The sequence below is a fragment of the Donghicola sp. XS_ASV15 genome, assembly GCF_041224595.1.
Classification (GTDB): Bacteria; Pseudomonadota; Alphaproteobacteria; order Rhodobacterales; family Rhodobacteraceae; genus Donghicola.
Genome location: NZ_JBGFGN010000154.1, coordinates 114,682 through 158,601, shown reverse-complemented (window position 1 = coordinate 158,601; position 43,920 = coordinate 114,682). Strand labels below are relative to the sequence as shown.

Below are 43,920 nucleotides of genomic sequence, written 5' to 3'. Positions count from 1 at the left end.
CACCTTCAAATACAAGTCCACGGTGTATATCCCCAAGCCCTCCCGAAATCCGAAAGGGCAAAAGTGGACGACTTTTACGCCGCCCGCGACAACACTATGCCGTCGCTACCGTGGCCGAGTATTGCTCCGCCGTTCACACCGCGACTGCCGTCCAGGCGGCCGTCACCGCCCTGGGCAAGAAGGATGCGAGCGCGCCCGATCCCAACAAGTTCGCCCCGATCGAGGTGGTCACCAGCCTGCAGGCGCAGGTCAAGACGCTGATGGACGAGCGCGCCGCTGGCGTGGTCGACCAGGCGATCAAGAGCGGCAAGGTGCCGCCCGCGAACCGCGACTGGGCCGTGGCCTATCATGCCAAGGATCCTGAGGGCTTTGCCAAGTTCCTCGAAGGCCAGCCTGCGATCCTGATGCCCGGCGCAAAGCCGGGGGCCAAGGTCGAGACCGGCGACGGCGCGCTTGATGCCGACGACATGGCGGTCTGCTCCGCGATGGGTCTGACGCCTGAAGAGTTCACCGCCATGCGCAAGAAGGAGGCTGTCTGATGGCCGCGCTGACCAAGGATCGCAATACGCCCGAACGCTCGGGCAAGGACTTTCAGTTCCCGGTGGCCGCCGCGACCCGCATCTTCGCGGGCTCGCTGGTGGTGCTCGATGCCGGGGTCGCCAAGCCGGGTGCCACCGATACCGGGCTGGTCGCGGTCGGTCGGGCCGATGCGCATGCCGACAACAGCGGCGGCAGCGCGGGCGACGTGACGGTGCTGGTGCGCACCGGCGTGTTCCGTTTCGCCAATTCCGCCGGGGCCGACGAGATCGCCCTGGCCGATGTCGGCGCGGATGCCTGGATCGTGGATGACCAGACGGTCGCCAAGACCGATGGCACCGCTTCGCGCTCGAAAGCCGGGCGCATCATGGACGTCGATGCACACGGCGTCTGGGTTTCGATCGGCTAAGGAGGCCACACATGATCATCAATCAGTCCAATCTTGGCCGCCTGTTCACGGGCTACAGCGCCGCCTTCCAGCGCGGCCTCGGCCAGGCGGACCCGCAGTGGAACCGCGTCGCCACGCGCGTTCCGTCCACCACCCGCGAGGAAAAATACGCCTGGCTTGGCCAGACGCCCAACCTGCGCGAATGGATCGGGGACCGCGTCATCAAGTCGATCGAGGCGCATGACTATTCGATCAAGAACAAGTCCTGGGAAAGCACGATCGAGGTCGGCCGCGACGACATCGAGGACGACACCTATGGCGTCTACTCGCCGCTGTTCGAGGAAATGGGCCGCTCGACGGCAGCGCATCCCAACCAGCTGGTCTTCAGCCTGCTGGGTCAGGGCTTCTCGACCGCCTGCTACGATGGCCAGTATTTCTTCGACACCGATCACCCGGTGCTCGACGAGGACGGCAAGGTCACCTCGGTGTCCAACACCGGCGGCGGCTCGGGCGATGCCTGGTTTCTGGTCGACGACAGCCGCGCGCTCAAGCCGATCCTCTACCAGGTGCGCAAGGACTACAACTTCGTGCGCCAGGACCGCGAGGAGGACGAGAACGTCTTCATGCGCAAGTCCTTCCGCTACGGTGTCGATGGCCGCTCGAATGTGGGCTTCGGCTTCTGGCAGTTCGCCTATGGCAGCAAGCAGACGCTGGACAAGACCAGCTACAAGGCCGCGCGCACCGCGCTGATGGGCATGAAGGGCGACTATGGCCGCCCGCTGGGCCTGCGCCCGCGCCTCTTGGTGGTGCCGCCCGCGCTGGAAGAGGCCGGGCTGGAGCTTCTGAATGCCGAGCGCGATGCGGCCGGGGCGACCAACGTCTACCGGGGCACCGCCGAGCTGCTCGTCTGCGAATGGCTGTAAGGAGAGGCTCCATGGCAAAGATCCCCGCACTGCGCATCACCGCCCGGCGCGACGGCTTCCGTCGCGCCGGGATCGAGCACGGCGCTTCGCCCGTCGATCACCCGCTGGCCAGCCTTTCGAAGGCGCAGATCGCCCAGCTCAAGGCCGAGCCCGCCCTCGTGGTGGTCGAGGTCGAGATCGACGATCCCGATGCGGCCGAGCCCGCCAAGCCCGCCGCCGCGCGCGGCGGGGCCAAGACCGAGACGAAGTCCGAACCGAAGGCTTGATGACCCATGGCTTACGCCACATCCCAGGACATGATCGACCGCTTCTCCGAGCAGCAGCTCGTGGAGGTTACCGACCCCGAGATCGTCACGATCAAGGTGGCGGCGCTCGATCGTGCCCTGGAGGATGCCTCGGATGAGATCGACGGCTACCTGGAGGGGCGCTACCGGCTGCCCCTTCAGTCGCCGCCGCGCTCGCTGCGCATCCTTGCCTGCAATATCGCGATGTACCGGCTGCTGTCGCTGCGCCAGATCGACGTTATGGAAGACCAGCGCCAGCGCTACGAGGATGCGATCAAGTATCTGCGCGCGGTGGCCAATGGCGACATCAACCTCGGGCTCAACCAGGTGGGTCAGACCGTCGACCCGGCGGGTGGACCGACCCTTGTCGCAGGCCCGGAGCGGACGTTCAGCCGCGACCGGCTGAAAGGCTTCTGATGTCGGGCGGGGTCAGTGTAACCGTTCGCGTCGAGGACGAGGGGTTCCGCGAGGCGCTCACCCGTCTGATCCAGCGCAGCATGACGCTGCAGCCGGTCTTCGAGGAGATCGGCTCGGCGCTGCAGGCATCGACCGAGGATCGCTTCGAGGCCGAGACCGGCCCGGACGGCCAGGCGTGGGCCGCGCATTCCCCCGTCACACTGCTTCGTCGCGGGGCCAGCGCCAAGAAACTGCGCGACCGCAACCACCTTTACCAGTCGCTGAGCTATGCCGCCGGGCGGCTGCAGGTGGCGGTCGGCACGAACCGGACCTACGCCCGCATCCATCAGCTGGGCGGGCAGGCCGGGCGCGGCCGCAAGGTCGCCATCCCCGCGCGCCCCTACCTGGGCGTGAGCGCCGATGACCGGCGCATGATCGGGGAAATCCTGACAGACCACCTGGCCGAAGGGGTGCGCCAATGATCCGCGAAATCGAAGAGGCCATCGTCGCCCGGCTGGCCGGGTCGCTCGACAAGCTGCATGTGGCGTCCTTCCCCGACAAGCCCGACGCCTTCAAGATGTCGCACCCAAATGGCGCGGTCCTGGTGGCCTATGGCCGCGAGGTCTATTCGAAGCCGCGCGATCTGTCGCTGGTGGTCCAGGAGCGCAAGATCGAGTGGGACATCTCGATCCTGACGCGCAACCTGCGCACTCATGTCGGGGCCTATGACGTGCTCGATGCGGTGCGCATGCTGCTGACCGGCTGGCGTACCGAGGGCTGCTCCAAGCTGATGCCGGTGCGCGCCGAGTTCATCGACCAGAACCAGGGCGTGTGGACCCACGTGCTGACCATGACGCACACGATCACCACGGTCGAGTGCCATGAGGAAGAAGGCCTGCCTGCGCTCAAGCGGGTCAACACCGCCGACGATTACGGCACCACCGATACGGAGACCATCAATGGCTAAGTACCTTTACAGCGGGCCGATGTCCGCTGCCACGCTGGATGACGGCACCGACGTGATCCTGTTTCCCGGACGGGAGGTCACGCTTCCGGCCGAGAACGCCTGGGTGAAGACCCTCGTGGCCCAGAAGCACCTGACGCCGGTTGCAGCCCCCAAGGCCGCGCCCGCGCCCAGCCGCACCACGGCACCCGCCGCCACCACCAAGACGAAAACCGATAGCCCGGCATCCGCCTCGGGCGAGAAGGAGGGAAAGTAAATGGCCGCCAACTTCCTGCATGGCGTCGAGACCATCGAGATCGACAAGGGGCCGCGCCCGATCCGGGGCGTGAAAACCGCCGTGGTCGGCCTCGTGGGCACCGCGCCGATCTTCCAGGTCGACGGGACGCTCGCCAGCCTCAACAAGCCGGTGCTGATCCAGTCCGACCGGGATGCCGCCCGCTACTTCGGCACCCAGATCGAGGGCTACACCATCCCCCAGGCGCTCGACGCGATCTTCGACCAGGGCCGCGGCATCGTCGTGGTGGTCAACGTGTTCGACCCCGAGACCCATGTCACCGCCCAGGCGGCGAAGGACGTGACCTTCGGCGCGGACGAGATGGCCGAGCTTGGCCACAAGGGCGTGTTCGACCTGGTGCTGACCGACAGCACTGCCGCGACCACCTATGTCGCTGGTACCGATTACACGCTCGACCCGGCCACCGGCATCGTCACCCGCCTGACCGGCGGCGCGATCTCGGCTGCCGAGACGGTCAAGGCCGCCTATGACTTTGCCGATCCCGAGAAGGTGCTGCCCTCGGACATCATCGGCGCGGTCGATGTGTCGGGCAACCGCACCGGCATGCAAGCGTTCCTCGACTGCTATGCCGAGATGGGCTTCTGGCCGAAGATCCTGATCGCGCCGGTCTACGGCACGCTCACCTCGGTCACGGCCGAGCTTGACGTGATGGCGGGCAAGCTGCGCGCCATCGCCCTGGCCGATGCGCCGATCGGCACCACCATGGCCGAGGCGATCGCCGGGCGCGGGCCGAATGGCTCGATCAACTTCAACACGTCGAGCGAGCGCATGGTGCTGTGCTATCCGCACCTGAAGGTCTATGACCTGGCGACCGACACCGAGCGGCTTGAGCCCTATAGCCAGCGGCTGGCGGGCGTGATCTGCGCGGTGGACAACGACGAGGGCTACTGGGTCAGCCCGTCGAACCACGACATCAAGGGGATCGTGGGCGTCGAGCGCCGCCTGTCGGCCATGATCAACGACCCGACCACGGATGTGAACCTGCTCAACGAGAACGGGATCGTCACGGTCTTCAACTCGTTCGGCTCGGGTCTGCGGGTCTGGGGCAACCGCTCGGCCGCCTGGCCTTCGGTGACCCACCCCAAGAACTTCATCCCGATCCGCCGGGTGGCCGACATGCTGCATGAGAGCGTCGAGCTGTCGATGCTGCAGTTCATCGATCGCCCGATCAACCAGGCGCTGATCGACGACATCCGCGAGAGCGTGAACAGCTTCATCCGCACCCTGATCGGGCGCGGGGCGCTGATCGACGGCAAGTGCAGCTACGACCCGGCGAAGAACGAGGCCACCCAGATCGCGGCGGGCCACCTGGTCTTCGACATCGAGTTCATGCCGCCGACGCCCGCCGAGCGGATCACGTTCGAGAGCTTCATCAACATCGAGCTGCTCAACCAGCTCGGCGGCCAGTGAAAGGGGCCTGACCCATGAGCAACAAGATTGCGATCAACCACCTGACCAACGTCAACCTCTACATGAACGGCTCGTCGCTCCTGGGGCGCGCCGAGGAACTGGAGCTGCCGCAGGTCAAGCACAAGATGCAGGAGCACAAGGCGCTCGGCATGGTGGGCACGGCCGAGTTCTTCTCGGGCGTCGAGAAGATGGAATGCAAGGTCAAGTGGGCCTCGTTCTATTCCGAGGTGCTGCGCGAGGCGGCCAACCCGTTCAAGACGGTGCGGCTGCAGGCGCGCTCCTCGCTGGAGACCTATACCGGGCAGGGCCGCACGGCCGAGGTGCCGGTGATGGTCTCGCTGATTGCCGCCTACAAGGACTTCCCGCTGGGGTCCTTCAAGCAGCATGACCGCGTGGTGCCCGACAGCAACCTGTCGGTCTATTACGCCAAGATGGAAATCGACAGCCAGGAGATCTTCGAGTTCGACGTGCTGGAGAACATCTACAAGGTCGCGGGCGCGGATGTGCTGGCCACCTACCGCCTGAACATCGGCGGCTGATCCCCACCTGGCCGGGCGCGTTCCGGCCGGGGCTGAACCCCTGACACTCTGAGACGAAGGAAAGACCATGAGCGACAAGACCGAGACCGCCGCCAAGGCCGACGACACCCGCACGATCACGCTGCCCGCCTCGGGCAAGGTGGTGGTGCTGCGCAAGGGCAAGGGGCGCGACATGCGCATCGCCGCGCGGCATGTGAACCCCGCGCAGGACCCGATCGGCTATTCGATGGCGCTGGCCGCCGCGCTGGCCACGATCGACGGCAACGCGGTGCTGCCCGAGGACCTGGACGAGATGGACATGGAGGACGTGACGGCGATCATGGGTGGCCTGCCGGGAAAATCCCTACCCCAAGGGATGCCTTCGCCCTGATCACGGTGACGAAGTGGTCGGCGGCCGAGGTGGACGGGATAGAGATCACCGACCTCAACGACTGGATCGAAGAGGCCGTCGATCACGCCAAGGCGGTCAGGGACGCTCGCGAAGCCGCGCAGCCTTCTTAGCTTCCATCGAGGCAATGTCGGCCTTGCCCTGCTCGACGCCCTTGCGGATGCCATCGCGGGCTGCGGCGAACAAGCCGCGCCCCGCCCACACCGACCCGCGCGCAGTCATGAAGATCGCCTTCAGCCCGACATAGGCCAGACCCAGCAGGGCACCCACGCCGAAGAGGACGAAGAACAGCATCAGGATTTCCATCGCGCCACCTCTTGTTTGTCACGAAGGACAATAACCCGAAATGGACAGCATCTTCAACCTTTCGGTCATCATCGCCGCCGTTGACAACCTGACAGGCCCGGTGCGCGAGATGGTGCGGTCGATGGAGGGGCTCGACCGGATGGCCGCGCGCGGCCGCGAGATGCAGGACTGGGGCACCCGCATGTCGATCGCGGGGGCGATGACGCAAGGGGCCGCCAACCAGATGATGGCGGCGATCAACGGTCCGATCGAGGCCGCCGCCCAGTTCGAGCAATCCATGGCGCTGGTCCGCGCCGTCACCACCAACATCACCGGCGACGAGTTCGAGGCGCTCAGCGCCCAGGCGCGCGAGCTGGGGGCCACCACCGCCTTCTCGGCGAGCCAGGCGGCCGAGGGCATGGGGTTCCTGGCGCGGGCAGGCTTCGATGCGCAAGAGCAGATGGCGGCGATGCCGTCGATGCTGGCGCTGGCCCGCGCGGGTGCGGTCGATCTGGGCACCACCGCCGATATCGCCTCGAACATCCTGTCTGGCTTCGGGCTCGACGCGGCCGAGATGACGCGGGTCGCGGATGTGATGGTGGCGACCTTCACCACCGCCAATACCGATATCCCGATGCTGGGCGACACGATGCGCTACATCGCGCCGGTCGCGCGCGCTGCTGGCATGAGCCTGGAAGAGGCCGCCGCCATGGCGGGCCTTCTGGGCAATGCCGGTATCCAGTCGAGCCAGGCGGGCACCACGCTGCGCGCCATGCTGCAGCGGCTGGCCGCGCCCTCGCGCGAGGCGGCGGCGGCGCTTGACGCCATGGGTGTGTCGGTGGCCGACGAGCAGGGCAACATGCGCTCGATGGTCACGATCCTGGGCGAGGTGGGCGATGCGATCGGGGATCTGGGCACCCAGCAGCAGCTCGATATCATCGGCACGATCTTCGGGGTCGAGGCGGCGGCGGGCGCGGCCGAGCTGCTGGCGCAGGGTCAGTCGATCGGGGATTACGTCGACCAGCTGATGGCCAGCCAGGGTCGGGCCGCGCAGGTTGCGGCCGAGATGGGCGACAACTTCCGAGGCGCGCAGACCGAGTTCGCCTCGGCCATGGAGGGGCTCAACATCACGCTGGGCACGATGCTGTTGCCGGTGCTGACCGATGTGGCGCGGGCGGCCACCGGCGTGGTGCAGTCGATCATGGGCTGGGCCGAGGCCAACCCGACCATCGCAGGGATCGCGCTGCGCGCCGCGCTGCTGGGGGCCGGGGTGCTGGCCGTGGTCGCGCCGATCCTGTCGGTGGTCGGCGGCTTTGCCATGATGGCCGGGGTCGGGCTGCAGGTGCTCTCGCGGATCGGGATAGCCTTCGTCTGGCTGCTGCCGAAGATTTGGGCAGCCACGGGCGGCATCTTCATGTTTGGCGCGCGGCTTGTGACCGTCGCTGCGGCAGCCATTCCGTCCTTCATCTCGGGCCTGATGGCGATGGGGGCAGCGGCGGCGGGCCGGGTGGTGGCGGGGTTGCGCGCGGCGGCGGTGGCGGCGCGGGCCTTCGGGCTGGCGCTGATGGCCAACCCGATCGGGCTGGCGGTGGCGGCGATCGCGGCCGGGGCGCTGTTGGTCTGGTATTACTGGGAGCCGATCTCGGAGTTCTTCGTCGATCTCTGGGCGGACGTTCAAACGGCCTTTGAAGGGTTCTCAAGCTGGGTTTCAAGCTGGTGGTCGCGGGTCACCGGCTGGCTGGCGCAGGGGCTGGACTGGGCGCGCATGATCCCCAGCCTGTCCTGGGCGGATTTCGTGGGGCTGCTGACCTGGGAGAACTTCCTGACCGTGCTCAACTGGCTGAGCTGGCTGATCCCGCTGCGCTGGCTGGATTTCATCCCCGGCTTCAGCTGGTCGGCCGTGATCGGTGCGGTGCTTGACTGGGCGGACTGGATCTCCAGCCTGTCCTGGTCGGAGTTTGTGGCACTCTTCACCTGGGACAACGCGCTTCAGGTGCTCGACTGGGTCTCGTGGGTCTCGCCCTTGCGCTGGCTGGACTTCATCCCCGGCTTCAGCTGGTCCGAGGTGATCGGCAGCGCCCTTGCCTGGGGCGACTGGGTCACATCGCTCGACTGGTCCAGCTACATGCCCGCCTTTACCTGGTCGGGCGCTCTGACCGCGCTCGACTGGGCCTCGTGGATCCTGCCGATCCGCTGGCTCGACTTCATCCCCGGCTTCAGCTGGGCCGGGGTGATCGGCAGCGCGCTGGCCTGGGGCGACTGGGTCACATCGCTCGACTGGTCCAGCTACATCCCCGCCTTCAGTTGGTCAGAGGTTCTCAGCGCGATCGGCTGGGGCTTGCTGATCGGTGTCGAGCGACTGCGCGCCTCCTGGCAGGCCGTGCGCGACTTCCTCGGCGGCATCGAATGGTCCTCCATGCTGCCGGAGTTCGATTGGGGAGACATCATCCCCGATCTTCGGCCAGCGCTCGACGCCATCCTTGGCCCCGGTGCTGACGCGCCGCTGCTCGATCAGCTGTCCTTTGTGCGGGCGGGCGATGGCTTCTTCTACGGCTGGTCGGAGGGCGTCGAGCTTGTCAATCAGTATCGCCAGGGGCTGATCGGGCTGGAGGAGCTGCACGAGCGGGTCAGCGGCGAGGCGGGCACCTGGACCTCGACCGGGTCCATCGCGCAAAGGCTTCAGGACATCATCGAAGCCTCGGCCGAGTTCCAGGCGATGACGGGGCAGACCCCGCGCGCCCAGATCGTGGATCCCCAGACGCTGGCCGAGGCCGAGGCTGCCGCCTCGCGGCTGGCTGAAATGCTGCCGCGGATCGACGCGGCGGCGGCGCAGACGCGGGCGGCTGTCGGTGCCGAGTTGACCGCAGTGCAATCCGCCGTCTCGTCCGCAGTCCAATCAGTGACATCTGTGTTGGCCGGGGTTTCGCTTCGCTCGCACGGCATCGCCTTCATGCGCACCCTGGCCGAAGGCATCCGCGCCGGGGCGGCGCAGGCGATCGAGGCCACGCGCGAGACCGTCCAGGCCATGCGCGACCACCTGCCCCATTCGCCCGCCAAGATCGGCCCGCTGTCGGACCTTGATCGTGTGCGGTTCTCCGAGACGGTGGCGGGGGCGGTGCGCCCCGCGCCTGCCGTGGCGGCTGTCCATCGCCTGACTGCGGGCATGGCGGCCGCACTGGCCGGGGCCACCATGAGCCTGCCCGCCATGGCAGCCCAGGTGCCCGAGATCGGCCGGACCAACCTGCCCGTGCTGCAAGCCGCGAGCGCCATGCCGCAGGTGGGCCTGACCGGCGAGCCGGGCAGCGCGCCCGCCATGGCCGCCAACGGCGTGGCCGGGGGCGATGCCGGGACGCGGGTCGAGATCAACTTCAACCCCAATATCACCATGCAGGGCGGCGCGGGCGGCGGCGACGGCTTCCAGTCGCGCGAGCAGATGCAGGAGCTCTTGCGGTCGATGGGCCATGAGCTCGTGCAGCTGGTCCAGGACGAGCTGGCCCGCCAGTCCCGCCGCGATTACTGAGGAGAGACCCCATGTTCGCAATGCTCGGCCCGATCAGCTTCCGCCTCATCACCTATTTCGAGGGGGTCACCAACAAGCGCTCCTGGGATTACGCCAAGCATGACGTGATCGAAGGCAAGCCGCGCCTGCAATACATGGGCGAGGCGCTGGAGGAGGTCACGATCGACCTCGTGTTCCACGTCAGCTACTGCAACCCCGAGGCCGAGCTCGCCAAGCTGCGCATCGCGGGCACCATGCGCACCGCGCTGCCCTTCATCTACGGCTCGGGCCAGTATGTCGGCATGTTCGTCATCAAGCAGATCCAGTCGACCACGCGCCAGACCGACCGGCGCGGCGGGTTGGTGGCAGTGGTGGCCAAGGTCACCTTGATGGAGCATGGGGGCTTGGGCGGCCTGCTGGGCGCGATCATCAGCGTGGTCAACAATGCCGCCCGCGCCTCGGGGGCCGGGTCGAATGTCCAGACCTCACCGGCTGCCGCGCCGCCCTCCGGCTCGCCATCTTCGGTGCCGCCGTCCAGCATCGTGAGGTCCTGAGATGGACTATGTCGAGCATCTGACCTCGGACAACGATCGCTGGGACCTGCTGGCCTGGACCTACTATGGCGACCCGCACCTTTATGAGCCGATCATCCTGGCCAACCCGACCGTGCCGATCCGGCCCTTCATCGCGGCCGGGCTGCGCCTGCGGATCCCGGTGATCGCGGATGAGGTGGTGCTCGATCGCGATCTTCCGCCCTGGAAGCGGGGCCGCCAGGCATGATCGTCCCCGAGGCAAAATGGGTCCTGACCTATTCGGGGGCGGACATCACCGGCGACATCGCGGGCGATGCGCTGATGATCGTCTACACCGATGCCGATCACGGCAAGTCCGACGAGATCGAGGTCCGGCTTGAGGACCGTATGCACCGCTGGAAGGGCAGCTGGTACCCCGAGAAGGGAGACGTGATGGACCTCATGATCGGCTGGATCGGCCGGGGCTTGCTGCCTTGCGGCAAGTTCGAGGTGGATGAGATCAGCTTCGACGGGCCGCCCGACACGGTCACGGTGCGCGGCCTGGCGGCCCCTGTGACCGCGAGCCTGCGCACCACCAAGACTCGCGCCTTCGAGAACAAGACCCTGCGCCAGATTGCCGAGCAGATCGCGGGCGAGCATGGGCTGACGGTCGAGGGCGAGATCGAGGACATCACCATCAAGCGGGTGACCCAGAACGACGAGCGCGACCTTGAGTTCCTGCGCCGCGTGGCCGAGGAATACGCCCATGTCTTCGCAGTGCGCGACACGGTCCTGTTCTTCTCGACCATCGCCAGCCTTGAGGCGCAAGACCCGGTGGCGCTGATCCCGCGCACCGAGATGAAGCGCTTCGCCTTCACGGACAAGACCCACGAGGTCTACAAGGAATGCACCCTGTCCTACCACGACCCCGAGACCGCGCAGCTGATCTCGGTCACGGTCGAGGCCGAGGATATCACCACCGGCGACACGCTGAAGGTCCGGGCGCGGGTCGAGAGTGAAGCACAGGCCCGCACCCGCGCCGAGGCCGAGCTGAAGCGCGCCAACGCCAAGCGCCTGCGCGGCCGGATCGAGATCGTGGGCGATCACCGCATGATCGCGGGCAACGTGATCGAGGTCGCGCTGATGGGCAAGCTGTCGGGGCGCTACTATGTCGAAACCTCCCGCCACCGCATTGAGCGCGGCGCGGGCTACACAACCGAGATCGAGGTGCGCCGTGTCGCTTAGAATTGGCATCGTGACAGAGATCGACCCGGCGACCGCCAAGGGCCGGGTCCAGTTCCCCGACCACGACAATGTGCAATCCTACTGGCTGCAGGTGCTGCAGGGCCGCACCCGAACCGATCGGACCTACTGGATGCCCACCGTGGGCGAGCATGTCGTCGTGATCATGGACCAGGGCGAAGAGGCCGGGGTCATCGCGGGGGCGATCTACTCGGCGGCCGACGCGCCACCCTCGTCCGATCCGAATGTTCATACCATCGTCTATGGCGACGGGGCATCGCTGACCTACGACAAGGGCGGGCAGACCTTCACCCTGTCGGTCGGCGGCACCACGGTCGAGATATCGCCCGCCGGTGTGGCAATCACCAGCTCCAGCCTGACCCACAACGGCACCAATGTGGGCGACACCCACATTCACCCGGAAAGCATCGGGGTTCTGACCGGCCCGCCCCAGTGAGCCTTTGGGTGCTTGGCGTGAGCGCAAAAGACGGTTACGGTTAGCCATCCCCGACATTGCAAGACGTGACCCGGACAGGTGTCCGGGTATGACCTCGCGCGGGCGCGGGCCATGGTCCGGCCATGGTTCAGGATATCCGCAACATAACCGCCGCAGACTGGCAGCCACGTCTCGACGCGCATGGCGAGATCGTCGCAGGCATAGACGACATCAACCAGTGCATCCGCACGATCCTGATGACGCCCAAGGGCTCGGTGCCGCACCGGCCCGAGTTCGGATCGGATCTTTGGCGCTACATCGACCTGCCGACCGGCGAGGCCATCCCTCATGTGATCCGCGAGGGGATCGATGCGCTGCGCCAATGGGAGCCGCGCATCGAGGTGATCCGCATGGTGCCGATCGAGCTGTCGGCGCATCTGCACATCACGGTCGAGTGGCGGCTGGATGGTCGGGGCGAGATGATCGCCACGGAGGTGCGCGATGTCGCTGCCTGAGCCGAATTTCGTCGATCGCGACCCGGCTGCGCTCACCGCCGAGATGGTGGCCGATTACCAGGCGTATACCGGCCGCAAGCTGCAGCCCGCCCAGGTCGAGCGCCTGATCATCGACCTGATCGCCTACCGCGAAAGCCTGATCCGGGTGGCCATCCAGGAGGCGGCCAAGCAGAACCTTCTGGCCTTCGCCGCCTTCCCGATGCTCGACTATCTGGGTGAGCTTCTGGGCGTCGAGCGCCTGGCCGAAGCTCCGGCGATCGTCACGCTTTCCCTCACCCTGGCAGAGCCGCGCGCTTCGGTCACCGTCATTCCCGCCGGGACGCGGGTGCGCACAGGCGATGGCCGCGTGGTCTTCGCCACGAACGCCGCCGCAGAGATCCCCGCAGGGGCGCTGTCGATCGAGGTCGGGGCCAAGGCGGAGACGGCCGGGCCTGCGGGCAACGGATATATTCCGGGGCAGGTGTCATCGCTCCTTGATCCGCTGCCGGGTGTCTCTGCAAGCAATGTCTCGGTGACCTATGGCGGGCGCGCAGGGGAAACCGATGACCGCCTGCGCGCGCGCATCCAGCAGGCCCCCGAGAGCTTTACGGTGGCGGGTCCCGTGGGGGCCTACCGCTGGCATGCGGTCAGCGCGCATCAATCCATCATCGACGCGGCCGTGCTCAGCCCGCGCCCCGGCCTCGTGCGCATTCACATCCTGACCGACACCGGCCTGCCGGGATCCGAGATGCTCGACCTGGTGGCCGAGGTGGTCTCGGATGACAAGGTCCGCCCGCTCACCGACAAGGTCGAGGTCGCGGCCCCTGTGCGCGTGGGCTACCAGATCGCCGCGCAGGTCACGCTCTATCGCAATGTCGATCCGACCAGCACCATGGCCGCCGTCCAGAAGGCGGCCGAAGCTTATGCGGCCGAGCGGCGCGCCGGGCTTGGCCGCGACCTCGTGCCCAGCCAGTTCATCTCGGCCCTGTCGGTTGCGGGCGTCTACCGCGTCGAGCTGACCACGCCCGCCTGGCGCGAGCTGGGCGCGGAGGAATGGGCCGATTGCGAAGGCATCGCGATCACCTTGGCGGGGTCCGCCGATGGCTGACGATCTGCGCCTTCTGCCCGCCGGGATCGATGACGAGCGCAGCCGCGCCCTGCTGAAGCTGATCGGGCGGCTCGACAATCTCGACCTGACCACGCTTCTGGTCTACCGCATCGACGATCTGCCCGAAGACGCCCTGTCGCTGCTCGCCTGGCAGTTCAACATCCTGGGCGACGATGGCTGGGATCTGGCAACCACGCCCGAAGAGCGCCGCGCCCTGATCCGCCGCGCTCTCGATCTGCACCGCCATCGCGGCACACCTTGGGCCATCCGCGAGGCGGTCAAGGCGCTCGGCTATGCCGATGCCGAGATCGTCGAGGGACTGCCGATCGCGCTCTATGACGGAGACAAGACCTACTCGGCCGTCGAGACCTATGGTGGCGGCACCCGCTGGGCGCTGTTCCGCGTCCTGCTGGACCTTGGCGAGAACAAGGGGGTGGACGCCGCCCAGATCACTCGCCTCGTGGCGCTGATCGAGCGCTGGAAGAATGCCCGCTCACACCTGGTGGATATCGGGTTCCGGGCGCGCGTCGAGGACAGCCTTGAGCCGCAGGAGGAGATCGATACCACCGTTCGGCATTTCGCGGAGGACGTGCTGCCATGGGGGCGGCGCTATGACGGCGCGATCCAGCATGATCACGGCACCCGGCACCTGCATGATGCAGCCCTGGCGCACGACGCCTCGGCCGATTACTCGGGATGGGGCGAGGCGGGCGAGCGCCATGACAGCCAGCGCGTCCTGCTGGCAATGGGGATCGATCTTGCGGCTGAGGACCGGATCGAGGTCTCGCCCTCCTATAATGGCCACTACCTGCACTCGGCCATCAACTATGGCGCGGACCAGCCGCCGCTGGCCGATCTGGCCATGCCGATCCGGCTGACGCGCCACATCCGGCATGACGGCCGGTACCGCCACGCGGGCGACCTTTACGATGGATCGATCGGGCACACGGGCGCGCGCCCGTTCTACACCGGCGTGTTCCATTCAGGCCCCGTTACCACCGATTTAACCGCTTATTGAGGGTGCCATGAACGCCACTGAAACCATCGCCCTGAGAGGCTCGCTTCTGATCAACATCCGCCGCAGCGGGGTCCTGATCGACTGCTGGCGTGACGACAACATGATCATGGTGGGTGCGCGCACCGCGCTGGCCCAGCTGATCGCGGGCGACGGCGCGGGCAAGACCATCAACCGCATCGGGGTCGGCACCAATGGCAGCGGGCCGACGCCCGACGACACCGCCCTCACCGCGCCCTTCATCAAGAACCTGCAAGGCCACAGCTACCCCGGCCCCGGCCGGGTGCAGTTCGACTGGAGACTGGAGACCACCGAGGCGAACGGCAAGGTCATCCGTGAGTTCGGCCTTATCGCGGCCGACAACACCCTCTTCGCCCGCAAGACCCGCGCCCCGATCGAGAAGGCCGATGACATCATCCTCGACGGGACTTGGACCATCATCTTCTAAGAACAGGAGCCGCACCCATGGCGAACTTGCCAGAAACCACAACCTATCCCTCCGGGATCTACCAGATCGAGCTGACCGACCCTGTGGTCGGCGGCCCGGACGGCATCTCCAACGTCCAGGCCAAGCAGCTGGCCAATCGCACCGCATGGCTCAAGGAAAAGGCCGACGAGCTGGTCACTGCGCGTGGCGGCTTTGCCAACCTGGGCGACCGGCTGGCAGGCTATGACGCCTTCTCGCCCGAACAGCAGGTCGCGATCCTTGCAGGCATGCAGGAGGCGCTCGGCCTCGGCGGCGTCCTGGCGCGCGAGATGCAGGTGCTGCGCAAGCGGGTGCTGGCCCAGGGGTCGGTGGTCATCAAGAACAAGCACGTCATCACCGGCATGGTGCTGAGCAAGTCCGACATCCGCGCCCTGCATCTGTCGCAATCCGGCACGGTCGGCACCGGCGTCAGCCGCGCCAAGATCGACGGGATGATCGTGTCTTTGGCCGACGATGATTATCACGTCTCGGTGCCGTCGAACGAGACCAGCGAGGCGCTGGACTACTATGCGTTCCTGATTGGCTCGGGCAGCAGCTACGAGGTGCAGATCGCGCTGGAAGTGCCGGACAACGGCCTGGCGCTCTATCGGGTGACCGTGCCCGCCAACAACACCGGCAACAGCCTTGCGGCCGTCACCCTGACCGACCTGCGCGTCACCCAGCCCGCGAATGCCTGGGTCAGCTCGTTCGATCCGTTCGTGTCGGTTGCATTCCCCGAGGCGCTGCCTGCGTCCGATTACGGGGTGGAGCTTGAGGTCGAGAGCGCGACCGACCCGGCCGCCGTGGGCACGCTCGTGGTCTACGACAAGGTCAAGAACGGCTTCAAAATCCGCCAGACGGGCAGCGCCGACAACGTGCGCATCCGCTGGACCCTTCTCAATCCGCGCTACCAGTAAGGGAGCATCGCATGAACATCATAGAAATGAACGAGGGGCACAAGGTCACCGCCGTGCTGGCCGACTGCACCCTGACCTTGGGCGGCGCGCTGGAGATCGACATCGAGGCCGAACAGCGCGATGTCGAGCGCGTCATCACCGTCTTTGCCGATGCCGCCGGGGAGCTTGCCCTTGAGGGCGATGCTTTTGCGGCTGTCGTGATCATCCCTCCGCGCCGCTATGTGGAGGAAGAGGTAACCGAGACCGTCGATGGTGAGGAAGTCACCCAGGGCGTTCTGGTTGCGCAGCCCTGTCAGGTCTCGGCCGTGACATTGCAGCTTTGGGCCGTGCCCGAGGCAAACGAACCCACTGAAACAGAGGAGTGACCTTCATGGGGATCACCATTTCCACGCCTGACGCCCTGCGCCAGTCCGTCGAGGCCGCATCGGGCGGCGTCAACACCGTGCTCTATGACGCGAAGGGCTATCCTTCGGTCATGTGCGTGGTGCCGCGCTTCAATATCGAGGACATCGACCCGGCGCTCGGCTCGGGCACCCACCCGGCCTTCATCGTCGGCGGTGTCCAGAAGTCCGAGATCTTCGTCGGCAAATTCCTGGCGCGCGTTCACGACAACCACGCCCTGTCGATGCCTGGGCAGGACCCTTCGGCCTCAATCAACTTCGACACCGCCGATGCGCGCTGCTCGGTCAAGGGGCCGGGCTGGCACATGATGACGAATGCCGAATGGTCGGCTGTCGCGCTGTGGTGCTGGAAGAACGGCTTCATGCCGCGCGGCAACACCAATTTCGGGCGCGATCATGCCCAGACCTATGAAACCGGCCGCCGACAGGATGGTGCGGCCCCTGGCTTGAACGAAGGCACGGCGCGCACCCTGACCGGCTCTGGCCCGGCCAGCTGGTTCCACGACAACAGCCCGGCGGGTATCGCCGACCTGACCGGCAACGTCTGGGAATGGCAGCGCGGCCTTCGCCTGGTCGATGGTGAAATCCAGATCATCCCCGACAACAACGCCGCCGCTACCGGCGCGGATCACTCCAACTCCAGCACGCTCTGGCGCGCGATCATGCCGAACGGCACCCTTGTGACGCCCGGCACGTCCGGCACCCTGAAATGGAATGCCACCGGCGCGAACGGCTCGGGTAGCCCCCAGCTCGCCACCTCGGTGACCAGCCAGTCTGACGGCGAGACTTCCGCTTCTCAGCAATACAAGGACCTGACCGCCGCAGGCGGCGTGACGGTTCCGAACTTGCTGAAGCTTCTGGGCATGTTCCCGCATGATACCACGATCGAGCGCGGGCGCTTCTACATGCGCAACGAAGGCGAGCGTCTGCCGCATCGTGGGGGCCTCTGGTTCCTCGGCGGCAATGCTGGCGTCTTCGCCCTCGACCTGCACGACGCGCGTTCGATCGCGGGCACGCACCTCGGCTTCCGGCCCGCTTTCGTGATCTGACATCTGATCACCTGATTTCTGCCGGGGCGGGCGACAGCCCGCCCCTTGCCTTGAACCGACGAAGGAGGGTGCGGTGGAGGACCTTAAAATCCGCCGTAAATGCGAAGACATGATCGCATATGGCTATGTCGTGTTGCGGCAATTTCCCAAGGCTGAGCGTCACGTGCTCAGCCAGGAAATCCGCAACACGATGTGGAACCTGCTTCGTCTGATCATCATCTGCAACAAGCGGTACTTCAAGAAGACCACGATGCAAGACCTGGACGCGGAGCTCGACTTGCTGCGTAGCCAGGTCAGGATGGCCCAGAAGCTCGGATACCTCTCATTCAAAAGCTACGAAGTCTGGAGCCGTCATCTTGATGAGATCGGCCGCATGATCGGCGGCTGGTTCAAGGGCTTGCAGGAAAGGGGCGCGGGTAATGTGGCTTGAGCGTCTGCCGATCCGTGGGGGCAACTGGAACAACGGCGGCAATGCTGGCGTCTTCGCCCTCAACCTGAACAACGCGCGTTCGAACGCGAACACGAACATCGGCTTCCGGCCCGCTCTCGGGGAACGCCAGAAGTCGCAGCCTCATGGGGCTGCTTCCAGTGCACCTTCGAAAGGACCTGTGCTCCTCGGCCAAGTGCCGAAAGAAGTGAACAGGCCGGAGCGGGACAGTAGCCATCGGCTGGTGGTGACCCCTCGCTCCGGCCGAACCCCGCAAGGGCGAAGATGATGGCCAAGACCTACAAGAACCTGTTCGAGCATCTGACAACCTTCGAGGCGCTCCACCGCGCCTATGGCCGCGTCGTGAAGGGGCGGCGTCACCAGATGGACGTGATCCGCTTCGAAACCAATCTCGAAGGCAACCTGATCGAGATCCAGAACAGCCTGCTTTGGAAGACTTACCAGACCGGGCCTTACCGCAACTTCAAGGTCTTCGAGCCCAAGGAGCGCGACATTGCCGCGCTGCCGATCAAGGACCGCATCGTGCAGCATGCGCTGGTCGAGACGATCGACCCGATCTGGGCCTCGCGCTTCATCTTCGACACCTATGCCTGTCGGCCCGGCAAGGGCACCCATGCGGGTGCCGATCGCGCCCAGGCATTCCTGCGCACCACCCTGCGCGAGCACGGGCAGGTGTTCGTTCTGAAGGCCGACATCGCCAAGTATTTTCCCTCGATCTGCCATGACGTGCTCAAGCGGCTGATCCGTCGCCGCGTGGCCTGCAGCGACACCCTCTGGCTGATCGACAACATCATCGACAGCACGGCCGAGGCAGGCGATCCGCTGCCGCGCGGGATCCCGATCGGCAACCTGACCTCGCAGCTCTTCGCCAACATCTACCTGCACGAGCTGGACGAGTTCGTGAAGTTCGACCTCCGCGAAAAGCAGTACCTGCGCTACATGGACGACTTCGCGGTCATCGGGCATGACAAGGCCCACCTCCACCAGGTGCGCCGCGATATCGAGGACTTCCTGCATGCTCGCCTCGGGCTGCGCTGCAATCACAAGACCCAGATCTTCCCGGTCGCGCCCAGCAACGGCCGTGCCCTCGATTTCCTCGGCTACCGCATCTGGCCGACCCACCGGAAGATCAGAAAGGACAGCGCGGGCCGGATGCGGCGCAAGATGAAGCGGATGGCGCGGCTCTATCACGAGGGCAAGATGACCTGGGATCAGGTCCATCAGGTCATCATGAGCTGGATCGGCCATGCCGGTCACGCGAACACCTACAAGCTGCGCACCCGCGTCCTGTGTGATGTGCCGTTCATTCCCCCACCGCTTGAAGTCCAAAGGAGGGCCAAATGACCAAGCTGACGGCCGTCGAGCCCCTGACCCCACTCGCGCCCTACCTGGGCGGAAAGCGCAACCTGGCGCGCCACATCATCCAGCGGATCGATGCGGTCCCGCATGACTGCTATGCCGAGGTTTTCGTGGGCATGGCGGGCGTGTTCCTGCGCCGCCATCAGGCCCCGAAGTCCGAGGTCATCAACGATTACAGCCGGGACGTAGCGACGTTCTTCCGCATCCTGCAGCGGCACTATGTGGCCTTCATGGACATGATGCGGTTCCAGCTGACCACCCGCGTGGAGTTCGAGCGGCTGGTCGCCACCGACCCCGAAACCCTCACCGATCTGGAGCGCGCAGCCCGGTTCCTATACCTGCAGAATACCGCCTTCGGCGGCAAGGTTTCCGGGCGGAATTTCGGGGTCGCACCTGACCGTCCGGCACGGTTCGACATCACCAAACTGGGCACCATGCTGGAGGAGGTTCACAGCCGCCTGGCGCGCGTGGTGATCGAGTGCCTGTCCTATGAGAAGTTCATCACCCGGTACGATCGACCGGGCACCCTGTTCTATCTGGACCCGCCCTACTGGGGCAACGAGGGTGACTATGGCAAGGGCATGTTCGGCCGCCCGGACTTCATGAAGCTGGTCATCTTGCTTCACCAGATCGAGGGGCGGTTCCTGTTCTCGATCAACGATCGGCCGGAGGTTCGGGACCTGTTCGCCGGGTTCAATATCGAGACCGTGGAGACCACCTACACCGTCGCCAAGGGCGGCGCGAAGCGGGTCGGGGATCTCATTATCAGCAACGTTTGAGGAGCGTTTAAACCGCGCTCAAACCGGCGCTCCGGGAGTGTGCAAACCTTGTGTCTCGATTGCGCAAACCTTGTGTCGCGCTATACCCATGCCCAGATTTCATCAGCGACACGGCTGTGGGTCAAAAAGCCTTTGGGCTTGTCGACACCATCGCCGCTGACAAAGGCTGCGGCCTCGGCGCGGGCGAACTTGTCCGCGATACGGCCCGCCAGCCAACCCTCGATGTCGAACGCGCTGTCATCTAGCAACCGCTGCGAAGCTTTGGGCAGCGCCGACAGCTCGTGCAGCGGGATTGTGATACGATCAATTTGGGGCGACGCAGTTTCGGCCATCGTATCGGTTTCATTCGCCCAACCGTGACCCAGTTCAGCACGGTCAATCAGTACGTCATAGCTGGTCGCCTCAACGCTGACCACGTTGGCAATCGCGCGGATCGAGGCAGTCGATGTCAGGACACCCGCAATACGTTGGCTGGTCTGCGGATCAACAAGGTAACCGCCATCTGCTGCCACCGCAGTGGACATTCCTTTGGCCTCGATATCCAGACCACGCAGGCCCTCGTCATCGCCGCTACGCAGATAGGCATCGAACGCCTTTTTGTGCGGTGCTTCAGCATCATAGGCCATCGACAGAGCGGGACGGGTTGCGGTCAGGGATTTACGGTCAAGCATGGTCAGTCTCTCTTCCTGCTTTTGAAATTTCGAATTCACGTCAGACTTGAACGCTTCAATCGCGCCCAAGAAGTCATTGATTACACGATGCATTTCAGCCTCTTCAGGCACAGCTTCGCCGTTCCGTGGCAGCGCCTCGGTCAGATCCATTCGGGTCTCTCCTTGATTAGGGTTAGGCTTGGGTCAGCACCTGACCGGCCCGCCGCAGGGCCTGAACAAAGGCATCTGCGGGATCTTGGGATTTGGCCTGGACTGTCGCGTCAGGCAGCATGGGAAAGGTCACCAGCGACACCTCCCACAAATCGACTTCATGCAGTATGCGACGCCCCTTGCCGTCCTTGGCGGCGCGCACGGTACGATAACCAATCGACAGACCGTCCAGCGCGCCGGCCTTGACCAAGGCCGCAGCCTCGCGCCCCTTGTCAACGCTTTCAAGCAAGCGGCCCTTGACCCAAAGGCCATGGTCGTCTTCGCGCAGTTCGTCCCATACGCCGATGGGCTGGTTTGGGTCGTGCTGCCATAGCATCCGCACGCTGCCACCCTTGGCCTTCAGACGCTCCAGACAGGCCGCATACGCGCCCTTGGCGACCACATCACCGCCGCGATCCACCAGACCAAAGACCGAGGCATAACCGCTGATCTCGGCCCCATCTGTGCGCAAACCATCCTCGGGGCGATAGAATTTACGTTCAAGCATCTGCACTCTCCTCGGGCATGGCGGGGAACCCCAACGCCACGCGCTTTTCCGCATCGGTCAGGAAATCGGCATTCGCAACGCGGCGCCAACGCGCTTCGCGCTCCTCGGCCAAGGCAGGGATCTGGTCCAGATCCGGCCCCAGAGCCAACTCTTCGCCCGACAGCACCGAAAGCCAGTTCGACAGCGCTCCCAGCACCTTGCCCGCCAATGGCAAAACCGTCAGACGATAGAACGCCCGATGCGCCTCTTGGTAGTTGGCGTAGGTCGCATCCCCGGGGATCCCCAGCAGCATCGGCGGGACGCCAAAGGCAATAGCGATGTCCCGCGCGGCGGCCTCTTTGGTCTTCTGGAACTCCATATCGCTGGGGCTGAAGCCCATCGGTTTCCAGTCCAGACCACCCTCCAGCAGCATCGGACGCCCCGCATTGCGGGCACCGGTGTGATGGGCCTCCATCTCGGACACCAGCCGATCATACTGATCCGCGCTCATGGTGCCTTGCCCCTCGGCCCCTGAATACACGATCGCCCCCGAAGGCCGCGCCGCATTATCCAACAGAGCCTTGGACCAGCGCGCCGCTGAATTGTGCACGTCAATCGCTGTTCCCGACGCCTCTAGGGGCGAGAGACCATAGTGGTCATCCTGCGGATGGAAACTGCGGATATGGCAAACGGGTTGCCCGCCAACCATGTCGAACCTGTGCTTTTTCGCCCCGACCACATAGTCATAGGCCACCGGCCATCCATCCGCTCCCGGCACCACATGCATCCGGTCCGAGCGCAGCACATGCAGCTCCACCGGCACACCCTCGGCACCAACCGCCTCAATATACCCGTTCCCCGACAGCAGCATCTGACCATACATGGTCTCCAAAAACTCGGATCGCCCTTGCGCCCCGTTCGGTCGGTTCAAGAGCGCCAGCCAGGGATGCTCCGAATACCGCGCCGCGCTGTCCTGCAGGATCAGCGGCAAAGAGGCCGCCGCCTCGGCGATCACCTTGACCGCACGAAAGCCCACCGGATTGCCGACAAACCCCGCACGGGTCAGCGAAACCGTATCCCGCGGGGTCCAGGCAATCCGTCCGCCCCCCGACCAGTGCACCACCGGACCGGCCGCGCTGGCCTTGGTCTCGGGCACGGGCTGGGGCTCTGTACGCCCCCGGAAGAGATCGAAAACCGCCATTGTCCCTCCGTTCCGTTCTGGCGAGGGACCATCCCGCGCCGTCTGTGTGACACTTATCCGCCGCAAAGATTAACACCCGCTGGGACCACCGTGCGCTGCCCCCTAGAGGCTCCGGACCTGCGGGCGCTGATACCCTTGAGCAGGCTTGATCAGCAGCTCAGTCACACCCCAGACAAGCGCGTCCACGCGATCCGGGCTGCCTTTACCCTCGAACCCACGGGGCCCCATGCGGCACATCTGGTCTTCCAGCTCTGCCAGACCGCGAAGGTGGCGCACGCGCCCCTGTTCGTACAAAGCAGCCACTGGTTCGGCCCGCGCGGCCTTCCCGCGCGAGGCATGAACCTTGGCATAGGGCACCAAAGGATCGACCTGCCGCAGAACCGCTTCAACCAGATCACCACCCTGATTAACTTCGGCGACGATCCGATCCGCACTGTGCCGACGCATTGCCGCCACAGCCGCTTGCGCCCAAGCCAACGGGGAACTCGACGCCACAGAAGCATCCTCCAGCACATAAGCCCGCCAGCTTTGCGGCGGTCCCTGCACCACAGCGCCCACCACGACGATCCCGCAGGTGTCCGACCTCGCATGGCCCGTCACCGGAGGGTCCACAGCGACAACGATGCGATCCAAGTCGGGCACGGCACCGACCCGCACCCGCTCCAGATCCGCCGCCCGCCAGAGCGCCCCTTCGGCCTCTTCCAGCAGCACGCCATCCAATTCCTGCCGCCCCAGCCGCGTCCCCGCATAGCGCGCCTCCACCTCGGCCAAGAACGACCCCGCCAGATAGGCGCTGTTGTCCTGCGTCCGCGCATGGGTCACCACCGTGGACGGTGCCTTCAACAAATCCTTCAGCACGCCAACATTCCGCGGCGTAGTCGTCACACAAACCCGCGGATCATCCCCCAACCGCAGCGCAAACTGCAGCATGTCCCAGGCGTCCTGCCCGTTCTTCCACTTGGCCAACTCATCGACCCAAGCCCCATCGAACTGCGGCCCCCTGAGCCCCTCAAAATCATGAGCAGAAAAGGCCGCCGCCTCTGCCCCATTGGGCCAAGTCAGCCGCCGCCGCGTCGCGCTCCATTCGGGCCGACGGTCCGGAGGAGAGCAGGCCAGAATCCCGCTCTCCCCGAAAATCATCACTTCGCGCACCTGATCGAATGTCTCGCCGACTAGCGCGATGCGCGAGCACGCACCCGGATCGCGGGGCCTGTTACCCTCGACCCGAGAACGCACCCATTCGGCACCGGCGCGGGTTTTCCCCGCGCCGCGCCCCCCCATAATCACCCAGCTGCGCCAATCCCCCGAAGGCGGCAACTGATGCGGCAAAGCCCAGAAATCAAAGAGCCACGGCAACGCCGCAACCTCTGCCTCACTCAGACTGTCCAGAAACTGCTCCTGCACCTCCAGCGGCGCGGAGGCGAGCCAAGCGGCCCCCGATCGAAGCGCGTGCGGCGCCGAGGTCAAGCTCGGCTCCACCCCGTGACTGTCCAGTTCGTTCATGGTGCAGATCCTCCAATTCATAGGCCCGTTTCATCCACCCCCGCAGCGCGGCCAGCGCCTTTTCGCTGTTCTTCACAGCCTCCAAGTCACCGACGCGGATCTTGTTCTGCAGGGCTTCGACTTCCCCGATCAGATCGTGGATTTGCCCCGCCACATTGCGAAAGCGGTCAAAAATTCGGTCCTCATGGGGCTGCTCGATAGATGTGTTCATTATGTTTTGCCTCTCATGCGAAACCCGCACGAGAAAACGCGACCCACCACCCGTTTGCCTGCAAAGTGGCGGGCCCGTCCCGTCTAGCTTGCCACCAGATATACCGCGCCCGCGCCGCCGCGCCTATGACCCGGCATTTCACACGCCCGCGCCCTTAACCCTTTGGCAATCCTCGGCTCTTTCTTGGTCCAAATACCCGCGCCGCAGGCGGCCTGCACAAGCAGGCCCAAAACGAAAAAAGCGCCCCCAAAGGGACGCTTTCTCAAATCGCATTCATCAAGCGATATCAGTTATTTGCGCGCTCAGCTTCAATCGCCCGCCACTTCGCCACATTCGCGTTATGCTCGGCCAGAGTTTCTGCAAAGGCGTGGCCGCCCGTGCCATCCGCCACAAAGAACAGATAGGGCGTATCTGCTGGATCGACCGCCGCACGCAGCGACGCCAGACCGGGGTTCGCAATCGGCGTCGGCGGCAAACCACGGATCACATAGGTGTTCCAAGGGGTCTCGCGGCGCAATTCGCTCTGTCGTAGACCGCGACCCAGCACGCCTTCGCCCCGCGTGATTCCGTAGATCACGGTCGGGTCCGTTTGCAGTGGCATCCCCTGCGCCAAACGGTTGGTAAACACGCTCGACACCTGAGGACGCTCTTCCGCAATGCCGGTCTCTTTCTCGATAATCGAGGCAAGGATCAGCATCTCTTCGGGGGTCTCGACTTCGATGTTGTCCGAGCGGTTCGCCCAAACTTCGGCCACACGATCTGCCTGCAGCGCTTCCATCCGCGCAATTACCGCCGCGCGGTCATCGCCTTTGGACACTTCGTAACTGTCAGGCGCGAGGCTACCCTCGGCCGGAATGCCCGAAATCTCACCGCTTAGAACGTCGACGCTGTTCAGCGCGTTCACGATCTGCCAGCTGGTCACACCTTCGGCCAGTGCGATCCGATAGCGGGTGTCGCCCAACTCCTTCACGCGGGTCACTTCGGCGGGCAACTCAGCGCCCGAGCCAGGCACATACTCAGCCACTTCCTCGAACCGACCAGTCGCGGGGTCCAGTTCGCGGACCTCCCCAACCAAAGAGTTCACACCAACGCGGTAAACCACCTCGGTGCCACAAGAGCTCGCGCCGCCACGAGTCACAATATCCACGATCTCTTCCATCGAGGTATTGGCAGGCACCAAGTAGGACCCCGCTTTTAGCTCGGTGGATTTGTCCGTGTAGTCGACACCAACGCGAAAGATCTGAGCGTTGGAAATCGCCCCTTGCTCAGCAAGGTTCTCGGATACACGGCTAAAGTTACTGCCGCGCTCCACACGCAAACAAATTGCCTCGTTCAGCGGGCCAGCTTCTGTGTACTGGCGCTGTCCCCAGAGGACGACGCCAGACAGCAGAAAGATCGCGACGATCAGAAACGTCAGCGCGTTAGAGGCAACACTGCGCCACATTACTTCACTTTCCCGAAGATCACGCTGGCATTGGTACCGCCAAAGCCAAAGCTGTTGGACAGAGCCACATCAATCTTGCGCTCGACCTTCTTGTTCGGGGCCAGATCAACCTTGGTCTCCACCGCGGGGGTGTCGAGGTTGATGGTCGGCGGAGCCACCTGATCGCGGATCGCAAGGATCGAGAAGATCGCTTCGATTGCACCAGCAGCACCCAGAAGGTGACCGGTGGCCGACTTGGTCGAAGACATCGTGACGTTGCCCGCGTGATCACCCATCAGACGCTCTACCGCGCCCAATTCGATCACGTCCGCCATGGTCGAGGTGCCGTGCGCGTTGATGTAGTCAATCGCGTCAGGCTCCAAACCTGCCTTCTTAAGCGCGGCTTTCATGGAACGCTCGCCGCCTTCGCCATCTTCGCTGGGGGCAGTGATGTGGTAGGCGTCGCCCGACAGACCATAGCCCAGAACTTCGGCGTAGATTTTTGCACCGCGCGCCTTGGCGTGCTCGTATTCTTCCAGAACAACGATGCCCGCGCCCTCGCCCATGACAAAGCCGTCACGGTCCGCGTCGTAAGGGCGGCTCGCCGCTTTGGGGTCGTCCGCGCGTTTGGTCGACAGCGCCTTACACGCGTTAAAGCCTGCAATCCCGATTTCCGAGATCGCGCCTTCTGCACCACCGGCAACCATGACGTCCGCGTCGCCATCCTTGATCAGACGGGCCGCGTCGCCAATGGCGTGGGCACCGGTCGAACAAGCAGTTACAACAGCGTGGTTCGGGCCTTTGAAGCCAAACTTGATCGAGACCTGACCCGAGATCAGGTTGATCAGCGCACCAGGGATAAAGAACGGCGACACACGGCGCGGGCCCTTTTCCTTGATCAGAACAGCGGTCTCCGCGATCGAGTTCAGACCACCGATGCCAGAGCCGATCATGACGCCAGTGCGCTCGCGCGCCTCTGCATCCTCGGGCTCCCAGCCGGAATCTTTGACTGCCTGCATGGCCGCCGCGATTCCGTACAGGATAAAGTCATCGACTTTGCGACGCTCTTTCGGCGCCATCCAGTCATCAGGATTAAAGGTGCCATCGGTCCCATCACCCAGCGGAATCTCGCAGGCATAAGTGGTGGCCAGATTGCTGGCATCAAATTTGGTGATTGGGCCAGCGCCCGACTCTCCGGCCAGAATACGCGACCAGGTTTCCTCGACCCCGCAAGCCAGCGGAGTTACCAATCCCAAACCGGTGACGACGACACGACGCATGCGGCTGCCCTTCCTCATTAGTGCTTTGCCGCTGTCTACCCCGCATTTCACGTGGGGGGCAAGGGCTTGGCGCATTTGGCAGGCCAATTGCGCCCGGTTCCGCCGGTGGTTTTCCGCAATCCGTGCGCATGAAAACGCTGCCCCAACAAATCGCAAAAGACCCTGGCGCGCAAAACAAAAGCGGCGCTCCGATCAGGAACGCCGCTTCCGTAAAAAGGTAAGTCAGCCGGAAATTACTGGTTTGCCGAGATGAACTTAACCGCGTCGCCGAACGTCTGGATGTTCTCGGCTGCGTCATCGGGGATCTCGATGCCGAACTCTTCTTCGAACGCCATGACCAGCTCAACGGTGTCAAGGCTGTCTGCACCCAGATCGTCGATGAACGAAGCGCCTTCGCTCACTTTGTCTTCTTCAACACCGAGGTGCTCTACAACGATCTTCTTTACGCGTTCTGCGACATCGCTCATGTCAATTCCTCATCACTTCTACTGGGCTATCGCCCGTTTTGTTGCCCGCGCCCCAAGGGGTGGACGTCTTTGCCCGACCGGGCGGCTCTTGACCCTACGGCATCTACCGCAGAGCGAACAGCCGACGCGCCAATGGCACCCTCGGCTAAAATCTGCGCCGCCTATAGCACATCACTCAGGCAACGCAAACGCTTTCCACAAGTCCCTCTAGGGAACCTTACAGCATAGCCATTCCGCCGTTAACGTGCAGCGTGGTGCCAGTGACATAACCGGCCTCGTTGCTCGCCAGATACAGGGTCGCTGCCGCGATCTCTTCGGGATTGCCCATACGGCCCGCAGGAATCTGGGTCAGGATGCCCTCTTTCTGCTTATCGTTCAGCTTATCGGTCATCGCGGTCGCAATAAAACCGGGCGCAATCGCGTTTACGGTAATGCCGCGCGCCGCAACCTCATAGGCCAGCGATTTCGACATCCCGACCATACCCGCTTTGGCAGCCGCATAGTTGCCCTGACCGGGGTTGCCAGTCGCGCCCACGATCGAGCTGATGTTGATGATCCGGCCCCAACGGGCCTTCATCATCCCGCGCAGCACACCGCGGCACAGACGGAAAGTCGAGGTCAGGTTCACTTCCAGAACCTGCGCCCACTCTTCGTCCGACATCCGCATGAACAGGTTGTCACGGGTGATGCCCGCGTTGTTCACCAGAATATCGACAGAGCCCATGGCCTCAGCCGCCTGCTTGGGCAGCGCGTCAACCGCTTCGGCATCGCTCAGGTTACAGGGCAACACATGTGCGCGCTCGCCCAGTTCCGCCGCCAGCGCTTCCAAAGGCTCCACACGGGTGCCGCTCAGGCCAACAGTCGCGCCAGCCGCGTGCAGCGATTTTGCGATCTCGCCGCCGATCCCGCCCGAAGCGCCGGTCACCAGAACCGTCTTGCCGGTCAAATCAAACATGTCGTTCATCCTTCTGTCGGAACCAATCTCTTTCTTGGTCCAAATACCCTGCGGGGGTCCGGGGGCGCGCAGCCCCCGGCGCCACCCTCAATCACTCGGCCGCAACAGCCGCTTTTACGTCGTCGGGCGTGCCAACGGCCTTGGTCGCCACAGACCGATCGATCCGCTTGATCATGCCGCTCAGCGCCTTGCCCGCACCAATTTCCCAAATCTCGGTCACGCCATTCGCCGCCATCCACGCGACGCTCTCGCGCCAGCGCACGCTACCGGTGACCTGCTCGACCAGTAGGTTGCGGATCAAGGTGCCCTCGGTCACGGCCTCGGCACGCACGTTCGCGACCAGCGGCACAGCGGGGTTCTTGATCTCGACTTCGGCCAGAGCCGCCGCCATCTTGTCCGCCGCAGGCTGCATCAGAGCACAATGGAAAGGTGCGCTGACGGGCAGCAGCAGCGCGCGCTTGGCGCCCTTTTCCTTGGCGATGTCGCAGGCACGCTCGACCGCAGCCTTGTCACCGGAAATCACAACCTGACTGGGATCATTGTCGTTCGCCGCCTGACAAACCTGCCCCTCGGCAGCAGCCGCCGCCACAGCCGACGCGGTTTCAAAGTCCAGACCCAGCAGAGCCGCCATCGCGCCTTCGCCCACGGGAACAGCTTGCTGCATCGCATCGCCGCGCAGACGCAGCAGGCGCGCGCAATCTGCAACAGACAGCGATCCCGCGGCCGCCAGTGCAGAGTATTCCCCCAGCGAGTGGCCCGCCACGAACGCCGCGTCGGTCACGGAAACACCTTCGGCTTCCAGCGCGCGCATCGCCGCCAGCGACGTCGCCATCAGCGCAGGCTGAGCGTTGGCAGTCATGGTCAGGGTTTCGATGTCCCCCTCCCAGATCAAACCGGACAGATTCTCGCCCAGAGCCTCGTCGACTTCGTCAAAAACAGCCTTAGAAGCAGGATATGCCTCGGCCAGTGCCTTGCCCATTCCAATGGTCTGAGCGCCCTGCCCCGGAAACACGAAAGCGCGTGTCATGGAGTTCTCCGTTTTAAAAAAGTTGCGACAGGTCTAGACGGTCCAGCCCAAACCCACAAGCGCGGGGCACAAACTCTGTGCAAGCGCACAGATTGTGGCAAACTGCCCATACGCTATTTTGCCAAGCGGACCCCTCCTCATTTGACGTTCAGGACTTTTCAATGCCCCTCAGCAACAACGCCACCCACTACGGCGCCGTAGCCAAGACCTTCCACTGGCTCGTCGCGCTTCTCATTCTCACGCTGATTCCCCTAGGGATCATCGCAACCGATGCCCCATTCGAGACCTCGGAACAGCTGGCCCAGAAGGCGTGGCTTTTCTCTTTGCACAAAACGCTGGGGGTCACAGTGTTCTTTGTGGCGGTCCTACGCATCCTGTGGGCGCTGACCCAGCCCAAGCCCGCCCTGATGAATGGCGACAAGCCAGTCGAATCCCTGCTGGCCGAAACCGCGCACTGGTTGCTCTATGGCTCGCTGATCCTTGTGCCGCTGACCGGCTGGATTCACCACGCCAGTGCCGAAGGCTACGCGCCGATCTGGTGGCCTTTCGGTCAGTCTTTGCCCTTCGTTCCCAAATCGCCAGAGCTCTCGCATACCTTCTCTGTGCTGCACGGCATCTTGGAAAAGGTTCTGCTGTTTGCGCTGATCGCCCACGTCCTTGGCGCGCTAAAGCACCACTTCATCGACCGTGACGCGACCCTGCTGCGGATGCTGCCCGGCTACCCCGCAACGGGTCCACTCGAACACAAGCACAGCGTCTTTGCGCCTCGGTTCGTTGCCCTCGTGATTTGGGCCGCCGCTCTGGGCACAGGTGCCGGGCTTGGTCTGTTCGCGCAGCCCGAACGCACCGAAGCCGCAGCATTGGCCGAAGTTGAGACCGATTGGACCGTAACCGAAGGTGACATCGCGATCACCGTGCAGCAGATGGGATCGTCCGTCACAGGATCGTACGCTGATTGGACCGCGTCGATCAGCTACGACGAAACCGCAGAAACCGATGTCAAAGGCCAAGCCGAGGTCACGATCTCGATCCCCTCTTTGACCTTGGGCACGGTCACGGATCAAGCCATGGGCCCCGACTACTTCAACGTCGAAGAGCACCCAACCGCGACCTTTACCGCTGACCTGATCTCGACCGCCGAGGGCAACACCGCCGAGGGCACCTTGACGATCAAAGGCTACGAGCAACCGATCACCATGCCCTTTGACCTGACCATCGACGGCGACACCGCGACCGTGAATGGCACCGTCACTCTGGACCGCCGGAACTACCACGTGGGCGACAGCATGACCGACGAAGGCTCGCTGGGGTATTCGGTCGATGTTGCAATCAACCTGACGGCCACCCGAGCCGCCGAGGGGGAATAACCCCTCGGCCCACACGGCCAGACAAAAAGAAAGGCGGTCAGAACTCTGACCGCCTTTTTCATTTCTTGAACCGGTTCGCTGTTCAGCGATTACTCGGCTTTCATCGCCTCGATCGAGATCATGACTTCGACTTCGTCGCTGACGTAGGGTGCGAACTGACCCATGTCGAACTCGCTGCGTACAACGGTGGTGGTCGCGTTAAAGCCAACCCAAGGCTTGTTCGCCATCGGGTGATCGCCCATCTGGGTCATCTCTGCGTCCAGAACGATCGACTTGGTCACGCCGTTGATGGTCAGGTCGCCGGTGATCGCGCCAGTGGTTTCGCCAGTGACTTCGATGCCGGTCGAGGTGAACGAGATCTCGGGGCTCTCTTCTGCGCCAAAGAAGTCGCCGGTCAGGAAGTGCTGGGTGCGCTCGTCCCAGCCAGTGATCAGGGTGTCGGTCGGGAACGACACAGTGACCGAGCTGTCTGCGGGCGCTTCGGCGTCAAACATGATTTCGCCTTCGAAACCCGAGTACATGCCATAGGTGGTCGAGAACCCGAGGTGGTTGTAGTTGAACACAATCTGGCTGTGGCTGGGGTCCAGGGTGTACTTTTCGGGGGCTGCATATGCTGCGGAAGCTGCAGTAGTGGCGACCAGGGCTGCAATCAGGGTGTTTTTCATTTCGCTCTCCGGAGGGGTGTTGCGTTACACACATAGAGATCGTCCGAAGCGCCGCTCCGGACAATCCGCTGTGGATCAACATGATCTGTGTGAATTCGAACAACGTGCAGCATCCCTTCTGCACAGGCCCGATTTAGTTGCGTTGACCGAACACCTCACGGCGCAAACGATTTTCAATCTTGCCAGGATCTTGCGCAGCACTCAGGCGGACGCGCAGAACCTCTTGGCCCGAGCGGTCTTCGGCCAGCAGTTCGCCTTGCTCGACACGAATATCGGACAGATTTGAAAAGCTGTGGCAGGCCAACAGGCGCGTTGCCCCCCGGCGCGAGCGTTCGATAATGCGCACCTCACGGTGTTGCATATCCAGCTGAACCTCGGGCCGACCGACGGAAAGCGCCGCCTGCACCAGCATCGTGCCACCGCAAATCCCCATGCCAGATGTCACCAACTTCACAAAGAGTGTTTCCTCGCCGATGAAATTGCCCGGCAGAAACCAAAGCCCGACCGACATCGTAATGACAACGATCCCGACCATCGCCGTGGCCAGACGCACAGCCGGCATCAACTTTTCTCCAGCAGAGACGCAGTGCACCACATATCCCCATATGGTCGGCTCTACGTGGACTTCGCTGTCTGTCCAGACCGCTCCGCCACTGTTCCCGTTGGGCTTTTCATTTATTGCTACCATTTACCCGCTCTCGTTTTACCGAATTTGTATGGCGTTAACTATTGCTTAACAGTCAGGGCAAGAATTGGGCGCCGGTTGGGTATTTTCTGCTCCGAACTGCCCCATTGTTGCCATTTCGGGTGCAATCATGAAATGTGCCAGTCCCAGCGCCACGCGGCTTGTCTTTTGCCCGTTCTCGTGTATATCAGCGCTTCCTTCGCAAATTCTGTGAACCGCGTGTCCTCTCGTGGGTGGGGCGAAGGAGTAACCCGCCCTATGAAGCTCGCTGAAAATGACTGGAGATAACACATGGCTCTCTATGAGCATGTCTTTATCGCGCGTCAGGACTTGTCCGGCGCACAGGCCGAAGGCCTGATCGAACACTTCTCGACCGTTCTGACCGACAATGGTGGTGCCCTCGTAACCAGTGAATACTGGGGCGTCAAAACCATGGCGTACAAGATCAACAAAAACCGCAAAGGCCACTACGCTTTCCTGCGCACCAATGCCCCCTCGGCAGCGGTTCAGGAAATGGAACGCCTGATGCGCCTGCATGACGACGTAATGCGCGTCATGACCATTAAGGTTGACGAGCACGCCGAAGGTCCGTCGATCCAAATGCAAAAGCGCGAAGAGCGCGGTGATCGCGGTGACCGCCGCGAGCGTCGCTAAGCGGATTAGGAAAGGGATCTAAACCATGGCTACCAAACCGTTTTTCCGCCGTCGCAAAGTGTGCCCCTTCTCGGGCGACAACGCACCCAAGATCGATTACAAAGACACCCGTCTTCTGCAGCGCTACATCTCTGAGCGCGGCAAAATCGTTCCCTCGCGCATCACTGCCGTTTCGGCAAAGAAGCAGCGTGAACTGGCCCGTGCTATCAAGCGCGCCCGCTTCCTTGCTCTGCTGCCCTACGCTGTGAAATAAGGAGACACTGATATGCAAGTTATCCTTCTCGAGCGCGTGGCCAAGCTTGGCCAGATGGGCGAAGTCGTCGACGTCAAGCCCGGCTATGCCCGCAACTACCTGCTGCCCCAGCACAAAGCTATGACCGCATCGAAAGCAAACATCGCTGCTTTCGAAGAGCGTAAAGCCCAGCTGGAAGCAAACAACCTCGAAACCAAAAAAGAAGCAGAATCGCTGTCTGAAAAGCTGGATGGCCAGCAGTTCATCGTGATTCGTGCCGCGTCGGACGCGGGTGCTCTCTACGGTTCGGTCACCACTCGTGACGCCGCAGACGCAGCCACCGACGCTGGTTTCACCGTTGACCGCAAGCAGGTCGTTCTGTCGGCACCGATCAAGTACCTTGGTCTGCACGACGTACATGTTGTCCTGCACCCCGAAGTCGAAGCAACCATTCAGCTGAACGTCGCTCGTTCGAACGAAGAAGCTGAACTGCAGGCATCGGGCAAGTCGATCCAAGAACTGGCAGCCGAAGAAGAAGCAGCCGCAGACTTCGAAGTCTCGCAGCTGTTCGACGACCTCGGCTCGGCAGCTTCGGACGACGAAGAAGAGACAGCTTCGGAATAAGGCCTCGCGCCTGTTCCAAATCCCGAAGCGACGCCGCGCAGCCCACCTGCGCGGCGTTTTTTATTGGACGGCCAGCACGGACAGATCGCGCCAGCCATAAGCGACGGACGTCAGCACGGCGCCATCGCGGCTCTCTTCCTTCTCACCGCAAACCTCCCCACCCAAACGCTCATAAAATCCCCGCGCCGGTGCATTTTCGCGCAAGGCCCAAAGCGCCGCGCTCTGAACATTCGCAGCCACCAACTCCTCGGCACACCACCGCATCAAGAGCCGCCCCGCGCCCTGCCCTTGGCTCTTGCGCCGCACATAAATGGCGGTGATCTCTCCGCCAAAACCCTGTGCCTTCAACGCCGCGTCCCGCTGCGCACAAAAGCCCGCGAACCCCACAGCTGTGCCATCCTGCTCCAGAACAGCGGTCGCACCGAACGCCCCTTCCTCGAACGCCGTAAAAACTCCGCGCCACATCTGGGCTCGTCCAGCGACCGTCATCTCATCAATCAGAAAATCCGGCACCATTCCACGATAGGTCTCGCGCCAGCAAGCCACATGCACCTCGGCGATCCGCTCCGCATCTGCGCCCGCCCCCGCGCGCACCGAAAATCCCCCCATAAACCGTCCCCTGCTTCTTTTTGCTAAAAATACTCAAATCCCGAACCAAGCCAAACGCACAGCATCCGACCCAAAGAAAAGGCCGCCCCAAATGGGACGGCCCGAAATCCTGTCAAAGGAACCGCAGCTTATGCGATTTCTTCTTCCAGCGCGTCGACAGCTTCTTTCAGCTCGTCTTTGCTGATCTCTTTCTCAGTGACTTCAGCCTGATCGACGATGTGGTCGACAACCTTGTCTTCAAAGATCGGCGCGCGCAGCTGCTGCTGCATCTGCGGGTTCTGCTGGATGAATTCAAAGAACTGACGCTCTTGACCGGGGTACTGACGCGCCTGCGCCATTACCGCTTGGGTCATTTCCTGATCGGTTACTTCGACTTCGGCTTTGTTGCCGATTTCGGCCAGCAGCAGACCCAGACGCACGCGGCGCTCGGCCAGCTTGTTGTGCTCTTCGGTGGTCTCGATCTCGCCGTGATCGTGGCCCTGAACCTCGGGGTTCTCTTCGTGCCACAGCTGGTGCGCGATCTGCTTGGCTTCGGCTTCAACAAGGCTCGGGGGCAGGTCGAACGAGACCAGACCGTCCAGAGCGTCCAGCAGCTTGCGCTTGGTCACCTGACGCGCGGTGTTCGCGTAGTCGGCTTCCAGACGCTCACGGATCTGGGTCTTCAGACCATCCAGATCTTCGGCACCGTACTTCTTGGCCAGCTCATCGTCGATCTCAGCAGCCTTGGGCGCTTTGACTTCTTTGATCTTGCACTCGAAGACAGCTTCTTTGCCAGCTAGGTGCTCTGCGCCGTACTCTTCGGGGAAGGAGACGGTTACGTCTTTTTCTTCGCCGGCTTTCACGCCAACCAGCTGCTCTTCGAAGCCGGGGATGAAGCTGTTCGAGCCTAGAACCAGCGGGTAGTCTTCTGCTGCGCCGCCCTCAAAGGCTTCGCCGTCAACTTTACCCAAGAAGTCGAATACGATCTGGTCGCCGTCCTCTGCCGCTGCGCCTTCTTCGCGCGCGTCAAAGTCCTGTGCGTTCTTCGCCAGGCTTTCCAGAGTCTCGTTGACCTGCTCGTCGTCCGCTTTGACAACCAGCTTCTCGAGCTTGACGCCCGACAGGTCGACTTCGGGAATTTCGGGCAGCTTTTCGTAGGTCATTTCGACCGCAACGTCGTCGCCTTCTTTCCAGTCGTCATTGGTCATTTTGACCTCGGGCTGGGCCGCGGGACGGTCGCCCGACTTTTCGAAGTGCTCGTTCATGGCGCCGTCGATGGCTTCCTGCATCGCTTCGCCCAGAACGCGCTGGCCGAACTGCTTTTTCAGCAAAGCCATCGGGACTTTACCTTTGCGGAAGCCCTTCATTTCGATCTCAGGCTGCGCCTCGGTCAGCTTTTCGTTGACCTTGGCTTCCAGCTCGGCTGCGGTGACGGTGATCGCATAACCGCGCTTCAGACCTTCGTTCAGCGTCTCGGTGACCTGCATACGTTTCCCCATAGAAATTAGGGCGGGCCACGCCCGCCGGATCGGTTTGGCGCGTTCTAAGGCGGACAAACGTTGCGCGCAAGGCGTATTTGTCAGCGGAACCATCCGACTCGGCGCGATTGTGGGTTTATTCCGGCGTTTGCGGCGCCTCTACCTCTGGTGCGGGTGGGGTCTTAATCGTGATCTCTCGCTGCGGGAACGGAATTTCGATGCCATGCTCACGAAAGCGCTTCCAGATCTGCAAGAGCACTTCGCTGGTGATATTCGCCACCCCGCCCTCAGGATCTGAAATCCAAAACCGCAGTTCCAGATCAACACTGGAATCGCCGAACCCTTTGATCAGGCATATCGGCGCGGGCAGCTTCAGCACACGCGGACAGGCTTGCGCCCCTTCAATCGCGAGGGCCATCGCCTTTTCTAAATCGTTGGAATACGCGACGCCAATCGGGACGGCCCTGCGCACGCGCTTGTCCGAAAAAGACCAGTTCGTCACAGGATTAGAGATCAGGATTTCATTGGGGATCAGAGTTTCTGTCCCCGACCGCGTCCGAACAGACACGTAGCGCCCCGCCAGCGCTTTGACCACGCCATAGGTCGGGCCATCGCCGGTTTGAATCTCGATCACATCCCCCGGTTTGATCGAACGGTCTGCAAGCATGGTGAATCCGGCGACAAAGTTTGCCACCGTCCGCTGCATGCCCAGACCAACCCCCAGACCCAGCGCACCGGAAAATACAGCAAAGGCCGTCAGGTCGATCCCGACCACCTGCATCCCGACCAGCACCGCCACGACCATCAGAACGATGCCCAGAACCTTGGACAGAAGCACCTGCGCTGTGGGGGAAAGTGTCGTCGCCGCCTCGAGTCGCCGCGCAATGAAGCCGGACGAATGATAGGCCACCCACAAGAGCATGGAGCTGACAATCAGGCCCTGAATGGCCGTCCACAGCGAAATGTTCAATTGGTTGGACGAAAACTTGAACGAATCGAGCCATAGGATCGTCGGGTCCAGCAGCCCCACCGCATTCAACGCCGCCACAGCCCAGATGGTCCAACTGACCAGATTGGCAAAGGAGTTAGAGGGCAGCAGCGTTGTCAGAATGCGGATAATGATCCACGCGTTGATCAGGCTTGCGAACAGCCGGACCATCGTTATCGGCTGGCCAAAAGCACTCAGCGCCCCCATCGCAATCCAGAGCCCGATTACCCATCCGATCGGCAGGCTAATCGCCCCAGCCGTTGCCAAAGCGCGGCGGGTCAGACGGCCTTCGGTCGTTTCTGCGAGAGTTTTGATCACGCGCCGAACCAAACGGTGCAGCACCAGCGCCACGAACAAAGCCACGAAGATTGCGATGAACTGGATGGGCGTGAACAACTGAATCCCAAAGGTCCACAAATAGTCCAAGAGCCCTGTCACGGCCTCGGTCAGGGGCGTGACGTATTTGGTCTCCAGCTCTTCCATCCTGCGCGCTCCTCTGTCGTGATTGCCGCAGGTCCAATGTAACGGTTTCAAGACGCCATTGGTCAAATGAAACCGAAGTGCTGCGAAGAGCGCGCTGTAACAATTTGATTTTCAGGAAGTATTCTCAGTGGTGCGGGTGGAGGGACTTGAACCCCCACGCCTCGCGGCGCCAGAACCTAAATCTGGTGCGTCTACCAATTTCGCCACACCCGCATCTGAGGACTGCTCTCTAGCAAAGCGTTTCACCGGTGGCGAGAGGCAAAATGATTTTTTTTGCCTGCGCCTTATTTTCGCCCCCTTTCGACGTTTTCTTAACCCCTATCGCGGAGTGTGGGTCCGTGGATGGGTACGAGGTGGACATGTTTCAAACGACAAAAGAAGCACTGATCGCGAGCGAAATGAACAGTGTTACTTGGGGCATGACCTCTGGCACGCAAGTTCTCACTGCGATGGGTGCCGTTGCAGTCGAGGCTTTAAATGAAGGCGCACGCATCATTACGCGCGACGCGGGCATGTCCATTTTGCGCAGAATCGACCGCTACGAAGCCGAGTGTGACGTTGTTCGCATTCGCGCCGGAAGCTTGGGGCATGACCGTCCCGAACATGATACCGATCTACCCGCAAACCAGAAAATCCTGATTCGCGATTGGCGCGCCGAAGCGCTGACGGGACAAAAACAGGCGCTCATGCGTGTGGGCCGCCTCGAAGATGGTGAATTTCTGAAATCGCTGCCCAAAGCAAAGCGTGTTTTCTATCGCCTGCGTTTTGACACCGACCACATTATCTATGCGGACGGGCTAGAGCTGTTCTGCCCTACCCTCTGAGGGGCGCGCAGCGGGTCATTCAAAAACCTAGTTTGCGAAAGACTGCGGGCAGTTGCTCTGGCAGGTCCTCTGCGATCAGGCCGGGGCCAAACATCCGCGCCGCTTCTACATGAAGCCAAGCCGCCGCAGCGGCGAGGTCTATTGGCGCACTATCCTGCGCCCGGCGCGATGCTGACAGGCCCGCGATGAGCCCCACCAAAACATCTCCGGCCCCAGCGGTCCCGAGCCAAGGCGCACTCCGATCATAGAGTGCCGCGTGCAGGCGGCTCTGGCCCAGAGGGTTAGCGAGCACGGTAGCCGCCCCCTTTAACAGAACCGACGCGCCAAGCCGCTCTGCGGCGCGCTGCACGGCTTCAACCTTGCCTATACCTCGTGAAGACGCAGACGAATGGCGCGCCTTTTCGGCCAGGTCCGGGAACAGACGCGCGAATTCACCCTCGTGGGGCGTGATCACCACCCCGTCATGACAGGCGGTAAACAAATCCTCGGGCGCATCGGCGAAACTGCTCAGGGCATCCGCATCCAGCACAACGCGCCGACCGCTTTCTGCTGTCACCTGCAGGACCGTCAGGACCATCTCGCGGGTCTGCGCGCCGACCCCGAGCCCGGGCCCTAGACAAATCGAACTGAGCCGCCGATCCCGAAGGATATCTGCCAATGCTGCTGCATCAGCGACCTCGCGCAGCATAACTGCATTCAGCTGTGCCGCATTCTCTGCCAACGCCTCTGGTGGAACTGCAAGCGTAACGAGCCCCGCCCCGACCCGCAGCGCTGACCGCGCCGCCAATCGGGCCGCGCCGCCTTTACCAGCGCCACCTCCAATGAGCAGGACATGGCCACGGTCATATTTGTGCCCGCCTGCCCCCAAACCGCAGAGGTCTTGGAGCCATTCCCGCGCTGCCCCGTCAGTTGGATCAATCAACCGTGTTTTGCCCGCTGAAACGTCGTACGGCAGGCCAATATCGGCAACCGCAGGCACTGTGCCGGCAATTTCGTTCAAATAATGCCCGACCTTCGGCAAATGAAAAGTCACGCATAGATCCACCTGCGGCTCTGGTGTCGGATTATCGCCCTCTGCCACCAAGAACACACCCGAATCTGCATCAAAGCCAGAAGGGCAATCCACGGCAATTCGGTAAAAGGCACTCTCGCTTTCCTGCGCCGGGGGGCGTTTGCAAATTGCCTCGTAGGCACGGCGGCAGTCCACAGGGATCGGCCGGTTGATCCCGATTCCGAACATCGCATCAAACAAGAGAGTTGGACGACTACCCTTTTGGACTTCGGCCAGAGACATCGGACGAATCTCTCCGATGGACTCCCACCGATCATGCATGGTCCGCGCATCCTGCGGCAATCGATCTACCGAGCCCCAGAAAAAGACCTCGACCCGCCATCCACGCTCTTGAAGCACACGCGCGATGACAAAGCCGTCCCCCCCATTATTGCCGGGTCCGCAGAGTACAACGGCAGTCTGGTTGCAATTATCCAAGCCGTCAATTGCGGAAATGGTGACCTCAACCACGGCAGTCCCTGCCCGCTCCATGAGTTCAAGTCCGCTGACCAGTCCGGCCTGAATCGCCCTTTTTTCTTTGGCGCGCATTTGTGCAGAGGTGAGTATTTCGCCCATCAATTGATCCAACAGTTTTCCAAGCGCACAAATTACAGTCAGCTTGCACATTTTTTATACCCGCCTATAAATTCGGCGGCAGCGCACTTGGCTAGAGTAATCTATCCGATTGTGGAGCGGAAACAGAAATGATCTGAAGTGACGCAACCCGACACGAGGAGGCCGGCTATGAAAAAAATCGAAGCGATCATCAAACCCTTCAAGCTCGACGAAGTGAAAGAAGCTCTCCAAGAGGTTGGTGTTCAGGGCCTCTCTGTGATCGAGGTAAAGGGTTTTGGCCGTCAAAAAGGCCACACAGAACTCTACCGCGGTGCAGAATACGTCGTGGACTTCCTGCCCAAGGTTAAGATCGAAGTTGTCCTGCCCGCCGACCAGGTGGATGCAGCCATCGAAGCGATCATCAATGCTGCCAAGACCGACAAAATCGGTGACGGCAAAATCTTCGTCAGCCCCGTTGAGCACGCAATCCGTATCCGGACCGGCGAAACGAACCAGGACGCGCTGTAATATCAGCCGCCTTGTAAAACTATCCACTACTTTAGAGAGGAACAGGGAACATGAGCAAAGATGCAGTTCTCAAGCTGATCGCAGATGAAGACATCCAGTATGTCGACATCCGCTTCACCGACCCGCGCGGCAAGCTGCAGCACGTGACCGTTGTTGCGGATCTGGTCGATGAGGATTTCCTGGAAGAAGGCTTCATGTTCGACGGTTCGTCGATCGCAGGCTGGAAGTCGATCGAAGCTTCGGACATGAAACTGATGCCCGACACCGAGTCGGTCTACATCGACCCCTTCTATGCCGAGAAGACCATCGCGATCCATTGCTCGATCGTTGAGCCCGACACCGGCGAAGCTTACGACCGCGACCCCCGTGGTACCGCTCAGAAGGCAGAAGCCTACCTGAAGTCTTCGGGCATCGGTGACGTGTCGTACTTCGGCCCCGAATCTGAATTCTTCCTGTTCGACGACGTGCGCTACTCGGTTGCACCGAACAAAGTGTCCTACCAGATCGATGCGGAAACCGCAGCCTGGAACACCGACGCAGAGTTCGAGACCGGCAACCTGTCGCACCGCGCCGACTACAAAGGCGGCTACTTCCCCGTGAACCCCGTGGACGACGCCCAGGACATCCGTTCTGAAATGCTGTCGACCATGAAGGCGATCGGCATGAAGGTGGACAAGCACCACCACGAAGTTGCGACCAGCCAGCACGAGCTGGGTCTGATCTTCGGAACGCTGACCGAGCAGGCCGATAACCTGCAGAAGTACAAGTACATCATCCACAACGTCGCGCACGCCTACGGCAAGACCGCAACCTTCATGCCCAAGCCCATGGCTGGCGACAACGGTTCCGGTATGCACGTGAACATGTCGATCTGGAAAGACGGCAAGCCCCTGTTCGCTGGCGACAAATACGCTGACCTGTCGGACGAAGCGCTGTACTTCATCGGTGGTATCCTGAAGCACGCGAAAGCTCTGAACGCCTTCACCAACCCTGCAACCAACTCGTACAAGCGTCTGGTTCCCGGTTTCGAAGCTCCCGTTCTGCGCGCGTACTCGGCACGCAACCGCTCGGGTTGTGTTCGTATTCCTTGGACCGAATCGCCCAAAGCGAAGCGCGTCGAAGCACGTTTCCCCGATCCCGCGGCGAACCCCTACCTGTGCTTTGCAGCTCTGCTGATGGCTGGCCTGGACGGCATCAACAACAAGATCCATCCTGGCGAAGCGTCGGACAAGAACCTGTACGACCTGCCCGCAGAAGAACTGGCCGGCATCCCCACCGTTTGTGGCTCGCTGCGCGAAGCTCTGGACGAACTGGCCGCCGACATGGACTTCCTGCTGGCCGGTGACGTGTTCACCAAAGATCAGATCGAAGGCTACATCGACCTCAAGATGGAAGAAGTGTACGCCTACGAGCACACTCCCCACCCGATGGAATACAAGCTGTACTACAGCTGCTAATTCCCATCTTGGGTTTGGCATCGAGGGCGCCCCGCAACGGGCGCCCTTTTTCTATGCCTGCTGACTGGGGCTTTACTTGGTGGTCGGGGCGAAACCGTCTACCTTGGCGGGGATTAACAGACACAGGTTTTATAATGCGATTTTCAATTTCTGCGGCTGTGGCCGCGATGGGAATACTGGCGGGCTCTGCCGCAGCGGCGGCCTGCGGTAACACCTCTTCGGGTTTTGATCAGTGGAAGGCATCCTTTGCCCAAACAGCGCAGCGGGCCGGTGTCGGCCAACGCGGGTTGCAGGCTCTGGCGTCGGCGCGGTACTCGAACGGAACCATCGCCGCAGACCGAAATCAAAAGAGCTTCAAATACAGCCTAGAGAAGTTCATGCAGGTGCGCGGCAGCGCCACGATCATCGCGCAGGGGCGGAAACGTTTGGCGCGCGATGCGAAGTTCTATGGCGCTCTGGAAGAGATCTACGGCGTCCCCGCAGGTGTGATCATCGCGATCCATGGGATGGAGACTGCGTTTGGCGGGTTCATGGGTGACACGCCGGTCGTCTCGGCGATCACAACGCTGGCCTTTGACTGCCGCCGCAGCGACTTCTTCATTCCCCACGCTATCGGGGCCTTGCAACTGGTGGACATGGGATCGATCACCCCAGCGACCAAGGGCGCCAAACACGGCGAACTGGGGCACACACAGTTCCTGCCCGGCAATGCGCTGCGCTATGGCGTGGACATTGACCGCAACGGGCGTGTGGACTTCTACAACCAGTCAGACGCTCTGGCCTCGACCGCGAATTTCCTTGCTTCCAAGGGCTGGCGGCGCGGCGCGGGCTTCCAGCAGGGTCAGCCCAACTTTGCGGTGATCAAGGAATGGAACGCGGCCACTGTATACCAACAGGCCATCGCGATCATGGGCGCAGAGATTATGCGCTAGCGGCGTTCGGATTGCGGGTCACAAAGGTGTGGATCGAAAACACCACGGCTCGCGTTTCCGGCAGTCGCATGATCACCTGACGCTCAGAGCGAAAGAACGGCGCGTCGGGTCCGTAGGACCGGCGCGGGTCCTTCTCTGACTTGGGTTGGTGCAAATTGGCGTAGCCGTGCCAGAGTTCATTGGCCCGCCAGATTGGGCGCCCCGGCTGCACGCCATCGAACAGACGCTGCACCCGCTTACCGATATTCTCGTCATACTCAGGGATCGGCACATGGATCGCCATCAGGGGCCGACCCGCCTTTTCCGAAAGGGTCCAGCTGGACGGAAAGCACAGGATGGCGCCGGTCAGACAATGCTCTGACGCACCTTCTGGCTTTTGCAGGATGCAGTAGTCGGCCTGACCAAGCCGGCCTGCGGTCACCAAAGGTTGGTCCCAATCCATCGGAACCTGCACACCGTCGGGCCGGACAACATGCGCATCCGAAACCACAAAATCCTGAAAAGACTGAAGCTTACTCAGCAAAGTTAACAGAAATTCTCGGCCCGCCTCCAGCGCACCTTCTTCTAGATAATGCACATCGCCAAGACGCTCGGCGATCAAATGGTCACGGTAGGCTATCTGCGCCCCATAGCATTCATCGACCCAGAGCCAATCATTCTCTGGCACGGGCTGGATGCCGGGCAGGCCCTTGCGAATGTCATAGGGAATCGCGCTGTGTAAAATCTCTGTGCTCATTCCTCGGACGCTAGCGTAGCTTGCCACTCCATTCATCCGTTTTGGTGCCGTTTGATCACCCTTGCGATAGTCTTGTGTCATTCCCCTTGCCCATTGCCCTAAATTGACACAGCTACAGGGAAACATCTGGGGAAAATGAATGCCTACCGAACGCGTCACCTTCGCCGGACCCGGGGGACACACCTTGGCCGCGCGACTGGAGCAACCGGGCGGACCCGTGCTGGCCACAGCCGTGTTTGCCCACTGCTTTACCTGTACCAAGGACAGCCTTGCCGCCACGCGCATCTCGCGCCGTTTGGCCGCTGCGGGGATCGCCGTCCTGCGGTTTGATTTCTCTGGCGTAGGCCAGTCCGAAGGCGCCTTCGAAGAGACTACCTTTTCCAGCAACGTCGATGATCTGGTCGCAGCCAACGAATACATGGCAGAGCGGGGCATGACCCCCAGCCTCTTGGTCGGTCATTCTCTGGGGGGCACCGCCGTTCTGGCCGCCGCCCACCGCCTGCCCCACATTCGCGCGATTGCCAC

The 43,920-nt window shown here is 62.6% G+C and carries 54 protein-coding genes and 1 tRNA gene (1 of these 55 only partly in view); 36 read left to right on the top strand and 19 right to left on the bottom strand.

Features of this window, described 5'->3' with window-relative positions; genetic code table 11:
- Positions 1 to 110: 110 nt before the first annotated feature.
- The 11 genes from AB9K37_RS14380 (at position 111) to AB9K37_RS14330 (ending at position 6,106) form a co-directional block, all read left to right on the top strand.
- A complete protein-coding gene (locus AB9K37_RS14380; protein WP_369840131.1) occupies positions 111 to 539 on the top strand; it encodes a phage protease in 429 nt (142 codons plus the stop codon).
- A complete protein-coding gene (locus tag AB9K37_RS14375; protein ID WP_369840129.1) occupies positions 539 to 946 on the top strand; it encodes a hypothetical protein in 408 nt (135 codons plus the stop codon). Before AB9K37_RS14380 ends, AB9K37_RS14375 begins: the two co-directional genes overlap by 1 nt.
- Before the next feature lie 11 nt (positions 947 to 957).
- A complete protein-coding gene (locus AB9K37_RS14370; protein WP_369840127.1) occupies positions 958 to 1,848 on the top strand; it encodes a Mu-like prophage major head subunit gpT family protein in 891 nt (296 codons plus the stop codon).
- A gap of 11 nt (positions 1,849 to 1,859) precedes the next feature.
- Positions 1,860 to 2,114 carry an HI1506-related protein gene (locus tag AB9K37_RS14365; protein ID WP_369840125.1) on the top strand — a complete coding sequence of 85 codons (255 nt, stop codon included), beginning with the start codon at positions 1,860 to 1,862 and terminating at the stop codon, positions 2,112 to 2,114.
- Positions 2,115 to 2,120: 6 nt separating this feature from the next.
- Entirely contained in the window at positions 2,121 to 2,549 is a 429-nt protein-coding gene (locus AB9K37_RS14360) for a gp436 family protein (RefSeq protein WP_369840123.1), read from the top strand.
- Positions 2,549 to 3,010 (top strand): phage virion morphogenesis protein, encoded by a 462-nt coding sequence (locus AB9K37_RS14355; RefSeq protein ID WP_369840121.1) that lies wholly within the window; start codon positions 2,549 to 2,551, stop codon positions 3,008 to 3,010. The genes AB9K37_RS14360 and AB9K37_RS14355 overlap by 1 nt, the downstream gene beginning before the upstream one ends.
- On the top strand, positions 3,007 to 3,495 hold the full coding sequence (locus tag AB9K37_RS14350; RefSeq protein ID WP_369840119.1) for a Gp37 family protein: 489 nt from the start codon (positions 3,007 to 3,009) through the stop codon (positions 3,493 to 3,495). The genes AB9K37_RS14355 and AB9K37_RS14350 overlap by 4 nt, the downstream gene beginning before the upstream one ends.
- The gene (locus tag AB9K37_RS14345; protein WP_369840117.1) at positions 3,488 to 3,748 is read left to right on the top strand and encodes a hypothetical protein; all 261 of its coding nucleotides are present in this window, start codon (positions 3,488 to 3,490) and stop codon (positions 3,746 to 3,748) included. Before AB9K37_RS14350 ends, AB9K37_RS14345 begins: the two co-directional genes overlap by 8 nt.
- Positions 3,749 to 5,197, top strand: coding sequence for a phage tail sheath subtilisin-like domain-containing protein (locus AB9K37_RS14340; protein WP_369840115.1), 1,449 nt, complete (start codon positions 3,749 to 3,751; stop codon positions 5,195 to 5,197).
- Between the two features lie 14 nt (positions 5,198 to 5,211).
- On the top strand, positions 5,212 to 5,736 hold the full coding sequence (locus AB9K37_RS14335) for a phage major tail tube protein (protein ID WP_085868996.1): 525 nt from the start codon (positions 5,212 to 5,214) through the stop codon (positions 5,734 to 5,736).
- A gap of 67 nt (positions 5,737 to 5,803) precedes the next feature.
- Positions 5,804 to 6,106, top strand: coding sequence for a phage tail assembly protein (locus AB9K37_RS14330; RefSeq protein WP_369840113.1), 303 nt, complete (start codon positions 5,804 to 5,806; stop codon positions 6,104 to 6,106).
- Between the two features lie 96 nt (positions 6,107 to 6,202).
- Here AB9K37_RS14330 and AB9K37_RS14325 read toward each other — a convergent pair whose 3' ends face one another.
- A complete protein-coding gene (locus tag AB9K37_RS14325) occupies positions 6,203 to 6,430 on the bottom strand; it encodes a hypothetical protein (protein WP_369840111.1) in 228 nt (75 codons plus the stop codon).
- A 40-nt stretch (positions 6,431 to 6,470) separates the two neighbouring features.
- Between AB9K37_RS14325 and AB9K37_RS14320 the strand changes: the two genes are divergently transcribed.
- The 16 genes from AB9K37_RS14320 (at position 6,471) to AB9K37_RS14245 (ending at position 20,134) form a co-directional block, all read left to right on the top strand.
- Entirely contained in the window at positions 6,471 to 9,929 is a 3,459-nt protein-coding gene (locus tag AB9K37_RS14320) for a phage tail tape measure protein (protein ID WP_369840109.1), read from the top strand.
- 11 nt (positions 9,930 to 9,940) lie between these two features.
- Positions 9,941 to 10,462 (top strand): phage tail protein, encoded by a 522-nt coding sequence (locus tag AB9K37_RS14315; protein ID WP_369840107.1) that lies wholly within the window; start codon positions 9,941 to 9,943, stop codon positions 10,460 to 10,462.
- Between the two features lies 1 nt (position 10,463).
- Complete coding sequence (locus tag AB9K37_RS14310) at positions 10,464 to 10,688, top strand: tail protein X (protein WP_369840105.1); 225 nt, start codon at positions 10,464 to 10,466, stop codon at positions 10,686 to 10,688.
- Complete coding sequence (locus AB9K37_RS14305; RefSeq protein WP_369840103.1) at positions 10,685 to 11,665, top strand: phage late control D family protein; 981 nt, start codon at positions 10,685 to 10,687, stop codon at positions 11,663 to 11,665. The genes AB9K37_RS14310 and AB9K37_RS14305 overlap by 4 nt, the downstream gene beginning before the upstream one ends.
- Positions 11,655 to 12,119, top strand: a complete 465-nt coding sequence (locus AB9K37_RS14300; RefSeq protein WP_369840101.1) for a phage baseplate assembly protein V — start codon at positions 11,655 to 11,657, stop codon at positions 12,117 to 12,119. The genes AB9K37_RS14305 and AB9K37_RS14300 overlap by 11 nt, the downstream gene beginning before the upstream one ends.
- A 122-nt stretch (positions 12,120 to 12,241) precedes the next feature.
- On the top strand, positions 12,242 to 12,613 hold the full coding sequence (locus AB9K37_RS14295; protein WP_369840099.1) for a GPW/gp25 family protein: 372 nt from the start codon (positions 12,242 to 12,244) through the stop codon (positions 12,611 to 12,613).
- Positions 12,600 to 13,700 (top strand): baseplate J/gp47 family protein, encoded by a 1,101-nt coding sequence (locus tag AB9K37_RS14290; RefSeq protein ID WP_369840097.1) that lies wholly within the window; start codon positions 12,600 to 12,602, stop codon positions 13,698 to 13,700. The genes AB9K37_RS14295 and AB9K37_RS14290 overlap by 14 nt, the downstream gene beginning before the upstream one ends.
- The gene (locus tag AB9K37_RS14285) at positions 13,693 to 14,718 is read left to right on the top strand and encodes a phage tail protein I (RefSeq protein WP_369840095.1); all 1,026 of its coding nucleotides are present in this window, start codon (positions 13,693 to 13,695) and stop codon (positions 14,716 to 14,718) included. The genes AB9K37_RS14290 and AB9K37_RS14285 overlap by 8 nt, the downstream gene beginning before the upstream one ends.
- 7 nt (positions 14,719 to 14,725) lie before the next feature.
- A complete protein-coding gene (locus AB9K37_RS14280; protein WP_369840093.1) occupies positions 14,726 to 15,163 on the top strand; it encodes a hypothetical protein in 438 nt (145 codons plus the stop codon).
- A 17-nt stretch (positions 15,164 to 15,180) separates the two neighbouring features.
- Entirely contained in the window at positions 15,181 to 16,098 is a 918-nt protein-coding gene (locus AB9K37_RS14275) for a hypothetical protein (RefSeq protein WP_369840091.1), read from the top strand.
- Positions 16,099 to 16,109: 11 nt separating this feature from the next.
- On the top strand, positions 16,110 to 16,463 hold the full coding sequence (locus AB9K37_RS14270) for a hypothetical protein (protein ID WP_369840089.1): 354 nt from the start codon (positions 16,110 to 16,112) through the stop codon (positions 16,461 to 16,463).
- Between the two features lie 5 nt (positions 16,464 to 16,468).
- Complete coding sequence (locus AB9K37_RS14265; RefSeq protein WP_369840087.1) at positions 16,469 to 17,548, top strand: SUMF1/EgtB/PvdO family nonheme iron enzyme; 1,080 nt, start codon at positions 16,469 to 16,471, stop codon at positions 17,546 to 17,548.
- A gap of 73 nt (positions 17,549 to 17,621) precedes the next feature.
- Positions 17,622 to 17,978: a diversity-generating retroelement protein Avd gene (gene avd / locus AB9K37_RS14260; RefSeq protein ID WP_369840085.1), complete on the top strand. Its 357-nt coding sequence runs from the start codon at positions 17,622 to 17,624 to the stop codon at positions 17,976 to 17,978.
- Positions 17,968 to 18,264 carry a hypothetical protein gene (locus AB9K37_RS14255; RefSeq protein ID WP_369840083.1) on the top strand — a complete coding sequence of 99 codons (297 nt, stop codon included), beginning with the start codon at positions 17,968 to 17,970 and terminating at the stop codon, positions 18,262 to 18,264. Before avd ends, AB9K37_RS14255 begins: the two co-directional genes overlap by 11 nt.
- Positions 18,264 to 19,340: a reverse transcriptase domain-containing protein gene (locus tag AB9K37_RS14250; protein ID WP_369840081.1), complete on the top strand. Its 1,077-nt coding sequence runs from the start codon at positions 18,264 to 18,266 to the stop codon at positions 19,338 to 19,340. The genes AB9K37_RS14255 and AB9K37_RS14250 overlap by 1 nt, the downstream gene beginning before the upstream one ends.
- Entirely contained in the window at positions 19,337 to 20,134 is a 798-nt protein-coding gene (locus AB9K37_RS14245) for a DNA adenine methylase (protein ID WP_369840079.1), read from the top strand. Before AB9K37_RS14250 ends, AB9K37_RS14245 begins: the two co-directional genes overlap by 4 nt.
- An 80-nt stretch (positions 20,135 to 20,214) precedes the next feature.
- On the opposite strand, the gene AB9K37_RS14240 is transcribed toward AB9K37_RS14245, so the two are convergent.
- The 10 genes from AB9K37_RS14240 to fabD form a co-directional block, all read right to left on the bottom strand.
- Positions 20,215 to 20,955, bottom strand: coding sequence for a phage major capsid protein (locus AB9K37_RS14240; protein WP_369840078.1), 741 nt, complete (start codon positions 20,953 to 20,955; stop codon positions 20,215 to 20,217).
- A gap of 22 nt (positions 20,956 to 20,977) precedes the next feature.
- Positions 20,978 to 21,502 (bottom strand): HK97 family phage prohead protease, encoded by a 525-nt coding sequence (locus AB9K37_RS14235; RefSeq protein WP_369840076.1) that lies wholly within the window; start codon positions 21,500 to 21,502, stop codon positions 20,978 to 20,980.
- Positions 21,495 to 22,682, bottom strand: coding sequence for a phage portal protein (locus AB9K37_RS14230; RefSeq protein WP_369840074.1), 1,188 nt, complete (start codon positions 22,680 to 22,682; stop codon positions 21,495 to 21,497). Before AB9K37_RS14230 ends, AB9K37_RS14235 begins: the two co-directional genes overlap by 8 nt.
- Before the next feature lie 102 nt (positions 22,683 to 22,784).
- Positions 22,785 to 24,149: a DNA-packaging protein gene (locus AB9K37_RS14225; RefSeq protein WP_369840135.1), complete on the bottom strand. Its 1,365-nt coding sequence runs from the start codon at positions 24,147 to 24,149 to the stop codon at positions 22,785 to 22,787.
- A complete protein-coding gene (locus AB9K37_RS14220) occupies positions 24,055 to 24,396 on the bottom strand; it encodes a hypothetical protein (protein ID WP_369840072.1) in 342 nt (113 codons plus the stop codon). Before AB9K37_RS14220 ends, AB9K37_RS14225 begins: the two co-directional genes overlap by 95 nt.
- Positions 24,397 to 24,682: 286 nt before the next feature.
- Positions 24,683 to 25,840, bottom strand: coding sequence for an endolytic transglycosylase MltG (mltG, locus tag AB9K37_RS14215; protein WP_369840070.1), 1,158 nt, complete (start codon positions 25,838 to 25,840; stop codon positions 24,683 to 24,685).
- Complete coding sequence (gene fabF, locus AB9K37_RS14210; protein ID WP_369840068.1) at positions 25,840 to 27,099, bottom strand: beta-ketoacyl-ACP synthase II; 1,260 nt, start codon at positions 27,097 to 27,099, stop codon at positions 25,840 to 25,842. The genes mltG and fabF overlap by 1 nt, the downstream gene beginning before the upstream one ends.
- 233 nt (positions 27,100 to 27,332) lie before the next feature.
- Positions 27,333 to 27,566 (bottom strand): acyl carrier protein, encoded by a 234-nt coding sequence (locus tag AB9K37_RS14205; protein ID WP_369840067.1) that lies wholly within the window; start codon positions 27,564 to 27,566, stop codon positions 27,333 to 27,335.
- A gap of 217 nt (positions 27,567 to 27,783) precedes the next feature.
- A complete protein-coding gene (gene fabG / locus AB9K37_RS14200) occupies positions 27,784 to 28,521 on the bottom strand; it encodes a 3-oxoacyl-ACP reductase FabG (RefSeq protein ID WP_369840066.1) in 738 nt (245 codons plus the stop codon).
- Positions 28,522 to 28,612: 91 nt separating this feature from the next.
- The gene (gene fabD, locus AB9K37_RS14195) at positions 28,613 to 29,548 is read right to left on the bottom strand and encodes an ACP S-malonyltransferase (protein WP_303965419.1); all 936 of its coding nucleotides are present in this window, start codon (positions 29,546 to 29,548) and stop codon (positions 28,613 to 28,615) included.
- 161 nt (positions 29,549 to 29,709) lie between these two features.
- On the opposite strand from fabD, the gene AB9K37_RS14190 reads away from it, so the two are divergent.
- On the top strand, positions 29,710 to 30,915 hold the full coding sequence (locus tag AB9K37_RS14190; protein WP_369840063.1) for a cytochrome b/b6 domain-containing protein: 1,206 nt from the start codon (positions 29,710 to 29,712) through the stop codon (positions 30,913 to 30,915).
- A gap of 89 nt (positions 30,916 to 31,004) precedes the next feature.
- Here AB9K37_RS14190 and AB9K37_RS14185 read toward each other — a convergent pair whose 3' ends face one another.
- Both AB9K37_RS14185 and AB9K37_RS14180 read right to left on the bottom strand, forming a co-directional pair.
- Entirely contained in the window at positions 31,005 to 31,580 is a 576-nt protein-coding gene (locus tag AB9K37_RS14185; protein WP_369840061.1) for a YceI family protein, read from the bottom strand.
- Positions 31,581 to 31,713: 133 nt separating this feature from the next.
- A complete protein-coding gene (locus AB9K37_RS14180) occupies positions 31,714 to 32,268 on the bottom strand; it encodes a hypothetical protein (RefSeq protein WP_369840058.1) in 555 nt (184 codons plus the stop codon).
- 288 nt (positions 32,269 to 32,556) lie between these two features.
- On the opposite strand from AB9K37_RS14180, the gene rpsF reads away from it, so the two are divergent.
- The 3 genes from rpsF to rplI are packed head-to-tail and all read left to right on the top strand — an operon-like array spanning position 32,557 to position 33,775.
- On the top strand, positions 32,557 to 32,919 hold the full coding sequence (rpsF, locus tag AB9K37_RS14175; protein WP_369840055.1) for a 30S ribosomal protein S6: 363 nt from the start codon (positions 32,557 to 32,559) through the stop codon (positions 32,917 to 32,919).
- Between the two features lie 25 nt (positions 32,920 to 32,944).
- Entirely contained in the window at positions 32,945 to 33,172 is a 228-nt protein-coding gene (rpsR, locus tag AB9K37_RS14170) for a 30S ribosomal protein S18 (RefSeq protein ID WP_013961325.1), read from the top strand.
- Between the two features lie 12 nt (positions 33,173 to 33,184).
- Complete coding sequence (gene rplI, locus AB9K37_RS14165; protein ID WP_369840051.1) at positions 33,185 to 33,775, top strand: 50S ribosomal protein L9; 591 nt, start codon at positions 33,185 to 33,187, stop codon at positions 33,773 to 33,775.
- Positions 33,776 to 33,835: 60 nt separating this feature from the next.
- On the opposite strand, the gene AB9K37_RS14160 is transcribed toward rplI, so the two are convergent.
- From AB9K37_RS14160 to AB9K37_RS14145, 4 genes are all read right to left on the bottom strand, one after another.
- Positions 33,836 to 34,384 (bottom strand): N-acetyltransferase family protein, encoded by a 549-nt coding sequence (locus AB9K37_RS14160; protein ID WP_369840048.1) that lies wholly within the window; start codon positions 34,382 to 34,384, stop codon positions 33,836 to 33,838.
- Positions 34,385 to 34,512: 128 nt separating this feature from the next.
- Positions 34,513 to 35,850 (bottom strand): trigger factor, encoded by a 1,338-nt coding sequence (tig, locus tag AB9K37_RS14155; RefSeq protein ID WP_369840045.1) that lies wholly within the window; start codon positions 35,848 to 35,850, stop codon positions 34,513 to 34,515.
- Positions 35,851 to 35,977: 127 nt separating this feature from the next.
- Positions 35,978 to 37,312 (bottom strand): mechanosensitive ion channel family protein, encoded by a 1,335-nt coding sequence (locus tag AB9K37_RS14150; RefSeq protein ID WP_369840042.1) that lies wholly within the window; start codon positions 37,310 to 37,312, stop codon positions 35,978 to 35,980.
- 128 nt (positions 37,313 to 37,440) lie between these two features.
- A tRNA-Leu gene (locus AB9K37_RS14145) sits at positions 37,441 to 37,525 on the bottom strand.
- A gap of 146 nt (positions 37,526 to 37,671) precedes the next feature.
- Between AB9K37_RS14145 and AB9K37_RS14140 the strand changes: the two genes are divergently transcribed.
- The gene (locus tag AB9K37_RS14140) at positions 37,672 to 38,136 is read left to right on the top strand and encodes a Hint domain-containing protein (RefSeq protein ID WP_369840040.1); all 465 of its coding nucleotides are present in this window, start codon (positions 37,672 to 37,674) and stop codon (positions 38,134 to 38,136) included.
- A gap of 19 nt (positions 38,137 to 38,155) precedes the next feature.
- On the opposite strand, the gene AB9K37_RS14135 is transcribed toward AB9K37_RS14140, so the two are convergent.
- Positions 38,156 to 39,763, bottom strand: a complete 1,608-nt coding sequence (locus AB9K37_RS14135) for an NAD(P)H-hydrate dehydratase (RefSeq protein WP_369840037.1) — start codon at positions 39,761 to 39,763, stop codon at positions 38,156 to 38,158.
- Between the two features lie 168 nt (positions 39,764 to 39,931).
- Between AB9K37_RS14135 and AB9K37_RS14130 the strand changes: the two genes are divergently transcribed.
- The 3 genes from AB9K37_RS14130 (at position 39,932) to AB9K37_RS14120 (ending at position 42,659) form a co-directional block, all read left to right on the top strand.
- Positions 39,932 to 40,270 carry a P-II family nitrogen regulator gene (locus AB9K37_RS14130; RefSeq protein WP_072706600.1) on the top strand — a complete coding sequence of 113 codons (339 nt, stop codon included), beginning with the start codon at positions 39,932 to 39,934 and terminating at the stop codon, positions 40,268 to 40,270.
- 50 nt (positions 40,271 to 40,320) lie between these two features.
- On the top strand, positions 40,321 to 41,727 hold the full coding sequence (gene glnA, locus AB9K37_RS14125) for a type I glutamate--ammonia ligase (RefSeq protein ID WP_369840033.1): 1,407 nt from the start codon (positions 40,321 to 40,323) through the stop codon (positions 41,725 to 41,727).
- Between the two features lie 134 nt (positions 41,728 to 41,861).
- The gene (locus tag AB9K37_RS14120) at positions 41,862 to 42,659 is read left to right on the top strand and encodes a lytic transglycosylase domain-containing protein (protein WP_369840030.1); all 798 of its coding nucleotides are present in this window, start codon (positions 41,862 to 41,864) and stop codon (positions 42,657 to 42,659) included.
- Here the strand turns inward: AB9K37_RS14120 and AB9K37_RS14115 are convergent.
- Entirely contained in the window at positions 42,649 to 43,395 is a 747-nt protein-coding gene (locus AB9K37_RS14115; RefSeq protein WP_369840027.1) for a DUF3445 domain-containing protein, read from the bottom strand. The genes AB9K37_RS14120 and AB9K37_RS14115 overlap by 11 nt on opposite strands.
- Before the next feature lie 139 nt (positions 43,396 to 43,534).
- On the opposite strand from AB9K37_RS14115, the gene AB9K37_RS14110 reads away from it, so the two are divergent.
- On the top strand, positions 43,535 to 43,920 hold the 5' end (the start) of the coding sequence (locus AB9K37_RS14110) for an alpha/beta fold hydrolase (RefSeq protein ID WP_369840024.1). Its footprint extends 838 nt past the window's final position; 386 of the gene's 1,224 nt are visible here — the first part of the coding sequence; the start codon lies at positions 43,535 to 43,537; its stop codon lies beyond the right edge, outside the window.

Coding starts and splice junctions, on each gene's coding strand:
- AB9K37_RS14375 (WP_369840129.1), top strand. CDS start 539: ATGGCCGCGCTGACCAAGGATCGCAATACGCCCGAACGCTCGGGCAAG.
- AB9K37_RS14370 (WP_369840127.1), top strand. CDS start 958: ATGATCATCAATCAGTCCAATCTTGGCCGCCTGTTCACGGGCTACAGC.
- AB9K37_RS14365 (WP_369840125.1), top strand. CDS start 1,860: ATGGCAAAGATCCCCGCACTGCGCATCACCGCCCGGCGCGACGGCTTC.
- AB9K37_RS14360 (WP_369840123.1), top strand. CDS start 2,121: ATGGCTTACGCCACATCCCAGGACATGATCGACCGCTTCTCCGAGCAG.
- AB9K37_RS14355 (WP_369840121.1), top strand. CDS start 2,549: ATGTCGGGCGGGGTCAGTGTAACCGTTCGCGTCGAGGACGAGGGGTTC.
- AB9K37_RS14350 (WP_369840119.1), top strand. CDS start 3,007: ATGATCCGCGAAATCGAAGAGGCCATCGTCGCCCGGCTGGCCGGGTCG.
- AB9K37_RS14345 (WP_369840117.1), top strand. CDS start 3,488: ATGGCTAAGTACCTTTACAGCGGGCCGATGTCCGCTGCCACGCTGGAT.
- AB9K37_RS14340 (WP_369840115.1), top strand. CDS start 3,749: ATGGCCGCCAACTTCCTGCATGGCGTCGAGACCATCGAGATCGACAAG.
- AB9K37_RS14335 (WP_085868996.1), top strand. CDS start 5,212: ATGAGCAACAAGATTGCGATCAACCACCTGACCAACGTCAACCTCTAC.
- AB9K37_RS14330 (WP_369840113.1), top strand. CDS start 5,804: ATGAGCGACAAGACCGAGACCGCCGCCAAGGCCGACGACACCCGCACG.
- AB9K37_RS14325 (WP_369840111.1), bottom strand. CDS start 6,430: ATGGAAATCCTGATGCTGTTCTTCGTCCTCTTCGGCGTGGGTGCCCTG.
- AB9K37_RS14320 (WP_369840109.1), top strand. CDS start 6,471: ATGGACAGCATCTTCAACCTTTCGGTCATCATCGCCGCCGTTGACAAC.
- AB9K37_RS14315 (WP_369840107.1), top strand. CDS start 9,941: ATGTTCGCAATGCTCGGCCCGATCAGCTTCCGCCTCATCACCTATTTC.
- AB9K37_RS14310 (WP_369840105.1), top strand. CDS start 10,464: ATGGACTATGTCGAGCATCTGACCTCGGACAACGATCGCTGGGACCTG.
- AB9K37_RS14305 (WP_369840103.1), top strand. CDS start 10,685: ATGATCGTCCCCGAGGCAAAATGGGTCCTGACCTATTCGGGGGCGGAC.
- AB9K37_RS14295 (WP_369840099.1), top strand. CDS start 12,242: ATGGTTCAGGATATCCGCAACATAACCGCCGCAGACTGGCAGCCACGT.
- AB9K37_RS14290 (WP_369840097.1), top strand. CDS start 12,600: ATGTCGCTGCCTGAGCCGAATTTCGTCGATCGCGACCCGGCTGCGCTC.
- AB9K37_RS14285 (WP_369840095.1), top strand. CDS start 13,693: ATGGCTGACGATCTGCGCCTTCTGCCCGCCGGGATCGATGACGAGCGC.
- AB9K37_RS14280 (WP_369840093.1), top strand. CDS start 14,726: ATGAACGCCACTGAAACCATCGCCCTGAGAGGCTCGCTTCTGATCAAC.
- AB9K37_RS14275 (WP_369840091.1), top strand. CDS start 15,181: ATGGCGAACTTGCCAGAAACCACAACCTATCCCTCCGGGATCTACCAG.
- AB9K37_RS14270 (WP_369840089.1), top strand. CDS start 16,110: ATGAACATCATAGAAATGAACGAGGGGCACAAGGTCACCGCCGTGCTG.
- AB9K37_RS14265 (WP_369840087.1), top strand. CDS start 16,469: ATGGGGATCACCATTTCCACGCCTGACGCCCTGCGCCAGTCCGTCGAG.
- AB9K37_RS14255 (WP_369840083.1), top strand. CDS start 17,968: ATGTGGCTTGAGCGTCTGCCGATCCGTGGGGGCAACTGGAACAACGGC.
- AB9K37_RS14250 (WP_369840081.1), top strand. CDS start 18,264: ATGGCCAAGACCTACAAGAACCTGTTCGAGCATCTGACAACCTTCGAG.
- AB9K37_RS14245 (WP_369840079.1), top strand. CDS start 19,337: ATGACCAAGCTGACGGCCGTCGAGCCCCTGACCCCACTCGCGCCCTAC.
- AB9K37_RS14240 (WP_369840078.1), bottom strand. CDS start 20,955: ATGGATCTGACCGAGGCGCTGCCACGGAACGGCGAAGCTGTGCCTGAA.
- AB9K37_RS14235 (WP_369840076.1), bottom strand. CDS start 21,502: ATGCTTGAACGTAAATTCTATCGCCCCGAGGATGGTTTGCGCACAGAT.
- AB9K37_RS14230 (WP_369840074.1), bottom strand. CDS start 22,682: ATGGCGGTTTTCGATCTCTTCCGGGGGCGTACAGAGCCCCAGCCCGTG.
- AB9K37_RS14220 (WP_369840072.1), bottom strand. CDS start 24,396: ATGAACACATCTATCGAGCAGCCCCATGAGGACCGAATTTTTGACCGC.
- mltG (WP_369840070.1), bottom strand. CDS start 25,840: ATGTGGCGCAGTGTTGCCTCTAACGCGCTGACGTTTCTGATCGTCGCG.
- fabF (WP_369840068.1), bottom strand. CDS start 27,099: ATGCGTCGTGTCGTCGTCACCGGTTTGGGATTGGTAACTCCGCTGGCT.
- AB9K37_RS14205 (WP_369840067.1), bottom strand. CDS start 27,566: ATGAGCGATGTCGCAGAACGCGTAAAGAAGATCGTTGTAGAGCACCTC.
- fabG (WP_369840066.1), bottom strand. CDS start 28,521: ATGTTTGATTTGACCGGCAAGACGGTTCTGGTGACCGGCGCTTCGGGC.
- fabD (WP_303965419.1), bottom strand. CDS start 29,548: ATGACACGCGCTTTCGTGTTTCCGGGGCAGGGCGCTCAGACCATTGGA.
- AB9K37_RS14190 (WP_369840063.1), top strand. CDS start 29,710: ATGCCCCTCAGCAACAACGCCACCCACTACGGCGCCGTAGCCAAGACC.
- AB9K37_RS14185 (WP_369840061.1), bottom strand. CDS start 31,580: ATGAAAAACACCCTGATTGCAGCCCTGGTCGCCACTACTGCAGCTTCC.
- AB9K37_RS14180 (WP_369840058.1), bottom strand. CDS start 32,268: ATGGTAGCAATAAATGAAAAGCCCAACGGGAACAGTGGCGGAGCGGTC.
- rpsF (WP_369840055.1), top strand. CDS start 32,557: ATGGCTCTCTATGAGCATGTCTTTATCGCGCGTCAGGACTTGTCCGGC.
- rpsR (WP_013961325.1), top strand. CDS start 32,945: ATGGCTACCAAACCGTTTTTCCGCCGTCGCAAAGTGTGCCCCTTCTCG.
- rplI (WP_369840051.1), top strand. CDS start 33,185: ATGCAAGTTATCCTTCTCGAGCGCGTGGCCAAGCTTGGCCAGATGGGC.
- AB9K37_RS14160 (WP_369840048.1), bottom strand. CDS start 34,384: ATGGGGGGATTTTCGGTGCGCGCGGGGGCGGGCGCAGATGCGGAGCGG.
- tig (WP_369840045.1), bottom strand. CDS start 35,850: ATGCAGGTCACCGAGACGCTGAACGAAGGTCTGAAGCGCGGTTATGCG.
- AB9K37_RS14150 (WP_369840042.1), bottom strand. CDS start 37,312: ATGGAAGAGCTGGAGACCAAATACGTCACGCCCCTGACCGAGGCCGTG.
- AB9K37_RS14140 (WP_369840040.1), top strand. CDS start 37,672: ATGTTTCAAACGACAAAAGAAGCACTGATCGCGAGCGAAATGAACAGT.
- AB9K37_RS14135 (WP_369840037.1), bottom strand. CDS start 39,763: ATGGGCGAAATACTCACCTCTGCACAAATGCGCGCCAAAGAAAAAAGG.
- AB9K37_RS14130 (WP_072706600.1), top strand. CDS start 39,932: ATGAAAAAAATCGAAGCGATCATCAAACCCTTCAAGCTCGACGAAGTG.
- glnA (WP_369840033.1), top strand. CDS start 40,321: ATGAGCAAAGATGCAGTTCTCAAGCTGATCGCAGATGAAGACATCCAG.
- AB9K37_RS14120 (WP_369840030.1), top strand. CDS start 41,862: ATGCGATTTTCAATTTCTGCGGCTGTGGCCGCGATGGGAATACTGGCG.
- AB9K37_RS14115 (WP_369840027.1), bottom strand. CDS start 43,395: ATGAGCACAGAGATTTTACACAGCGCGATTCCCTATGACATTCGCAAG.